The following is a 55746-nucleotide window of genomic DNA, read 5'->3' as shown; positions in this document are numbered from 1 at the left end:
GGCGGCGCTTAAGAAAACCTCGATGGACCCCGGCGCCCGGGTACGGCAGATTGCTGTGCGATACCACCCCCCATGCCCGGTCGCGGGCCGCTTCGGCGTGCCCGCGGCCGGGATCTCACGCACAGGAGCCGTAGCGTTGAAGGCGCTGGTCAAGGAGAAGGCGGAGCCCGGGCTGTGGCTCGCGGACGTGCCGGAGCCCGCGGTCGGACCGGGCGACGTACTGATCAAGGTGTTGCGGACCGGCATCTGCGGCACCGACCTGCACATCCGGGCCTGGGACGGCTGGGCGCAGCAGGCCGTCACCACCCCGCTGGTGGTCGGGCACGAGTTCGTCGGCGAGGTCGTGGCGACCGGGCGGGACGTCGTGGACGTCAAGACCGGCGACCGGGTCAGCGGCGAGGGGCACCTGGTGTGCGGCAAGTGCCGTAACTGCCAGGCCGGGCGGCGCCACCTGTGCCGCGCCACGGTCGGCCTCGGCGTGGGCCGTGACGGCGCGTTCGCCGAGTACGTCGCGCTGCCCGCCGGCAACGTCTGGGTGCACCGAGTCCCCGTCGACCTCGACGTGGCCGCGATCTTCGACCCGTTCGGCAACGCCGTGCACACCGCCCTGTCCTTCCCGCTGGTCGGCGAGGACGTCCTGATCACCGGTGCCGGACCGATCGGCCTGATGGCGGCGGCGGTGGCCCGGCACGCGGGCGCCCGCCACGTCATGATCACCGACGTCAGCGAGGAGCGCCTCGACCTGGCCCGCAAGATCGGCGTGAGCCTGGCGCTGAACGTGGCGCGGGCCTCGATCGCCGACGGGCAGCGGGAGCTGGGCCTGCGCGAGGGCTTCGACGTGGGCCTGGAGATGTCCGGCCGGCCCGAGGCGATGCAGGACATGATCGCCAACATGACGCACGGCGGCCGGATCGCCGTGCTCGGCCTGCCCGCCCGGGAGTTCCCCGTCGACTGGGCCCGGATCGTCACCTCGATGATCACGATCAAGGGCATCTACGGCCGGGAGATGTTCGAGACCTGGTACGCCATGTCGGTGCTGCTGGAAGGCGGCCTCGACCTCGCGCCCGTGATCACCGGCCGGTACGGGTACCGCGACTTCGAGGCGGCGTTCGCCGACGCGGCGAGCGGCCGCGGCGGCAAGGTCATCCTCGACTGGACTGCGTAATTCCTTAGGAGCTTCTGGCATGTTCGACTCCGTACGCGACGACCTGCGCGTCACCCTCGACGAGATCCGCGCCGCCGGGCTGCACAAGCCCGAGCGCGTGATCGGCACCCCGCAGTCCGCGACCGTCGCGGTGACCGCGGGGGGCCGCCCGGGCGAGGTCCTCAACTTCTGCGCCAACAACTACCTCGGCCTCGCCGACCACCCCGAGGTGGTCGCCGCCGCCCACGAGGCGCTGGACCGCTGGGGTTACGGCATGGCCTCGGTCCGCTTCATCTGCGGCACCCAGGAGGTCCACAAGGAACTCGAGGCGCGCCTGTCCGCGTTCCTCGGGCAGGAGGACACGATCCTCTACTCCTCCTGCTTCGACGCCAACGGCGGTGTCTTCGAGACCCTGCTCGGCGAGGAGGACGCGGTCATCTCCGACGCCCTCAACCACGCCTCGATCATCGACGGCATCCGGCTCTCCAAGGCCCGCCGTCTCCGCTACGCGAACCGCGATCTCGACGACCTGGAAAGGCAGTTGAAGGAGGCGGCCGGGGCGCGCCGGAGGCTCGTCGTCACGGACGGCGTGTTCTCCATGGACGGCTACGTGGCGCCCCTGCGCGAGATCTGCGACCTGGCCGACCGGTACGACGCGATGGTCATGGTCGACGACTCGCACGCCGTCGGCTTCGTCGGCCCGACCGGCCGCGGCACCCCCGAGCTGCACGGCGTCATGGACCGCGTCGACATCGTCACCGGCACCCTCGGCAAGGCCCTCGGCGGTGCCTCCGGCGGCTATGTGGCGGCCCGCGCCGAGATCGTCGCCCTGCTCCGCCAGCGCTCCCGCCCCTACCTCTTCTCCAACACCCTGGCGCCGGTGATCGCGGCCGCCTCGCTCAAGGTGCTCGACCTGCTGGAGTCGGCCGACGACCTGCGCGTGCGCCTCGCCGAGAACACCGCGCTGTTCCGCCGCCGGATGACCGAGGAGGGCTTCGACATCCTCCCCGGCGACCACGCCATCGCCCCCGTGATGATCGGGGACGCGGCGCGGGCCGGGCGGATGGCGGAGCTGCTGCTGGAGCGGGGCGTGTACGTGATCGGCTTCTCGTACCCGGTGGTCCCGCAGGACCGGGCCCGGATCCGCGTCCAGCTGTCCGCGGCCCACTCGACGGACGACGTCAACCGGGCGGTGGACGCCTTCGTCGCGGCCCGCGCGGAACTGGCGGCCTGACCGCCGCGGACATATTGCAATAATCGACCCCATGATCGAGGCGCGGCGGCTCCACATCCTCCGTGCGGTGGCCGACCACCGCACCGTGACGGCGGCTGCCGCCGCGCTCTTCCTCACCCCGTCGGCGGTCTCCCAGCAGCTCGCGGCGCTGGAGCAGGAGACCGGCCACCGTCTGGTCGAGCGCGGCGCCAAGGGCGTCCGGCTCACCCCGGCCGGGGAGATCCTGCTCGGCCACACCAACGCGGTCCTCGCCCAGCTGGAGCGGGCCGAGGCCGAACTGGCGGCGTACGGCTCCGGCGAGGCCGGCACGGTCACCGTCGCCGCGTTCGCGACCGGCATCGCACAGGTCGTCGCCCCGGCCGTGGCCCACCTCGCCCGGACCGCCCCCGGCATCCGGATCCGCGTCCAGGACGCCGAGGGCGACGCCAGCCTCCCCATGGTCCTGGACCGGCAGGTCGACGTCGCGGTCGCCGTCGAGTACCGGGGCGCCCCGCCGGCCGACGACCCCCGGCTCACCCACGTACCGCTGTACGCCGAGCCGTTCGACGCGGTCGTCCCGCTCCACCACCGCCTCGCCGAGGCCCCGGAGGTCCCCCTCGCGGAGCTGGCCAAGGACCCTTGGATCGGCCCGTACCCCGGCAATCCCTGCCATGACGTGGTCGTGCTGGCCTGCGAGAACGCCGGCTTCCAGCCTCGCCTCGAACACTCCTCCGACGACTTCCGTGCCGTGGTGGCGCTGGCCTCGGCCGACGCGGGTGTGGCCCTGGTGCCGCGCTCCGCGCTCCGCGGCACGGACCTGAGCGGTGTGGTCGTACGCCCCGTCGACGGCGACGCCCCGACGCGTCGGGTCTTCGCGGCCGTACGGCGCGGGGCGGAGGGGCATCCGCTGATCCGCCCGGTGCTGGAGGCGCTGGGCGAGGCGGCACGGCCGTGAGCCGTCCTTAACCCGGGTGTTTCATTCACGGGATAGCGTCCCGTATATGAAACAGGAGGAAGTGATCGCCCCTGGGCCGCCCGGCAGCGGCCTCGACGCCCGCCTCGGCAGGCGCCTGGCCGAGCTGCGCACCGCGCACGGCTGGTCCCTCGGTGAGCTCGCGGAGCGCAGCGGACTGAGCAAGTCGACGCTCTCCCGGGCCGAACGCGCCGAGACCAGCCCCACGGCCGCCCTGCTCAACCGGCTCTGCAGCGTCTACGGCCGGACCATGTCCCAGCTGCTCAGCGAGGTCGAGGCGGCACCCGCGCCGGTGCTGCGCGCGGCCGACCAGCAGGTGTGGGAGGACCCGGCCGCCGGCTTCGTGCGACGGTCCGTGTCACCACCGCACGGCGGGCTGCGCGGTGAACTCGTCGAGGGCCGGCTCGCGGCGGGCGCGGACCTCTCCTACGACCGCCCGCCGGTCCCCGGTCTGGAACAGCACCTCTGGGTGCTCGACGGGACCCTCGCCGTGACCGCGGACGGAACCGAACACCGGCTGGACGCCGGTGACTGCCTGCGGATGCGGGTGTGGGGGCCGACGCGGTTCCGGTGCACCGGACCGGCGCGGGCCCGCTACGTCCTGGCGGTGGTGCGGCCGTGACGGTACAGCGCCTCGGGGCGGACCAACTGACCCGGCGGGCCGGGGAACTGGCCGAGCTGCTGGCCGACACGGTGAACGCGGGCGCGTCCGTCGGCTTCCTCGCGCCCCTCGGCCGGGACCGGGCCCTCGCCTGGTGGCGGGGGAGAGCGGACGCCGTGGCGGCCGGGCAACTCGCCGTGTGGGCGGCCCTGGACGGCGCGGGCCGGGCGGTCGGCACCGTCGGTCTCGCCTTCCCCGACAAGCCCAACAGCCGGCACCGCGCGGAGCTGGTCAAGCTGATGGTCCACCGCGACACCCGCGGGCAGGGCGTCGGCCGTGGGCTGCTGGCCGCCGCCGAAGCGGCCGCCGCGGACGCCGGGATCACCCTGCTCCACCTGGACACCGAGACGGACAGCCCCGCCGAGCACCTCTACCGCTCGGCCGGCTGGACCCGCGCCGGGATCATCCCCGACTACGCGCTCGACCCGTACGGGGCGCTGCGGCCGACGACGCTCTACTACAAGCGCGTGGACGCTCCGGCCCGCTGACTGTCAGTGCCGGGAGCTACGGTTCGTGGCATGCCGGACGCCGAAGACGTACGCCGAGTCGCCCTGTCCCTGCCGGACACCGCGGAGAAGACCGCCTGGAACATGCCCACCTTCCGGGTCGCCGGGAAGATGTTCGCCACGCTCCCCGAGGAGGAGACCTCGATCGCGGTGCGCTGCCCCAAGGAGGAGCGTGACGAACTGGTGCTCGCCGAGCCGGACAAGTTCTGGATCGCCGATCACGAGGCGATGTTCGCCTGGGTCCGGGTGCGGCTGACCGCGCTCGAGGACGAGGCCGAGCTGCGTGACATCCTCGCCGACTCCTGGAGGCAGGCGGCCCCGACCCGACTCCTCGACTCCTACCCGGAGTTGGGCCTGCCGGGCGGGGCCTGACCAGGTGCGGCCGCTGCGCAGCCGGAAAGCCGTGCGCGACCACCGAGCCGAGTGCGGTATTGTTTCCTTGCGCGTTTCGACCGGGGAAATCCCAGGTCAAACGGCACCGGGACGTGGCGCAGCTTGGTAGCGCACTTGACTGGGGGTCAAGGGGTCGCAGGTTCAAATCCTGTCGTCCCGACGGTGCGAAGGGTCTTCGCAGGCAGCAGCCTGTGGGGCCCTTTTTCGCATGCGCCGCGCATCGGTCACCGCCGGCACCATCGCCGCCCGGCCCGCCCGGCCCGCCCGGTTCCTCGTGCCGCCTGGTCCTTCGTGCCGCCCGGTTCCTTATGCCGCTCGGACTTCCCGCCGGGGTACGCTGGCGAGCGAGAGTTTGAATTCTCAAACATTCGCTCATCGGAGAACGTCATGCGCGTCGCGATCACCGGCTCTACCGGACTCATCGGGTCCGCCCTCACCCGCTCCCTGCTCGCCGACGGCCACCACGTGCTGCGTCTGACCCGTGGCAAGGCCGCGCCCCGGCCGGCCGACGGCACCGGCTCCGCGCCCTGGGAGCCGGGCGGCCGGCTGGACCCGGCCGTCCTGGACGGCGTCGACGCCGTGGTGCACCTGGCCGGCGCGGGAGTCGGCGACCGGCGCTGGACCGAGGCCTACAAGCGGGAGATCCGGCTCAGCCGCCTCGACGGGACGCGGACGATCGCCGAGGCGTGCGCCGCGGCCGCACGGCCGCCCCGCGTGCTGGTCTCCGCCTCGGCCACCGGGTACTACGGTGACACCGGCGACCGGGTCGTCACGGAGTCCGACCCGGCCGGGAGCGACTTCCTGGCCTCCGTCTGCGTCGGCTGGGAGGCCGCCGCCGCACCGGCCGAGGCGGCCGGGGTCCGGGTCGTGCACCCGCGGACCGGCCTCGTGGTCTCCGCCGACGGCGGCGCCTGGGGCAAGCTGTTCCCGCTCTTCCGGTGCGGGCTCGGCGGCCGGCTCGGCTCCGGCGACCAGTTCTGGCCGTTCATCTCACTGCCCGACCACATCGCGGCGCTGCGGTACACCATCGACCGCGACGACCTCGCCGGCCCGCTCAACTTCACGGCCCCCGAACCGCTGACGAACCGTGAGATCACCCGGGCGACGGGCCGCATCCTGCACCGGCCCACCCTCGCCGCCGTCCCCGCCTTCGCCCTCAGGGCCGTCCTCGGCGAGTTCGCGGACGGCATCACCGGCAGCTGCCGCGCGGTCCCGGACGGCCTGCTGAAGGCGGGCTTCTCCTTCCGCCGGCCCACCGTCGACGAAGCCCTGCGCGCGGCCCTCCGCAAGGGCTGGACGCTCACCCCGTAGACCGCCGGCGTCGAGCCCGCCTCAGTGCGGCGGCCCTGCACCTCGACCCCGCGCGGCTCTCTCCGGTGGTCGCCCCGGACCACGGCGTTAACCTGTCGTTATGTGCCCGAACCGCCCGGAGGGGGCCGAACCCGACCCGTCTCCGGCCGCCAGGACGCGGGCGGAGGCGCTGGCACTGGCGCTCCGGCAGGCCACGGCGAGCGTCGGGGGCCGGGGCGCGCTGCTGCACCGCTGGGACCCCGGCGCGGGCCGGCTGACGCTGGTGGCGGCGGACGGCTCCGCCGCCGGGGCCGCGCGCGCCTGGAGCGAGCTGCGGGAGGAGCAGGACGTGCCGCCGGCCTGCGCGCTGCGGCGTGGAGTCCTCGTCCGGACGGCCGGGGACTGCCTCGGCACCGGCGCCGCCGGCACGGTGGCCGTCCCCCTGGTCGGGGCCGGCGGGCCGATCGGCGCGCTGTCGGTCCTGCTGTCCGGGCCGGACGGACCCGACGACGTACAGCGGTCCTTCCTGCACGCGGTCGCCGCCTGGGCCGCCGGGTACCTGGAGCGCCCCGCCGGCCCGCCGTACCCGGAGTACGAGCCGGAACACGAGAAGACGGTCCGGGCCGTGGAGCTGACCGCGGCGCTGGCCGAGGCGGTGACCGTCCAAGACGTCGTGCGGGCGGTGGCCGAGCACGTCCTGGCACCGTTCGGCGCCGAGGGGCTGATCGTCTCCGTGTTCGAGAACGGGCGGCTGACCAGGGTCGGCGAGGTCGGGTACCCGCTGGACTACCTGAAGCGGTTCGAGGGTCCGCTCAACGCCGGCCTGCCCGTCACCGACGTACTGCGGTCCCGCAAGCCGCTGTTCCTGGAGTCGCCGGCACAGATCTACGAACGCTACCCCGCCGTCGTCGACAGGATCCTGATGGGCACCTCGCCGAAGATGGCGTGGGCGTTCCTGCCGCTGGTCGCCTCCGGGCGGGCGATCGGGGTGTCGATCCTGTCGTACAGCCGGCCGCGGACCTTCGACGAGGCGGACCGCGCCCTGCTGACCACGTTGAGCGCCCTGGTCGGCCAGGCACTGGAGCGGGCCCGGCTGTACGACCTGGAGCACGCCAGGGCCCAGGAGCTCCAGAGCGCCCTGCTGCCCCGCACGCTCCCGCGGCTGCCCGCCGCCGTCGCGGCCGCCCGCTACCTCCCGGCGGGCCGCGGCGAGCAGGTGGGCGGCGACTGGTTCGACGTGATCCCGCTCTCCGCCGACCGGGTCGCCATGGTGATCGGTGACGTGATGGGCCACGGCATCGCCGAGGCGGCGACCATGGGGCGGCTGCGTACCGCCGTGCGCACCCTCGCCGACCTGGACATGGCCCCGGACGAACTGCTGGGCCATCTCAACGACCTGGTCAGCGACCTCGGCGAGGACTTCTACGCGACCTGTCTGTACGCCGTGTACGACCCGGTGGGCCGCAGTTGCCGCTACTCCCTGGCCGGTCATCCGCCGCCCGTCTTCGTGTACCCGGACGGCACCGTGCACAGCCCGGTGGTGAGCCCGGACCCGCCGCTCGGGGCGGCCACCCCGCCGTTCGCCGCGCACGAACTGCCGCTGCCCGACGGGAGCCTGGTCGTCCTGTGCACCGACGGGCTCATCGAATCCGCCGCCCAGGACGTCGAACAGGGGCTGACGGAGCTGCTGCGCGTGCTCTCCGCGGCCGGCCCGGCCCGGCTCACCGGTACCGACCCGGAGGAGGACGTCCGGGTGCTGGAGAAGCTGTGCGACACGGTCGTCTCGGCGCTGGTCCCGGACCGGGAGCACACCACCGACGACGCGGCGCTGCTCATCGCCCACACCCACGCGATGGCCCCCGACGACGTCGCCTCCTTCCGCCTCCCCGACGACCCGCGGGCGGCCGGCCAGGCCCGTGAGCTGGTCCGCGACCAGCTAACCCACTGGGGCCTGGACGATCTCTCGACGACCACCGAACTCCTGGTCAGCGAGCTGGTCGGCAACGTGATCCGGCACGCCAAGGGCCCCCTGCGGCTACGGCTGCTGCGCAGCCGCATCCTGACCTGCGAGGTCTACGACGGGAGCCTGAGCACCCCGCGCATCCGGCACGCCACCTACAACGACGAGGGCGGCCGCGGTCTCCAGCTGGTGGCCGCGCTGTCCCGGCGCTGGGGCGCCCGCTACCTGAGCGACACCAAGTGCATCTGGACCGAACAGGACATCCCGAACGGCTCCGGGGACCGGACGTCGCCGCACTGGTCCCGGCCCCCCGAACCAGCCTCCTCGATGCTCCAGTCTTGACAGGTAAAACTCAAGAGGTCACACCCGATCTGTCAAAGTCGGAACTACCGTGGGGGCATGAGCCTTCGCCACGCGCTTCTCGGACTCCTGGTCGACCGCCCCGCCAGCGGCTACGACCTGCTGAAGCTCTTCGACACCTCGCTGGCCCACGTCTGGCCGGCCACCCAGAGCCAGCTCTACGGGGAGCTCAACCGGCTCGCGGAGGCCGGACTGGTCGGCGTCACGGCCGAGGGGCCGCGCCGGCGCAAGGAGTACACGGTCACCGAGCGGGGACTGCGGGAGCTTCGGGAATGGCTGGTCGCGCCGGCCCAGCGGCAGCCGCGCCGCAGCGAGCTGCTGCTCAAGGTGTTCTTCTTCGACCTGGCGACGGACGAACAGGCCCGCGGGGTACTCGCCGAACGCGAGGAACTGGCCACGGCGTACCACGGACGGCTCATGGAGTTGCGAACCGAACTGGAGAGCGAGGACGGGCCGTTGACCGCCAACGGCCGCATCGCCCTCGAGTACGGCCTGCGCCGGACCGACATGGAACGGGAATGGGCGCGCTGGGCCGCCGGACAACTAGGCGAGGCGCCGTCGACGGCCCGCCGACGGCGCTCCGCCGGCTAGCTCACGAACCCCACGTGCGCCAGGGCCTGCTTGAGCAGCACCCCGTGGCCGCCGGGCATCTCGCTCTGCACGGCGATGGACACGGCCTCCTGCGGGCTGAACCACACCAGGTCCAGCGCGTCCTGCCGGGGCCGGCAGTCACCGGTGACCGGCACGATGTAGGCCAGCGACACCGCGTGCTGACGCGGGTCGTGGTACGGGGTGACACCGATGGTCGGGAAGTACTCGGCCACCGTGAAGGGCTGTAGCGAGGCCGGCACCCGGGGCAGCGCGACCGGGCCGAGGTCCTTCTCCAGATGTCGGAGCAGGGCGTCGCGGACCCGCTCGTGGTGCAGGACACGGCCCGAGACGAGGGTCCGGCTGACCGTTCCGTCCGGGCCGATGCGGAGCAGCAGCCCGATGCTGGTGACTTCGCCGCTGTCGTCGACGCGCACGGGCACGGCCTCCACGTACAGGATCGGCATGCGGGCGCGAGCCATCTCCAGCTCGTCGGAGGACAGCCAACCGGGCGTGGTATCGGTCATGTCAGACATTGCTTGATCATACTTTCCGGGCGGGGCGCGCGTTCAGTCGCGGCCGGGTTCGGATGCGGGAAGTCCGTAGAGGCGACGGGCGTTGTCGCGTCCTGTCCAGGCGGCGATCCGCACCGCGTCGGTCGGGCTCAGTTCGTCGGCGTCCACCCGCTCCTGGAGCAGTCCGGCCAGCCCTCGCCGGAAGGACAGTGCCCCGAGAAGATGGAACTCGGCCACACCATAGGCGTCCGAGCTGTACAGCAGTTTGCGGAACGGAGTGATCTCCATCGCCTCCGCCAGGACCGCCCCGGCCCGATGGGCGCCCACGTAGTGCAGCGCGAGCCCGACATCGAGGTGCACGTGCTCGAACACCGTTGCCAGGTAGGCGGCCTGGCGCTGGTAGGGCCAGCAGTGCAGCAACAGCACCGGGACCGTGCCGGTGGTCAGCCGCAGCCAGTCGGTGAGCAGCGCCGGGTCCGCGTGGTGCAGCCGGAGGTCCGAGTCCCCGAAACCCGCGTGGAGTTGGAGCGGCAGCCCGAGGGCGACGCCCGTCCACAGCAGGTGGCGCATCAGCACCGGGTCGGTGAGCCGGCCGCCGCCCTGCGCCAGCCACAGCGCGGCGGCACGGGTCACCTCGGCGTACGTCGGCCTGGCCGGGTTCAGGCCGAAACCGGTGCGGTAGGCGGCCACCGACTTCACCGCGACCACCCCGGGCCGCCGTACCGCCGTCTCGGCCGCCGCCCGGAAGGCGCTCGCGTACTCGTCCGCCTCGACACCCCGCGCGGCCACCGCCTCCGCGATGCCCTCCAGCCGCACCACCTCGTAGGCGGTGCCGCCGGCCGCCTCGGCGAGTTCGGCGGGGGAGGTGACCGGATGCGGGGCGTACCCGGTGTCCACGCAGAACGCCGCCACGCGCGCGGCCGTCAGGAACCGGCGGTTGACCTCCCGCCAGCCCAGCTCCGCCCGGCGCGCCAGGTACTCGGCGGCCGGGGCGTGCCGGTCCAGACCGAGCAGCGGCGCGCAGTGCCGTCGTACGGCGATGCCCACCGGGCTGTCGAACGGCGACACGCCGGGCCAGGCCTCGCCCTCGGTCAGCAGCGAGGCGAACTCCGGCTCGGTCAGGTCGGCGGTGACCGCGCCGTGGCAGTGGTGGTCGACGAGGGGCAGCGCGTCGAGGGCTTCCGCCACCGGTCCCGCCATCAGTACTTCCAGCGGTAGGCCGCCGCCACCCCGGCGTCGTCGAGCCCCGCGACCGACCCCGACTCGCCCTCGCGGACGGCGATCACCGCGTCCGCGAGGACCGGCCCGAGCGCGTTCCGCAGCACCTGGTCCTTCCGGAACTCCTCCACGGCCTGCGGCAGCGAGGTCGGCAGCCGCCGCACCCCGCGGGCCACCGCCTCGTCCGGGATCAGCCGCGCCGGGTCGTCGGTGACCTCGTCGGACAGCGCGGCCGCCGTGCCGAGCCCGTCCAGGCCGGCGGTGATCGCGCAGCCGAGCGCCAGATAGGGGTTGGCGGCCAGGTCGACCGGCTTGATCTCCAGGTTGGCGTCCTCGCCCTGGTGGCCGGCCGTGCCGGTGACGACCCGGATCCCGGTCTCGCGGGTCTCCCGGCCCCAAGCCGTGAACACCCCCGCCCACTGGGAGGGTCTGAGCCGCAGATAGCTGGCCGGGCTGGGCGCGGTCACCGCCGTCAGCGCCGGCAGATGCGCCAGCAGACCGGCCACGAACGACTCCGCGGCGGCCGTCATGCCGTACCGGGCGTCGCCCCCGGCGTGCAGGTTGAGCCCGTCGCGCCAGACGGAGAGATGGAGGTGGCCGCCGTTGCCGACGCCCCGTTCGGTGACGGCCGGCGCGAAGGAGGCCCGCAGTCCGTGCCGCTGCGAGACGGCACGGACGGTCTGCCGTACCAGCACGCTCCGGTCGGCCGCCGCCACCGGGTCCGCCGCGTCGGTGGAGAGCTCGAACTGGCCCGGCGCGTACTCGGGGTGCAACTGGGCGACCGGCACCTCCTGCGCCTCCAGGGCCGCGAGCAGGTCGGTGGTGTAGTCGCCGAGCTCGATCTGCCGGATCGCGCCGTACGCCGGACCCGAGGTCGCCGGCACGAACTCGTCGGCCGGCGCGGCCGCCCGGCCGAGGGACCACTCGATCTCGACGCCCGCCCGGAAGGTGACGCCGTGCCGGTACTCCGCGTCGGCGAGGACCCGGCGCAGGAAGCTGCGGCCGCACCCGGGGTGCGGGGCACCCTCCTGGGTGAACCGGTCGACGGGGGCCCAGGCCCAGCCGGGCTGCCCGGCCAGCACCACCAGCCGGTCCAGGTCGGGATACATGCGCAGGTCACCGTCGGGCGAGCCGAGCACGTCGGTGCGCACGATCGCGTCGTTCGCCAGGAAGGTGTCGAACACCGGGGACATGCCGACACCCCGGGCCACCGCCGAGTGCAGTTGCCGGCAGGGGACGGTCTTCACCCGGCAGATCCCCGCGGTGTCCACATAGGCCAGCACGATCCCGCGCACACCCTGCGCGGACAGTTCGTGGGCCAGGGCGTGGGCACGGGCGAGATCACCGGGGTGCCCGCCGGGCACGGGGTCGACCAGGGGCGGCATACGACGTCCTCCTCGACGGGCTCGGATGCACGTGTCCCGGTCAGGGTTTCACGGCGACCGTGCCGAACTGCGGCACCGGCGCCGGGAAGTCCACAGCGGCGCGCCACCGCGGGCCGGGCCCGTCGAGGAGGACGTTCAGGACGCGGCTCAGCTGTTCTCGGCCGCGAACATCCAGCGCTGCTTCTCCAGGTCGGCGGTGATCGCGATCAGCAGGTCCTGGGTGACCGGGTCGGGCTCGTCAGTCGCGGCGATCCGCTCGCGCAGCCGCCCGATCGCCGCCTCCAGCGTCCGCACCATCAGGTCCACGACCTCGTCGTCCCGCAGCCAGCCGTCCTTGGCCCCGGGCAGCGCGAAGGCCGCCGCGACGGTCTCCGGACGGCCGTCCGGCGGCACGCCCAGCGCGGCGGCGCGCTCCGCGACGGTGTCCGAGTGGGCGCGCGCGGTGGCGACCACCTCGTCGAGCTGGAGATGGATCGACCGGAAGCGCGGTCCGACGATGTTCCAATGGGCCTGCTTCCCGATCAGCGACAGTCCCAGCAGATCCACCAGGGTCTCCTGCAGAGCCGTCCCGGTGACCTGGAGTGCTCCGTCGGGCAGCGTGCTCTTCACGACGGTCATGGCGCGCGTCTCCCTTTCGTTCTTTCGTTCTGCTTCGGTCAGCTTCGTAATTCTCTGGTCCGCTTCGTGATGCTTCGATCAGCTTCGGGCCGCTTCGATCCGCTTCATTCCGTGCGGTCGTGGAAGCCCGTGTGCCCCCGCTGACCAGGCGCAAACGCGCGCGGCCGCGGGTGTGCGGAGTGTCGTGGGGGAGCCGATGAGACGCCACTTACCCCACCGGCTTGTCTGGACATAGCATCGGTCTCCGCATGAACACGATGACCCTCTGGCACATATCCGGCTGGGAGTTCGCCGCCCTGGCCTTCGCCGCACTCCTCGTCGGCTTCTCCAAGACCGCCGTCAGCGGCGCCAACACCGTCAGTCTCGCCGTCTTCGCCGCCGTCCTCCCGGCCCGCGCCTCCACGGGTGTCCTGCTGCCGCTGCTCATCGCGGGCGACGTGCTGGCCGTCGCCACCTACCGCAGGCACGCCCACTGGCCCACGCTGTGGCGGCTGTTCCCGGCGGTGGCGGCGGGCGTGGTGATCGGCACGGTGTTCCTGGTGTGGGCCGACGACGGCGTCGTACGGACCTCGATCGGCGCGATCCTGCTGCTGATGGCCGGGGTCACCCTGTGGCGGCGGCGCACGGCCGACGGCCCCGAGGACCCGGACGCGGTCACCACCCGCGCGGGCCGGGTGAAGGCCGGTTCCTACGGCGTCCTCGGCGGTTTCACCACGATGGTCGCCAACGCGGGCGGCCCGGTGATGTCCCTGTACCTGCTGTCGGCCGGCTTCCGCAAACTCGGCTTCCTCGGCACCTCGGCGTTCTTCTTCCTGATCGTGAACGTCTCCAAGGTCCCGTTCAGCGCCGGGCTCGGCCTGATCGACGGCGACTCGCTGCTCCTCGACGCCGCGCTCGTGGCGTTCGTCGTGCCCGGCGCGGTCATCGGCCGATGGGCCGTGGACCGGATCAACCAGCGGCTGTTCGAGCAGCTGGTCATCGCGGCGACCATCGTCGGCGGGCTCCAGCTGCTGCTGCGCTAGCCGCTCCGACGGGGCCGGGAATGCGCCGGGGGGAGGCGTTGTTGGACCGGTCGTGATTGACATGCTCGGATCAGTGGTTCCGGGTGTGGATGAAGGGAGTACCTCATGGCCCGCAGTACCGCGCGTCCCGTCGTCAGGCTGAAGTCGACGGCCGGGACCGGCGTCACCTACGTGACCCGCAAGAACCGCCGCAACGACCCCGACCGGCTGGTCCTGCGCAAGTACGACCCGGTGGCCGGCGCGCACGTGGACTTCCGCGAAGAGCGCTGACGCGAACCACCCCACCGCCCCTGGAAGGAACCCCATGAAGTCCCGCATCCATCCCGACTCCCGGCTCGTGGTCTTCCGCGACCGTGCCGCGGACACCGCGTTCCTGACCCGCTCCACCGTCGACTCGTCCCGGACGATCGAGTGGGAGGACGGCAACACCTACCCGCTCGTCGACGTCGAGGTCTCGTCGGCGTCGCACCCCTTCTACACCGGCCGGACACGGGTCCTGGACAGCGCCGGCCGGGTGGAGCGCTTCGAGCGCCGCTACGGCCGCGGCGCCACCGCCCGCGCCTGACCCGGCCCCGGTGGCCGACCCGAGGAGGACACAACCATGAAGGTCCGCAAGTCCCTGCGTGCACTGAAGGCCAAGCCCGGCGCCCAGGTGGTCCGCCGACGTGGCGTGGTCTACGTGATCAACAAGAAGGACCCCCGCTTCAAGGCCCGCCAGGGCTGACGGCGGTCCGGTCCCGCGACGGCCGCCCGGCACCCCGCCGGGCGGCCGTCGCGCGCCCTGCCGGACACCGGCCCGGCAGGGCCCGTACGCTCGGCGCCGGCAGGGGGCCCGTACGCCCGGCAGCGGCAGGGGCCCGTACGCTCGGCGCATGTCCCCGCACGTGCTGATCCTCGGCGGCACCGCCGAGGCCCGTGAGCTGGCCGCCGACCTCGCCGCTCGTCCCGGTGTCCGCGTCACCACCTCCCTCGCGGGGCGCGTCGGCAGGCCGGGCGCACTGGCCGGCGAGGTCCGGGTCGGCGGCTTCGGCGGGTCTGCCGGACTCGCCGACTGGCTGCGCGAGCACCGCGTGACCGCCCTCGTGGACGCCACGCACCCCTTCGCCGAGACGATCACCGCGAACGCGGCGCGGGCCGCGGCGGAGACCGGCGTCCCCGCCCTGGTCCTGCGCCGCCCGGGGTGGCGGCCCGGCCCCGGGGACCGCTGGTACCCGGCGGACTCCCTGGCAGCCGCGGCGGACCTGCTGCCGCGCTTCGGCCCGCGGGTCCTGCTGACCACGGGACGCCTGGGGCTGTCCGCCTTCGCCCACCTGGCGGACCGGCACTTCGTCGTGCGGTCCGTGGAGCCCCCCGAACCGCCCATGCCCCCGCACACCGAGGTGCTGCTGGCCCGTGGCCCGTTCACGGTGGCCGGCGAGACCGCGCTGCTGTGCGAGAACCTGATCGACGTCCTGGTGACGAAGGACAGCGGGGGAGCGGCGACGGCCGCGAAACTCACGGCCGCCCGCGAACTGGGCCTGCCCGTCGTCGTCGTACGCAGGCCGCCGCTGCCGGCCGGCGTGACGACGGTGCCGGACCCGGCGGGCGTGCTGACCCGACTGGGCCTCGGCCCGGGACGAGCGCCGCGGGTGACCGGCGGGGGCGGCGCCGGCGGGTGACCGGCGGGTCCGGCGCACCGGGCCTCGCGGTGACCGTGACCCCCGGCGGAGCCGCCTGAGTGAGGGTCAGTTCTCCTGCGGCCCGCGCGGGTGCCGGCGCAGCAGATAGGTGTCCATGATCCAGCCCTTGCGCTCCCGCGCCTCGGCCCGCAGTCGCTCGATGCGCGGCGCCGCCTCGGCGATCGGACCCGCGACCAGGATCTCGTCGGGGGTGCCGAGGTAGGCGCCCCAGTAGATGTCGATGTCCTGGTCCGCGTACCGCCGGAAGGCCTGGTGCGCGTCCAGCATCACCACCACGTCGTCCACCCCGTCCGGGAGCCCCTCGGCAAGCCGCCGGCCGGTGGTGATCTGCACGGGCCGGGCCACCCGGTTCAGGCCGGTACGGTGCCGGGCCACCAGCGAGGAGACGCTGCTGATACCGGGCACCACGTCGTACGCGAACACCACCGTGCCCCGCTCCAGCACCTCCGCCAGGATCGCCAGCGTGCTGTCGTACAGCGAGGGATCGCCCCACACCAGGAAGGCGCCGGTCTGGTCCTCGCCCAGCTCCTCGCGGATCAGCCGCTCGTAGATGTCCGCGCGGGCACTGCGCCAGTCCCCGACGGCCGGCGAGTACGCGCCACCGCTCGCCGCCCGGTCCCGCTCCGGGTCCCGCGCCTCGACCAGCCGGTAGCCGCCGTCCGGTATGTGTGTGTCCAGCATGTCCCGGCGCAGCCTGGTGAGGTCGCTCTTGACCTCGCCCTTGTCGAGCAGGAAGAACACGTCCGTGTCCCGCAGCGCCCGGACCGCCTGGAGGGTGAGCTGGTCGGGGTCGCCCGCGCCGATACCGATGACATGAATCTTTCGCACGCCCCCGAGTCTGCCGCATGCCACTGACAGCGGGTCACCCCGGTGCTACGGGGTGCCGCGCAGCCGGGGCGCCTCCGCCCCCGCCTCGACGCTCCCGCCACCGCTCCCGCCGCCCTCGACGCGCCCGGCCAGCTCCCGGGCCCAGCGGGCGAGCCCCTCCACGTCCATCCCGAACGGCCGCCGCTCCCCGCTCCCGGCCGCCCACTCCTCGACCGCGCCGGCCCCGCGCCGCAGCAGCCGCGCCCCACCGGTCACGTTCCCCCGGGCCGCGTGCGTGAGCCCCACAGCCAGCTGTGCCAGCCCCCGCCACAGCGCCCGCTGCTCCTCGGGCCCCGACTTCCAGGCGTCCTCGAACACCTCGTGGGCGTGGAACGGCTTCCCGGCGTCCAGCAGTGCCTGCGCCTCGGCGACCGTCTCCGCGGGAGTCCGTACGACCCCCTCCGGCTGCCGCTCGACGCCTTGCGTGCCGTACGGCAGCGGCCGCCCCAGCCCGTCGCGGGGCCGGGCGTTGCGTGCCCGGCCCTCCGTGTCCCGGTCCCGTGCCGCTGTCCGCGCGTTCTCCATACGACCGATTGTCCCTCCCCTCCCACGTCCGCTTTCGGCGCCTCCGGCTCCGTGGGGTAAGGTGCTGTTCGCGCGATCACGCGGGCCACCGCGGGTGAGCGCACCGGGACGTGGCGCAGCTTGGTAGCGCACTTGACTGGGGGTCAAGGGGTCGCAGGTTCAAATCCTGTCGTCCCGACTTGCGGATTCGCAGGTCAGAGGTCGTTTCAGAGGACATCTGGAACGGCCTCTCCGTCATTCTCCGTGGGGGAGCGATGGCCAGCGCCAAGTGCCGCGAGCGGTTCGCCATGCACATCCGGGAAGCGACGCTGATGCGTCGGGGCCCCGCCGGTTCGAGGCCTCCCGCGGGCTCAGCCGGTGTGGACCCGGGGGCCTGATGTGGCGTCGAAGGCGTGGGTGATCTCCGGCTCGGTGCCGGGCAGCAGCAGGGCGCGGGCGGTCTCCTCGAAGCGGCGGTCGGTGGTGGTCTGCCGGCTGTGGTGCTGGTCGAGGTGTTCCGCCCAGGAGGCCACCAGGTAGTTCTCGACGAAGCGGCCGGGTGTGGTGCCGTCCTCGTACAGGCCCCAGGTGAGCGCGCCGGTCCGGCGCCGGGAGCGGGCCACGTCGCGCATGGCGTCCGTGAAGGCCGCGCGGTCGTCGGGGGCGACGCGGTAGACGACGGAGACGAGGACGGGGCCGTCGGCCGGGCCCGGCTCGTAGACCAGCGGCGGGGCGGGCCAGTGGTCGGAGGGGGTGGGGTCGATGCGGCTGGCGTCGTACAACGGCCAGACGCGGACCGTCGCGGCGGCGAGCAGCAGCAGGGCCGCGGCGACCAGCAGGGCCCCGGAGAGGCCGAGCCACTGGGCGAGGGCGCCCCACAGGGGGGCGGTGAGGGCCTGTCCGCCCTGGAAGACCAGCAGGTAGACGGCGAGGCCGCGGGCCCGTACCCAGCCGGGCATCCGGGTCTGGGTGGCGGCGCTGAGGGTGGACAGCACGCCGATCCAGGCCAGTCCGGCGGGCAGCAGCACGAGCGCGACGACCCAGGTGACATGGACGGTGGCGAGGACCGCGAGCACCGCCGCGAAGACGAGGGCACCGACCGCCATCGTGCCGTTGGCGCCCAGCGTCCCGCGGACGCGGGGGAGGAGGAAGGCACCGCTGACCGCGCCGACCCCCACGGCGGCCAGCAGCAGGCCGTATCCGCCGGACCCCAGGTGCAGCGACTCGCCGGCGACCAGCGGGAGCAGGGACCACACGGCCGCGGCACCGGGGATGAACAGGGCGGTGCGCAGCAGGACCCGGCGGACGCCGGGCGCGTTCCACACGTAACGGCGGCCCGCGTACAGGGCGGTGACGAAGCTCTCGCGCCGGCCGGCCGGGACGGGCGGGCCGGCCGGCCGCTTCCACAGCAGCAGGACGAGCACGATGCCCAGGAACGACACCGCGTTGAAGGCGAAGGTCCAGCCCGCGCCCGCCGCGGCGACCAGCACGCCGCCGGCGGCCGGACCGATGGCGCGGGCCAGGTTCATGTTGACCGCGCCCAGCGCGGAGGCCTCGCCGAGCTGCTCGCGGGGGACCAGTTCGGGCTGGATCGCCTGCCAGGCGGGGCCCATCAGGGCGGTGCCGCAGCCGAGCAGGAAGGTGAGCGCGAGCAGGGCGCCGGGGCCGAGCGCGTCGGCGAAGGCCAGTACCGCCAGGACCGTGGCCACCGCACTCATCGCGAACTGCGCGGCGATCAGCAGCCGGCGCCGGTCGAAGCGGTCGGCGAGCACGCCGGAGGGCAGCGCCAGCAGGACGACGGGCAGGCTGGACGCCGTCTGCACCAGCGTGACCAGCGTGGCGCCGTGGCCGAGGAGCAGCCACTGGGCGCCGACCGTCTGCATCCAGGTGCCGACGTTCGACACGAACTGCGCGATCCACAGGGCCCGGAACACCGGGGCGGCCATCGGCGCCCAGGCCGACACCGGGCGTGCGGCACCGCCCTCGGGCGACGTCGTGGCTGTCATGCGCTGCTCCGCAGGGCGAGGAGAGGACGGGGCGGTCCCGGCGGGGCGCCGGGGCCGTGAGGCGTTCGAGATCAACAAGTCGTACGATACGGCGGCCGGGCCGCGACCGTGCCGGGGCGGCCGCGCAGGACGTCGCCGCCTGCGGATCCCTGTGTGGGACCGCTCGGCCGCCCGGAGTTGACGCCGGAGGCCGGGACCGGTTCCGGCGACGGTGGAGGTTCGACCATGTACGCCGTACTGAGGGACGCGTGGGCCACGGTGGTGCCGGACCGGCGGGACCGGCACGGCCCGCTGCCCCCGGTGATGCTCGTCCTGACCGTGGTGACCGGCCTGGTGGACGCCTTCAGTTACCTCGTCCTCGGCCATGTCTTCGTCGCCAACATGACCGGCAACGTGGTCTTCTCGGGCTTCGCCGTCGCGGGCGCCGCGGGCTTCTCGCTGGCCGCCTCGCTGACGGCGCTCGCCGCCTTCGCCGTGGGCGCCCTGCTCGGCGGCCGGGTGGCGCATGGCGCCCGGCCCCACCGGGGCCGGGTACTGCACCTGGCGCTCGTGCTCGAGACGGTTCTCGTACTGGCCGCATACCTCGTCGCCGAGATCACCGGCTCCCCGTCCACGGGCCCCGCGCGGTACGCGCTGATCGTCCTGCTGGGCCTCGCCATGGGCGTCCAGAACGCCGCCGCCCGCGCCCTCGCCGTCCCCGACCTGACCACCACCGTGCTGACCCTGACCGTCACCGGCATGGCCGCCGACAGCGGAGCGGCGGGCGGCCCCGGCGGCAAGGTGGGGCGCCGTTCCGTGTCCGTGCTGGCCATGTTCGCCGGCGGCCTCGCCGGGGCCGTCGCGGTCCTGCACGGCGGCGCCGCCCTGCCGTTGCTCTTCGCCACCGCGCTGCTCGCGGCCGGAACCGCCGCGGCCTTCGCCCTGACCCGCTCCGGCGAGGCCTGGACGCGCCCCCTGTGACCGGCCGCCGACACGAAGGAACGCCCGCATGACCCTGCACTGTGCCGTACTGGACGACTACCAGGGCGCCGCCCTCGCCATGGCCGACTGGAGCCCGCTTGCCGGCCGGGCCGAGGTGCGCACCCTCCGCGAGCACATCGCCGACCGGGACGAACTCGTCGCCGAACTCGCCGACTGCGAGATCGTCGTGCTCATGCGCGAGCGCACCCCGGTCGACGCCGACCTCCTGCGCCGGCTGCCCCGGCTGCGCCTGCTGGTCACCACCGGGATGCGCAACGCCTCCGTCGACCTCGCCGCCGCTGCCGCCCGGGGCGTGACCGTCTGCGGCACCGCGAGCAGTCCCACCCCGCCCGTCGAACTGACCTGGGCGCTGCTGCTGGGCCTGGCCCGGCAGGTCACCGTGGAGCAGCGCGCGCTGCGCGAGGGCGGGCCGTGGCAGTCCACCGTCGGCCAGGACCTGGCGGGCCGGACCCTGGGCCTGCTGGGACTCGGCAGGATCGGCACCCGGGTGGCGCGCGTGGCCACCGCCTTCGGCATGGACGTGCTGGCCTGGAGCGCGAACCTCACCGCCGAGCGGGCGGCCGACGCCGGAGCGCGACTCGCCGCGAGCAAGGAGGACCTGCTCGGCCGCAGCGACTTCGTCTCCGTCCACCTCGTGCTCTCCGACCGCACCCGCGGACTGCTCGGCGAACGGGAACTGCGCGCCATGCGCCCGCACGCCCACCTCGTCAACACCTCCCGCGCCGCGATCGTCGACCGGAGCGCGCTCCTGCGCGCGCTCGGCGAGGGCTGGATCGCGGGCGCCGGACTCGACGTCTTCGAGACCGAACCGCTGCCCGCCGACGACCCCTTGCGCACCCTGCCGAACGTGCTGGCCACCCCGCACCTCGGCTATGTCACCGAGCGCAACTACCGCACCTTCTACACGGAGGCGGTGGAGGACATCACCGCTTTCCTCGACGGCACCCCCGTCCGGGTACTGACCGGCGGCTGAGGTGACCCGCCCACCGAGCCCGCCCCGGCTCGGTCAGGGCTACTGCTCCTAAATTAGTAATTAATCTTGACACTGTTTCCGGCACGGGCCACAGTCTTCGCCGTGACGAACGTGACTCTGCCCCGAGCTGCTCTCTCGGCCGCGATCGCAGCGGTCCTGGCCGCCACCGCGACCCCCGGCGCCGTCGCCGCGACCGCCGTCGACCAGGGCGCACCCGCCTACTACGACAGCGGTCTCGCGCCGACCCCCTACATGGGCTGGAACACCTACTACGGCCTCGGCGCGCCCACCGAGAAGGAGGTGCGCTCCGTCGCCGACAAGCTGGTCAGCAGCGGTCTGCGTGACGCCGGTTACAACATCGTGTGGCTTGACGGCGGCTGGCAGGCCGACAACCCCCGTGACGCACAGGGGCACTTGGTCGCCAACCCCGAACGCTTCCCCTCCGGTATCCCGGCGCTCGTCTCGTACCTGCACAAACGCGGACTGCGGGCCGGCATCTACACCGACGCCGGCGCCTACGACGGCGGGAAGTGGTGCGGACTCGGCAGCCGCGGGTACTACGAGCAGGACGCGAAGCAGTTCGCCGACTGGAAGATCGACGCCATCAAGGTCGACTTCCTGTGCGGGATCGGCGCGAAGCTCGATCCGGGGCCGGCGTTCAAGGAGTTCAGCGACGCGGTCGCCAAGTCCGGCCGCAAGATGCTGCTGAACCTGTGCAACCCGCTCACCGACGACTGGGGCCTGCCCCACACGCCCGAGCAGGACGCGCACAACACGTACGTGTACGCCCCGGCGATCGCCGACTCCTGGCGCACCGGCACCGACCTCGCCTGGGGCACCCCGAGCCCCGGCGAGTGGCCCAACATCCTGCGCAGCATGGACGCCAACGCCTGGCACCCCGAGGCGCAGGGCCCCGGCCACTACAACGACCCGGACTACCTCATCCCGATGCGGAAGATGACCGACGGGACGTACGAGCTGAGCCAGGAGGAGTCCACCACCCAGCTCGTGATGTGGGCCGAGATGGGCTCGCCGCTGATCCTGGGTTCCGACCCGCGCACGCTGTCCGACTCGATGCTCGGCACGCTCACCAACCCGGAGATCATCTCCGTCGACCAGGACCCCCTCGCCGTCCAGGGCGTACGGGTGGCGACCGACTCGACCGGCGACGTGTACAGCAAGGTGCTGCGTGGGCACGGGCAGCGCGCGGTCGTCCTGCTCAACCGCTCCGACCAACCGGCCGAGCGCACCGTCCAGTTCGCCGACGCCGGCCTCGGCGGCCCGGTGCGGGTGCGTGACCTGCGGGCGCGTGCCGACCGGGGCACGCACACCGGGTCGTACACCGTGGAAGTCCCCGCGCACGGCACCGCGTTCCTCAAGCTGACCGGCGCCGACGCCCTGCCGGGGACGGACCTGGGCGTCACGGCCACGGCGAGCCCGGCCGTGACGAGCGACGGCGCCACCTTCCTCCGGGGGCCGCACGGCTCACTCGTCGAGAGCACAGGCGGGCGGACGAAGGACCTCGGGGGGCCCGCCGGGGGCCGGATCCTCGGCCAGCCCGCCGCGTACGCCTCCGCCGGCGGCCGGATCGACGTCTTTGTGCGCGGCGCCGACTCCCGGGCCTACCGGCGGGTCTACGCCGACGGCCGCTGGGGTCGATGGCAGTCCCTGGGCGGCGAGTTGACCGACGCCCCATCCGTGGCCTTCACCGACCCCGCCCACTGGACGCTGTTCGCGCGCGGCGCCGACGGCACGGTCGTCCAGCGCGGTCCGGGAACCGGTTGGTCCTCGCTCGGCGCGCCCGGTGACCGGACGACGTACGGCCGCCCGTCCGCCGTCGTCGACGCGCAGGGGCGCGTCCATGTCGCCGTACGCACCGCCGCCGACGACGTGTGGACCCGGTCCCGTGACACGTCGGGGGAGTGGTCGGCGTGGACGTCCCTCGGCGGCACCGTCAGCGGCAGCCCGACGCTGGTCGCCGCCGGGGACGCGGTGCTGCTCTATGTGCGCGCTGCCGACTACACGCTCTGGCAGCAGCGCTACGCCGACGGCGCCTGGCAGGGCTGGAGCAAGCGGCAGGAGTTCCCGAGCGCCGCGTTCGACGGATCGCTCGGCGCGGTCGCCGGCCCGGACGGAGCCGTGGACGCGGTGTTCCGCGGAGTCGACGGCCACGTGTACCGGACCCAATTCAAGTGAACGAGGAATCCATCATGGCCAACCTTCAGCCCAGCCGACGCCGGTTCCTCGCCGGGCTCGGCGCCGCGGGGACCGCGGCGATGCTCAGCGGCTGTGTCACCTCCAGCTCCACCGGCAAGAGCTCCTCCAAGGGCGCGGTGACCCTGCAGTCCAACCTCTCCGCGCCGCAGGCCAAGGCCGCGATGGAGGACCTGGTCGCGGCGTTCGGCAAGAAGGGGTCCGGCAAGGCGACCCTCAACACGGTCGCCGCCGAGACCTTCCGCACCCAGCTGCCGACCTACCTCACCTCGGCCAACCCGCCGGACGTGCTCACCTGGTACCCCGGTTCGGTGGCGGACGCCTACGCCAAGAAGAAGCTGCTGCTCGACCTCGACGAGGTGTGGAGCTCCTCGCCCGACCTCAAGAAGTACAGCAAGTCGCTGAACTCGCTCTGTACCTCCAGCGCCGGCAAGAAGGTCTTCGTGCCCGCCACCTACTACTGGTGGGGCATGTTCTACCGGAAGTCCAACTTCGCCAAGTGGGGCGTGACCAAGCTCCCCGAGAGCTGGGACGACTTCCTCGACCTGTGCGCCAAGCTCAAGAGCAAGGGCGTCGCCCCGATCGGGCTCGGCGCCGGCGGCAACACCCCCTGGGTGGCGTCGGCCTGGTTCGACTACCTCGACATCCGGATCAACGGCGCCCAGTACCACCGTGAACTCCTGGCCGGGAAGCACCGGTTCGACGACCCCGAGGTGCGCAAGGTCTTCGACCGCTGGCAGGAGGTGCTGCCGTACTTCGACCCGAACGGCGTCGCCCTCCCCTTCCAGGATGCCACCACCGCCCTGCTGGGCGGCAAGACCGGCATGATGCTCATCGGCACCTTCTTCGCTGACGCGGCCCCCAAGAGCGCCCTGGACGACATCGACTTCTTCCGCTTCCCGGTCATCGACTCCAAGGTCCCGCTCGCCGAAGAGGCCCCTGTGGACGGCTACTTCGCCAGCGCCCGCACCGGCCGCACCGACGGGGTCCACGACCTGATGAGCTACCTCGCCACCGCCGAGGCCCAGGAGATCTACATCAAGGGCTCCTCCGGCACCGTCCTGCCCTGCAACCCGGACGCCAAGGACGCGGGGACCGCGCTGGTGAAGAAGGGCCGCGAGCACATCGCCGCGGCCGCCGAGATCACCCAGTTCTTCAACCGCGACTCCAGCGACGCCCTCCAGCCCACCGCGGACACCGCGCTGACCAAGTTCCTGGCCAAGCCCAAGCAGATCGGCAGCATCCTCACCGACTGGCAGCGCGATGCCCAGAAGATCTGGAACGCCTGACGTGGCCGTGCTGACCGCCCCCGACCGGAAGTCCCCGGCCCGCCTGCCCCTGAACGGCGGGCGGGCCCGGGGGCCCCGGCGCACCCCACCCCTGGTCCTCGCCTTCGTCCTGGTCCCGCTGCTCGCCGAGGCCCTGTGGGTGTTCTGGCCCGCCATCCAGGGCTTCTACCTCGCCCTGACCAAGTGGGACGGCGTCTCCCCGCCGCAGTTCATCGGCCTGGACAACTTCCGGGAGATGGCCCACGACGACGTCTTCCGCAGCGCGCTCGGGCACACCGTGCTCTGGCTGGTCCTCTTCGGCGGCCTGTCCGCCGTGCTGGGCCTGGCCGCCGCGCTGCTGCTCCAGCAGGAGCGCCGCGGGGTCGGCTTCTACCGGGCCGCGCTGTTCCTGCCGGTGGTCTTCTCGCTGGTCGCCACCGCCCTCGTCTGGCAGGCGATCTACCAGCCCGACGGCGTCCTCAACCGCTTGCTGGAAGGCGTCGGCCTCGGCAGCCTCCAGCACGCCTGGCTCGCCGACCAGGACACCGCCCTGTACGCGGTGATCGTGCCCGCGCTGTGGCGGCAGATCGGCTACGTCATGGTCCTGTACCTGGCCGGCCTCAAGGGCATCGACCCGGCGCTCTACGAGGCCGCCAAGGTCGACGGCGCGAGCGCCGTCCAGCGCTTCCGGCACGTCACCCTGCCCCAACTGCGCAGTGTCAACGCGGTCGTTCTGTCGGTCATCATCATCGACTCGCTGCGCTCCTTCGACGTCGTCTGGTCGCTGACCCGCGGCGGCCCCTACCACTCGTCCGAGCTGCTGAGCACCTACATGTACTCGACCGCCTTCCAGTCCCTGCGACTCGGCTACGGCTCCGCCCTGGCCGTCGTCATCTTCGTCCTCGCGTTCGGGGTCATCGCCTCCTACCTCGTGCGCGCGTTCCGGGAGGCCGACTGATGCCCGCCAACTCCACGGCCCTGCGCCGCAAGCGGGCCGCGACCGCCGGATTCCACCTGGGCGCCGGTGCCCTGGCCGTCCTGTGGCTGCTGCCCATCGCCCTGGTCCTGGTGACCAGCCTGCGCACCTTCGACGACATCGCCGGCCACGGCCTGGGCAGTTGGCCGCACTCGTTCACGCTGTCCAACTTCGGCCAGGCCTGGTCCGACGGCGGCCAGCAGCAGGCCATGATCAACAGCCTGCTCGTCACCATTCCCTGCGTCCTGGTGACCCTCGCCCTCGCCGCCATGGCCGCGTTCGCCCTCAGCCGCTACGAACTCCCCTTCCGACGCGCCCTGTTGCTGCTCATGCTCGGCGGCAACCTGCTCCCGCCGCAGATCCTGCTCATCCCGGTGTCCAAGCTCAGCGAGGTGATGGGCGTCTACGACACCCTGCCCGCGCTCATCGGGGTGCAGATCGGTTTCGGCGTCGGCTTCTACGTCTTCGTCCTGCACGGGTTCATGCGCTCGATCCCGGTCGAGATCCAGCAGGCGGCGGTCGTCGACGGCGCCGGACCCTGGCAGATCTTCTGGCGGATCATCCTCCCGCTGACCCGTCCCGCCCTGGCCGCGCTCAGCGCCCTGTCCTTCACCTGGATCTTCAACGACCTGCTCTGGGCGATCACGGTCCTGCGCAGCGACTCCAAGATGCCGATCACGGCTGCCCTGATCGGGCTGCAGGGCCAGTACGTGTCGAACTGGAACGTGATCGCCGCCGGTTCGGTCATCGCCGCCGCGCCCACGGTCGCCGTGTTCCTCCGCTTCCAGCGGCACTTCGTGGCCGGACTCAACCTCGGGGCGGTCAAGTGACGTACCAGCGCTGGACCTTGCGGACGGCCAACACCAGTTACACCGTCCGGCTCTCCCCGGACGGCCCGTGGGCCGAGCTCGACGCCTGGGGACCGCTCGGTGCCGAGGACGGGCCGTCCGCCCTGGACTGGTCCCACCGCACCCACTTCATCACGCCGGCCGACGCGGCTCCGGCCGAGTATCTGCCCTACGGGCTGCGGCCGTTCACCGGATCCGAGGTGGTGGCCGCACGCCCGGACGGCGACGAGCGCGGTATGTGGTGGGAGTTCGAGAGCGCCGACGCGTCCGAAGGTTCCCTGCGCCTCGCCTTCACCGACGAGGTCATGGGTCTGCGGACGGTCCTCTGCTACCGGACCGTGCCGGGCACCGACGTGATCCTGCGCTGGACCGAGTTCACCGCCACGGAGGAAGTCCGCCTGGAACGGCTCGACTCGGCCGCCGTCACCATCCCGGTCACCGGCGCGGCCCGGCTGACGTACCTCACCGGCCAGTGGTCGCAGGAGTTCCAGCGCACGCAACTCGACCTCGCCAGAGGCACGTTCACCATCGGCAGCCTCCAGGGCGCCCCAGGGCACGCGTACGCGCCCTGGCTCGCCGTCCAGGACGGGGACGCGCCGGCCGCGTACGGCGTCTCCCTGGAATGGCCGGGCAACTGGCACATCACGACCGAGGCCGAGCCGGGCGGCGCCGTGCGCGTCCGCGCCGGACGGGTCCCGCACGAGGGCCTCGTCCTGCTGACCCCCGGCGAGACCCTGGCGACGCCCCGCCTCGCCTGCGCCTTCAGCCCGGACGGGCTCGACGGCCTGTCCCGCGTCTGGCACCGCTACGAGCGGCACCTCACCGGCGAGCGGCTGCACCGCCCCCGCAAGGTGCTCTACAACTCCTGGGAGGCCACCGGCTTCGACGTCGACGCGGCCGGCCAGCTGGAGCTGGCCAAGGCGGCCGCGGACATCGGCGCCGAGCTGTTCGTCGTGGACGACGGCTGGTTCACCGGCCGCGCCGACGACACCGCGGGACTGGGCGACTGGTACCCGGACCCGACGGCGTTCCCACAGGGCTTCGGCCAATTCATCGAGGACGTCAGGGCGCTGGGACTGGACTTCGGCCTGTGGGTCGAGCCGGAGGCGGTCAGCCCCGGCAGCCGCCTGCACACCGAACACCCCGAGTGGGTCTACCGCGTCGACGGCCGCCCGGCCCGGCTCGTCCGCAACCAGCTGCTCCTCGACCTCGGCCGGACCGACGTCCAGGACTTCGTCATCGGCACCCTCGACCGGCTGCTCACCGACTACGCGATCAGCTATCTCAAGTGGGACATGAACCGGCCGCCCACCGAACGCGGCCGTCCCGGCGCCGGTCCCGTCGACCTGGACGCCGAGCACGTCGCCGGATACCTGCGGGTCCTCGACCACCTGCGCACCGCCCACCCCGACGTCACCGTCGAGGGGTGCGCCGGCGGCGGAGGGCGCGTCGACCTGGCGACGATCGCCCGCACCGACGTCGTCTGGCCCAGCGACAACACCGCGCCCCTGGACCGGCTGCGCGTCCAGCACGGCTTCCTGCACGCCCACGCGCCCCACGTGATGAGCTCCTGGGTCACCGACGCCCCCGGCGTCTTCGACCCCCGCCCGCGCAGCCTCGCCTTCCGGTTCGTCAACGCCATGTGCGGAGTGCTCGGGATCGGCGCCGACCTGCGCGCCTGGACCCCGGAGCAGCGGGCCGAGGCCGCCCGGTGGATCGCCCGCTACAAGGAGGTCAGGGACGTCGTCCACCACGGCGAGGCCCGCCTGCTCGGCACCCCGGACGACGCCACCTGCGGGGTCCAGTACGACGCCGGCGACCGCACCGTCGTCGCCGCCCTGTCCACCGGCCGCCTCGACGGGGCGCCGCTGCTGCCCGGCCGCCCCGCCCGGCTCCGGCTGCGCGGCCTGGACCCGGCGGCACGCTACCGGGACACGGCCACCGGAACGTCGTACGGCGGCGCACACCTGCTCCACCACGGCCTGCCGTTCGCCTGGAGCGCCGGGCACGATGCCGACCTGGTGGTGCTGACCCGGCTGTAGGCCGCATATCTTTCCAGCAGCTCACCCTCTAAGGAGCCCGATGGACCAGTCCGTACGCCGGTACGGCGCCCGCTTCGCCGGCCTCACCGCAGTGGTGACCGGGGGCGCCTCCGGCATCGGAGCCGCCACCGCCGAACGCCTCGCCCGCGAGGGAGCCGCCGTCGTGGTCGCCGACGTCGCGGACGAACGCGGCCAGGCCGTGGTGGACGGGATCGCCAAGGACGGCGGCCGGGCCCGGTACGTGCACGCGGACGTCGCCGACGAGGACGACTGGGCGCGGATCATCACCGCCGCCCACGGCTTCGGCCCCGTCGACGTGCTCGTCAGCAACGCCTACACCGTCGACGTCCGGCCCGCCCACGACCTGCCCCTGGCGTCCTGGCAGCGGCAGCTCGCCGTCAACCTCACCGGCGGCTTCCTCGGCGTCAAGGCCGCACTGCCCGACCTGCGGGCCCGGCACGGGTCGGTGGTGCTCACCTCGTCCGTGCACGCCCACGCCGGCCTCCCCGGCCACCCCGCCTACGCCGCCGCCAAGGGCGGCCTGCTGTCCCTGTGCGGACAGCTCGCCGTCGAGTACGGACCCGAGGTGCGCGTCAACGCGGTGCTGCCCGGACCGATACTGACCGGCGCCTGGGACCGGGTGCCGGCCGGGGAACGGGAGCGCAGCGTCGCCGGCACCGCGGCCCGCCGGTTCGGCACCCCCGAGGAGGTGGCCGCCGCGATCGCGTTCCTCGGCGCCGCGGAAGCCTCCTACATCACCGGCGCCGGCCTGGTGGTGGACGGCGGCTGGAGCGTCGTGAAGGCCTCCGCATGATGCCCCTTGGACAGAAAGGCTGGACGACATGACGCCCTACGCCCGCAGAGGTGTGCACGGCCAGACCGTGGAGGCCCTGGCCCGTCGCATCCTGGGCGGCGAGATCCCGGAAGGGGCCACGCTGGACCTGGTGGCGCTGCAGAGCGAACTCGACGTCAGCCTCACCGCGCTGCGCGAGTCCCTCAAGGTGCTCGCCGCCAAGGGCATGGTCGACGCCCGCCAGAAGCGCGGCACGTTCGTACGGGCCCGCGCCGACTGGAACCTGCTCGACGCCGACGTGCTGCGCTGGCAGTTCGAGGGCGGCCGGACGACCGACGCCGACCGGTCACTGCTGCGCAACCTCGCCGAGGTCCGGGCGATCATCGAACCGGCCGCCGTCCGGCTCGCCGCCGAGCGCCGCACCGAGTCCGACCTGGTCGCCCTCACGGACGCCCTGACGGCGATGGACAGCCCCGGGGCCGACGCCGGGCACGCCGTCGACGCCGACCTCGCCTTCCACCGCGCGCTGCTCACCGCCACCCACAACGAACTGCTCGAACGCATGGAAATGGTCATCGAGTCGGGGCTCGCCCACCGTGACCGCATCGTGCACAGCTCCCCGCACAGCGAGCCACCCGTGCCCGCGCACCGCGCCGTCCTGGACGCCGTGCGCGACGGCGACCCGGACGCGGCCGAACGGGCCATGCGTGCCCTGCTCGACCAGGCCGGCCGCGACCTGGCCCGGCTCGACGGCCCCGACGACGACCCGAAAGGCAGCGGCGGTCAGTGAAGATCGAGCGAATAGAGACCTTCCTCGTCCCGCCCCGCTGGCTGTTCTGCCGCGTCGAGACCGACGACGGTGTGGTCGGCTGGGGCGAACCCGTGGTCGAGGGACGGGCGGAGATCGTCCGCACGGCGGTCGACGTCCTCGCCGAGTACCTGGTGGGGCAGGACCCGCTGCGCATCCAGGACCACTGGCAGGTGCTCACCAAGGGCGGTTTCTACCGGGGCGGTCCGGTGCTCTCCAGCGCCGTCGCGGGCCTCGACCAGGCCCTGTGGGACATCGCGGGCAAGACCTACGGCGCCCCCGTGCACGCCCTGCTGGGCGGCCCGGTGCGCGACCGGGTACGGGTCTACGCCTGGGTCGGCGGCGACGAACCGGCCCAGCTCACCGAGCAGATCGCGGCCCAGGTCGAGGCGGGCTTCACCGCGGTGAAGATGAACGCGGCCGGCGCCACCTCGCCGATCGCCACGGCGGCGGAGACGGCGGCGGTGCTCGCCAGGGTGAGCGCCGCGCGCGACGCCCTCGGCCCCGACCGGGACGTGGCCGTCGACTGCCACGGCCGCTTCACCGTCGCGACCGCCCGCCGCGTCCTGGCCGAACTGGGGCCGCTGCACCCGCTGTTCGTGGAGGAACCCGTCGTCCCCGAACAGGGCCACCTGCTGCCCGGCCTGGTCGCGACCAGCCCGGTCCCGCTGGCCACCGGCGAACGCCTGTACGCACGCGGCGACTTCCTGCCCGTCCTCGCCGCCGGGGTCGCGGTCGTCCAGCCCGACCTGTCCCACGCCGGGGGCATTTCCGAGGTGCACCGCATCGCCTCGCTCGCCGAGACCTACGGCGCCCAGCTCGCCCCGCACTGCCCGCTCGGGCCGATCGCGCTGGCGGCCAGCCTCCAGGTCGCGTTCGCCACCCCGAACTTCCTGATCCAGGAGCAGAGCCGGGGCATCCACTACAACAAGGACGCCGACCTCCTCTCCTACCTGGTGGACCCCGAGCCCTTCCGGTTCGTGCAGGGGCACGCGCGGCGCGGCGACGCCCCCGGGCTCGGCATCACCGTCGACGAGGCGGCCGTACGCGCGGCCGACCGTGCCGGGCACCGCTGGCGCAACCCGGTGTGGCGGCATCCCGACGGCTCCTTCGCGGAGTGGTGACCGTGCCGCTCGACGTCGTCACCGACCCACGGCACGGCGGCCGTTGGACCTCGCTGCGGCAGGGCGGCCGCGAGTGGCTGTGGCGGCGCGAGAGCCCGGAACGCGACGGTGTGGCACCGGGGGACGCGTTCGTGGACGCGGGCGGCGTGGAGGAGTGCGTCCCGACCGTGCGCGGTACCCCCGACCACGGGGACGCCTGGTCCCGGGCCTGGACACGGGAGGGGGACGCCGAGACCGTGCGCTGCGACCGCTTCACCCTGACCCGCCGGCTGCGCGCCACCGCCGGCGGCCTCGAGGCCGCGTACACGCTGACGGCCGAGCCCGGCTTCCGCTTCCTCTGGGCCGCGCACGCCCTGCTCGACCTCTCCGAGGCGGCCGTCGTACGGGTCCGGGACGGCGCGCCCACGCGCCTCTTCCCGGAGGCCGCGCCACTGCTGGGCCGCCCCTGGCCGGCCGATGCGCCCTGGGTGGAGGGGGTCTGGCCGGCGCCCCTCGGGCTGCGTCTTGACCGGTTCGGACCCGACGACGGCTCGGCGGTCGGGGCCGTGGTGGCGGGCGGTCGCTGCTGTGTCCACGACGGCACGGACCGGCTCGCCCTGGCCGTCGAGGCGGAGGGGCAACCGCGGTCCGTCGCCCTGTGGCGCAACCTCGGCGGCTGGCCCGCGCGACACCCCTACCGCAGTACCGGCGTCGAGCCCATGCTCGGCCGCGTCTTCGACCTCGCCGAGGCCGGCCCGGACGACGCGGCCCGGGTCCCGCCGTCAGGAGAGGCCCACTGGCGCCTCACCATGACCCCCGACTGCCACTGCCCCCACTGAACAACCCGCCCCCACCCACCCACGCCCCCGCCAACCCGCGACCCCGCTTACCCGCCGACCCACCGACCCGCTGACCTGTTCGCCCGCCGACCCGCTGTCCCGCCGACCCGCTGGTCTGTCGGCCCGCTTTCCTGCGGCCCCGCTGTCCTGTTCCCCGCCAACCCCCGGTCCTGTTCGCCCGCCGACCCGCCGACCCGCCGACCCGCCGTTCCGCCGTTCCGCCGAGCCGTCGGCCCGTTGGCCTGTCGGCCCGGCTCGGCGGTCCCGTTGTCCCGTTGACCGAGGAAGGAGTTCTGCCCATGGATCTGCGAGCTGCCCTCGCTTCCTGTCGTCTGCTCGCCATCGTGCGGGGTGGTGACCCGGACGCCGCCCTGCGCACCGTGCTGACGCTCGCCGAGGAGGGCGTCGAACTGATCGAGGTGTCGCTGAGCGGCGCCGACGCGCTCACCGTCCTCGCCCGTGCCCGCAAGGAACTCGGCCCCGGCCGGCCGCTCGGTGCCGGCACCGTGCTGACCGCCGCCGACGCGCACGCGGCTCACCGCGCGGGCGCCGGTTTCGCCGTCACCCCCGGCCTCGGCACCGGCGTCGACACCGCCCTGGACCTCGGCATGCCGGTGCTGGCCGGCGTCCTCACTCCCACCGACGTCATCGCCGCCGAGGCCCGGGGCGCCGCCGCCCTGAAACTCTTCCCGGCCGCCGGGGCCGGCGGCACGGCGTACCTGAAGGCGCTGCGCGGCCCCTTCCCCGGCGCCGCGTTCGTCCCGGTGGGCGGCGTCGACGTGACCGCGGCCCGGGACTACCTTGCCGCCGGGGCGACCGCCGTCGGCGTCGGCTCACCCCTCGTGGGCGACGCGGCCGACGGCGGCAGCATCACCGACCTGCGCGAGCGGGCGCGCGCCTTCCGGGCCGCCGTACGGACCGGGGCGTGGGCGGAGGGACCCGCGTGACGGGGGCCTGGCGGCCGGCCCCGGGACCGGTCGTCTGCGTCGGCGAGACCATGGCGGCGCTCGCCCCCGACCCGCCCCGGCCGCTCGCGGACGCGGAGCAACTGCGGCTGTCCGTCGCGGGCGCGGAGTCGAACGTGGCCGTGTACCTCGCCGACCTCGGCATCCCGGCCGTGTGGCTGTCGGCACTCGGCGACGATCCGCTGGGCCACCGGGTCCGCGCCGCGGTCGCCGCCGCCGGGGTCGACGTCAGCCATGTCCGCACCGACCCGCACCGGCCGACCGGCCTCCTGCTGAAGAACCCCGGCCGCACCGGGACCCGCGTCCACTACTACCGCTCCGGCTCGGCCGCCTCGGCGCTCGGACCCGGCCTGCTCGACGGCGAACCGGTCCGCTCGGCCACCCTGCTGCACCTCACCGGCATCACCCCCGCCCTCTCCCCGTCCTGCCGCGACCTGGTGGCCCGGGCCCTCGCCGCGCCCGCCGCCGAACGGCCGTACGCCGTCAGCTTCGACGTCAACCACCGGGCCGCGCTGTGGCCGGACGGCACCGCTCCGACGGTGCTGCGGGCCCTCGCCGACCGCGCCGACATCGTCTTCGTGGGCCTCGACGAGGCGCGGGACCTGTGGGGCGCCGGCCTGACCGTCACCGGGCTGCGGGAACTGCTGCCCGGTCCGCGGATCCTCGTCGTCAAGGACGGCGCCCGCGCCGCGACCGCCGTCACCGCGGCCGGCGTGTGCACGGTGCCCGCGCTGCGCACGGCGGTGCTGGAACCGGTCGGGGCCGGCGACGCCTTCGCGGCGGGCTTCCTGACCGGGCTGCTGCGCGGGGAGACACCGGCCCGCAGCCTGCGGCTCGGCCACATCACCGCGGTCTCCGCGCTCCAGGTGACCGGGGACCACGGGCCGCTGCCCGGCGCGGCGGAGATCCAACGGCTGCTCGGCCTGCCGGCACCGGACTGGGCGCGGCACCGGGGCGGACGGGCGGACCGGGGCGCTGCCCGGGCCTGGCGGTGAGCACCGTCCGGACGGGCACCGTTGACGTGCGGGCCGCGGCACGGAGACCGTTCTCGGGTCCGGGTTCCGGACCGACCGACGGGAGCGTGCGATCACCTTGACCACGGAAGACATACGGCGGGCCCTGGTGGTCCGCGGCGGCTGGGACGGGCACCGGCCCGTGACGATCAGCGACGGATTCGTCCCGTTCCTGAAGGAGCGGGGGTTCTCCGTCGACACCGCCGAGGACCTCGCGGTGTACGAGGACGCGGACCGGCTGGCCGCCACCGACCTGATCGTGCAGTGCTGGTCGATGGGGGACATCACCCCGGAGCAGAGCGAGGGCCTGGCCGCGGCCGTGCGGGCCGGCACCGGGCTGGCCGGCTGGCACGGCGGAATCGTCGACAGCTTCCAGGACCACGGCTACCACCTGCTGACCGGCGGTGCGTTCGTCATGCACCCGCCCGGCTTCCACGACCACACCGTGCACCCGCTGCCCGAGCGCGCCGGCCACCCCGTCGTCGCCGGTCTCGACGACTTCACCGTGCACACCGAGCAGTACTGGGTGCTCACCGACCCGCACGTCGACGTCCTCGCCACCACCACCTTCCCCGCCGGCGAACTGCACGACCGGCCCGTGGTGATGCCCGCGGTGTGGGCGAGGACCTGGGGCGCGGGCCGGGTCTTCGTCTCGACGGTCGGGCACAAACCCGACGACTTCGACGTGCCCGAGGTGCGCACCCTCACCGAGCGGGGCCTGCTGTGGGCGAGCCGCGGCCGCTGACCGGGGCTGTCCGGAACCAGGCCGGATACGTGTTCGGACCGTAGTCGTCGCGCCGAAAAACACGTGGACTGGGTCACCCTCGTCGCGCCACACTTCCCTTTCCTGACCTGCCGATTCCAGGCCGCCGCGGACCTGCGGCGGCCGACTCGGCATGCCGTGCGACGACTACACAGGGTTGAAATGACGTCCTCTGTCGATTTACCTGCGACCGGACCACGCAAGGGCGCGGTGCTGCTCGCGCTCCGCTACTACGGACAGGAGCTGGCCCGGCTCAAGCGGCTGACCCTGCCCGGACTGCTGCTGCCGGCCCTCGGCAACATCGGAATCAACTACCTGGCCCCGCTGGTCGTGGCCAAGCTGGTCGGCCGGATCGCCGACGGCCACGGCCTGGGCCTGCGCACCACACTGCCGTACGTCCTCGGCTTCGCCGGTGTCCTGCTGCTGGCGGAGGCGGTCTGGCGGATCGGCCTGCACTGCCTGAACCGCGTGGACGCCCTCGGCATCGAGCGGCTGTACGTCATCGGGATGGACGAACTGTTCGCGCGCGACGCCGCGTTCTTCCACGACAACTTCGCCGGATCACTGACCAAACGGGTGCTGAGCTTCGCCAACCGCTTCGAGGAGTTCGCCGACACCCTGACCTTCAACATCGTGGGCAGCTTCGTGCCGCTGGCCTTCGGGTCCGTGGTGCTCTGGCGCTACGAACCGCTGCTGGTCGTCGGGCTGTTGACGATGATCACGGTCACCGGCGTGTGCGTGGTGCCGCTGATCCGGCGCCGGCAGCGGCTGGTCGCCGAGCGCGAGGAGGCCATCGCCCGGGTGTCCGGGCACGTCGCCGACAGCCTGATGAACATGGACACGGTCCGGGCGTTCGCCGCGGAGCAGCGGGAGGCCGCCGAACACCGGCTGCGGGTCGCCGAGTCGCGCCGGCGCCAGCTGCGCTCCTGGGACTACGGCAACCTGCGCATCGACACGTTCGTCGCGCCGATGTCCGTCGCCACCAACGCGCTGGGCCTGCTGCTGGCCGTCGCGCTGGCCGGCGGCGGCCACAGCGTGGAGGCGGTCGTGGTCGCCTTCACCTACTTCAGCAACGCGACCCGGATCATGTTCGAGTTCAACCAGATCTACCGGCGCATGGAGAGCTCCATGACGGAGGCGGCGCAGTTCACCGAACTGCTCCTGGACCCGCCCACCGTGCTCGACCCGGCCGTACCGGAACCGCTCGCGCCACGGGCCGCCGACGTCCGCTTCGAGAAGGTCTCCTTCACCCACACGGGCGCCAAACCGCTGTTCGAGGGGCTGGAACTGGACGTGCCCAGCGGGTCGAAGTTCGGGTTCGTCGGCCGGTCGGGCGGCGGCAAGACCACGCTGACCCGGCTGCTGCTGAGGATGACCGACCTCGACGCCGGCCGGATCACGATCGGCGGCCAGGACATCAGCCGGCTCCGCCAGGCCGACCTGCGCGGCCAGATCGCCTACGTCCCGCAGGACCCGGCGATGTTCCACCGCACCCTGCGGGAGAACATCGCCTTCGCCCGGCCCGGTGCCACCGAGGCCGAGATCCGGGTGGCCGCCGAGGCCGCGCACGTCACCGAGTTCGCCGACGCGCTGCCCGACGGCTTCGACACCATGGTGGGGGAGCGCGGGGTGAAACTCTCCGGCGGCCAGCGCCAGCGGGTCGCGCTCGCCCGCGCGATCCTCCGGGACGCCCCGATCCTGCTCCTGGACGAGGCGACCAGCGCCCTCGACTCCGAGAGCGAGATCCTCGTCCAGGAGGCGCTGTGGCGGCTCATGGAGGGGCGTACGGCCCTGGTGGTGGCGCACCGGCTGAGCACGGTCGCCTCCATGGACCGGCTCGTGGTCCTCGACCGGGGCCGGATCGTCGAGCAGGGCACGCACCACGAACTGCTCGCCGCGGAGGGCGCCTACGCCAAGCTGTGGCAGCACCAGTCGGGCGGCTTCCTCGACGAGGACCCGGCCAGGGCAGAGGTGCACTAGGTCATATCGGCCCGGACGGGCGGGTGGTAGACAGGTGATCATGAGCGATCCGACCTTCTCCGCCCGTCCGGCCGGTGTCCGGTGACCGCCGGGATCGACACCCCGGACCGCCGGGGCCGTACCGGACTCGACCGCACCGGCCTGGACCTGACCGGGAACCCGGATGTGCGGGTCCGGGAGGTGAGACTGCTGTCCAGCCACTGGTACGTCGAGCGGGCCACCACCTTCGACTACCGGCACGCCGACGGCACCTGGCACACCGAGGAACGCGAGACCCACGACCGGGGCAACGGCGCCACGCTGCTCCTCTACGACGCCGAGCGCGAGACCGTGCTGCTCACCCGCCAGTTCCGCTTCCCGGTGTACGTCAACGGCCATCCCGACGGCATGCTGATCGAGACCCCGGCGGGCCTCCTCGACGAGGAGGACAAGCACCCGGAGCACGCGGTCCGCCGCGAGGCCGTCGAGGAGACCGGCCACACGGTCGGCGGCGTCCAGCACGTCTTCGACGTGTACATGAGCCCGGGCTCGGTCACGGAGCGGATCTCCTTCTACGCGGCCGCCTACGGTCCTGCCACCCGCACCCACGAGGGCGGCGGCCTGGCAGAGGAGGGCGAGGACATCGAGATCCTCGAACTCCCCTTCCAGCGTGCCCTGGAGATGATCCGCACGGGAGAGATCGCCGACGCCAAGACCATCATGCTGCTCCAGTGGGCGGCCCTGGAGGGCCCCTTCGCCGCCCGGTGACCGGTCACCCACTTACCCCCCGGCCGCCGGCGGCCACGCGAGCGCATGGCAACCGGCGGCCACTGATCAGCCGGCCGCCGGCGGCTGCCGGCCGTGTGGCTCTCGTACGACCGCGATCTCGCCCGGGGCCACGGTGAGCGTGCCGGCGGTGGGCTTGCCGGACAGCAGTTCCACCGAGCCGGGCGCGACCGGGAGTTCGGCGCCCTGCCCGGCGTGGTCGATCACGAACACGTAGTCCGCCTCGGCACCGCGCCGCCTGGCCACCTCCACGCCCGCCGGGGCGGTGCGGACCGCGGTCACGCCCGCCTCGGCACGGATCCGGTCCAGCAGCCCCGCCAGGGTGTCGGCGTCCGGGAGCGTCGCCACGTACCAGGCGGCCCCCGACCCGTACCCGTGCCGGGTCACCGCGGGCACCCCGGCCAGCGGCCCGTCGGCGTACGACGTCACCGTCTCCGCGCCCGCCGGCCGCACCCGCTCCGACCAGAGCGATCCGGTGCCGCCCGCGCTCAGCGCCACCCGCTCCCCGGGCAGCAGCGGGAACAGCTCGTCCGTGGACACGCCCAGCAGCTCCCGGAAGGCGCCCGGGTAACCGCCCAGCCGCACATGGCAGTTCTCGTCCACGGCACCACTGTGGAAGCCGATCGCGAGGCTGCCGCCGGCCTGGGTGAAGGCCGCCAGGTTGGCCGCGCCCGCGTCGTCCACGAGGTACAGGCTCGGGGCGAGGACCGCCTTGTACGCCGACAGGTCGGCGTCCGGGCGGACGAAGTCCACGGCCACGCCGGCCCGCCACAGCGGCTCGTACCAGGCCCGGACCAGGTCCAGGTAGCGCAGCCGCGCGCTGGGCTGGGAGGGCAGCTCCACGGCCCACCGGGCGTCCCAGTCCCAGACGACGGCGACCTCGGCCGTGCCGGTGCTGCCACGCACCTCGGCCAGCGCCTTGAGGTCCGCGCCCAGCCGGACCACGTCCCGCCAGATCTGGCTGTCCGTCCCCGCGTGCGGCAGCATCGCCGAGTGCCACTGCTCGGCACCGGCCTTCGCCGCCCGCCACTGGAAGTAGGCTATGCCGTCCGCGCCGTGCGCCACGTGCGCGAGCGCGTTGCGCCGCAACTCGCCCGGTCTCTTGGCGCGGTTGACGGGCTGCCAGTTGACGGCGCCCGTCGAGTGCTCCATCAGCAGCCACGGCCCGCCCGCGAGCGACCGCATCAGATCACCGCTCAGCGCGACGTCGATCTCCGACTCCGGGTCGGTGGACATCAGGTAGTGGTCGTTGGCCACCACGTCCAGCTCCGGCGCCCAGCGCCAGTAGTCGAGGGCGTCGAAGTTCGTCATCACCATGAAGTTGGTGGTGGCCGGGATCGACGGGGCCGCCTCGCGCAGCACGTCCCGCTCCGCCTTGTACAGCGACAGCAGTTCGTCCGAGCAGAACCGCCGCCAGTCCAGCTGGTGCGTCGGATTGGGTACGGCGCCCGTCGCGCGCGGCGGCAGGATCTCGTCCCAGTCGTAGTACCACTGGCTCCAGAAGGTGGTGCCCCAGGCGTGGTTGAGGGCGGCCAGGTCGTCGCCGTACCGGGCCCGCAGCCAGCGGCGGAAGGACGCCGCGCTGGTGTCGCAGTAGCAGGCCGCGTTGTGGCAGCCGTACTCGTTGTGGACGTGCCACATCTTGACGGCCGGATGGCTCGCGTACCGCTCGGCGATCGCGCCCGCGATCCGGAGCGCGGCCTCGCGGTAGGCGGGGCTGCTCGGGCAGAACGTCTGCCGGCTGCCGTACGACAGGGTGCGGCCGTCGTGGTCCACCGGGAGCGCCTCGGGGTGGGCGCGGAAGAACCAGGCGGGCGGGGCGGCCGTGGGGGTGGCGAGGTCGGCGGCGATGCCGTTCTCGTGGAGCAGGTCGAGGATGCGGTCCATCCGCGAGAAGTCGTGGACGCCCTCGGACGGTTCCATCAGCGCCCACGAGAAGATGCCGACGCTGACCATGGTGACGCCCGCCTCGCGCATCAGGCGGACGTCCTCGTCCCAGACCTCCTCGGGCCACTGCTCGGGGTTGTAGTCGCCGCCGTAGGCGATGCCCGGGACGGAGAGGCGGCGGTCGCTCATCGGGTTGTGCACGGGGTTCTCTTTCACGGGAGGCCGGGTGCGGGGGCACCCGGCCTGGGGGAGCCGGATCAGCCCTTCGCGGAGCCCAGGGTCAGACCGCTGACGAACTGCTTCTGGAGCACGAAGTACACGATCAGCGTCGGGATCGCGGTGAGCAGCGAACCGGCGGCGACCAGGTTCGGGTCGGTGAAGTACTGGCCGGAGAGGTTGTTCAGCGCCGAGGTGATCGGCATGTTCTCACCGGTCGAGATCAGCACCAGCGCCCAGAAGAAGTCGTTGTAGATCCAGATCGACAGCAGGGTCGCCAGGGCCGCCATGGCCGGCTTGCACAGCGGCAGGGTGATCTGCCAGTACAGCCGCCACACCGAGGCGCCGTCCACCAGCGCGGCCTCGGTCAGCTCGTGCGGGAGCGAGCGCATGTAGTTCGCCAGCACGAACGCGCAGAAGCCGGACTGGAACGCCACGTGGATCAGCACCAGGCCGAGCGCGGAGTCGTACAGCTTGCCGCTCGCGGTGATGCCCGGCAGGTTCGTCAGCAGGTACATCCGGTACAGCGGGGTGATGATGACCTGCTGCGGCAGCAGGTTGCCGGCCGTGAAGACCAGCAGCAGCGCCAGGTTGACCCGGAAGTCGAAACGGCTGACGTAGAACGCGACCATCGACGACAGGAACAGCGTGATCAGCACGGCCGGAACCGCGATGACCAACGTGTTCATGAAGTAGTGCGTCATGTCCGACTGCGTGAACGCGTTCTTGAAGTTGTCGAAGTTCAGCGTGTGCGGCCAGGACAGGTAGCCGTGCTCGCTGGTCTCGCTGTAGGGGCGCATGGCCGAGAAGACCGCCCACAGCAGCGGGGCGAGCCAGGCCAGGGCCGTCAGGGCCAGGAACGTGTGCAGCAGGACGCGGGCCGGACGGATCGGGGTGCGCTGCTTGGCCAGCGCGCTCACGGTGCTCATGCGCGCCGCTCCTTCCGGAAGGTCGCGATCAGGTAGGGAATGATCACGATCAGGGAGATGAACAGCAGCACCACCGCGATCGCCGAGCCGTAACCGATGCGGCTGGACTCGCCGATGATGTTGTTGGTCACCAGGATGGAGAGCAACTCGGTGCCCTGGGCGCCCTTGTTGAAGACGAAGACCAGGTCGAAGGCGCGCAGCGCCTCGATGATGGTCACGACCAGGACGATGGTGTTGGTCGGCCGCAGCGTCGGGAAGATGACGCTCTTGAACGTCTGCCACTCGTTCGCGCCGTCGAGGGCCGAGGCCTCCCGCAGCGAGGGGTCGACGCTCTTGAGGCCGGCCAGGTACAGGATCATCATGTAGCCGGTGTGCCGCCAGGACGCGGCGACCAGGACCGCCCACAGGTTGAGGTTCGGGTCACCGATCCAGTCGATGTAGTGGCCCGGCTTGTTGGCGCCGATGATGCTGTTGATCAGGCCCGTGTCCGGGTTGTAGATCAGCTGCCAGACGAACCCGATGCAGGCCAGGGAGATGACGACCGGGAGGAAGAAGGCCGTCTGGTAGACCCGGCTGAACCTGATCTTCTTGTCCAGTTGCACGGCCAGGAAGAGCCCGAACGGGGTCGGGATCAGGATGAGCACGACGAACCAGATGACGTTGTGCTGAACGGCCGGCCAGAACTGCGGGTTGTCGGTGAAGAGTTGATGGAAGTTGTCGAGCCCGACCCACTTGATGGAGTCGAAACCGATGCCGTCCCATGAGGTGAAGGCGAGGAGGATCGAGGCCAGGGCCGTCACCCAGACCAGGAGTACATGGAGGATCGTCGGCACGCCCGCCATGAAGGCGAGGACGATCCGGTCACGGCGGGTCAGCAGGCGCCTGTGGCCCTGCTGGACCCGCTTCTTCTCGGACGCGCGCCCAGGAGGCGGCACGGCGGCCGCCTCCTGGGACTTCGTGGGGGTGTCAGTCGACATTCGTGAGCTCACTGGGACGCGAAGATGGTCTTCTTCTGGCGTTCGATCGACGAGAGCAGGCTGTCGATCCCCTTCGGGTTCTGCAGGAACTTCTGCAGACCGGGCTGCATCACCGTCGAGGTGAAGTCCGGGCGGGAGTCGCGGTCCATGAACTGGGTGAGGTTCTTGGCGCCGCTGATCATCGTGTACGCCTTCTTCTGCAGCGCGGTGTACGACGAGGTGTCGGCCTTGCTGGAGGCGGCCACCACGCTGTTGTCGGCCTTGAGGTAGATTTGCTCCGCCTCGGGCGTGCCCAGGTACTCCATGAGCTTGACGACACCGTCGTGGTTCTTCGGGGACTTGCTGACCATGAAGCCGTCGGTGGGCGCCTCGACGGTGTCCTGGCCGTACGTGGGGTTCAGCTCCGGGAAGGCGAAGAAGTCGAGGTCGTCCAGGTCGGCCTTGTTGGTGAACTGCTGCCCCACGAAGGAACCGAGGACGTACATGCCGGCCTTCTTGGAGACCAGGGTCTGGGCGGCGTCCTGCCAGGTGCGGCCCATGAAGCCGTCCTGGTGGTAGGGGAGGATCTCGGCCCAGTGGTCGAAGACGGCCTTGACCTTCGCGTCGGTCCAGGACTCCTTGCCCGCCATCAGCGACTTGTGGAAGTCGTAGCCGTTGAGGCGGAAGTTGATCTGGTCGAAGGTGCCCATCGCCGGCCAGGCGTCCTTGTCGCCGAAGGCGATCGGGACCAGGCCGTCGCCCTTCATCTTCTTGCACAGGGCGACGAACGCGTCCCAGGTGGTGGGGACTTCGTAGCCCTTGGCCTGGAAGAGGCTCTTGCGGTAGAAGATCGCCCACGGGTACGTGTACAGCGGGACGAAGTAGTACTTGCCGTCCTCGCCCTTGCTGAGCTGCTTCATCGCGTCGGGGAAGTTGTCCCCGATCTTCGCCCACACGTCGTCGATCGGCGAGGCCAGATTCTTGGCCGCGAAGAACTGCATGCGGTACCCGGCGAACCAGGTGAACACGTCGTCCGGCGTGCCCTGCAGGTAGGAGTTGATCTGCTCCTGGAAGGTGTTGTGGTCCTTCGTGTTGACGTCGACCTTGATGCCAGACTGCTTGGTGAAGGCCGCGTAGATCTCCGCGAAGGCCTTCTTCGGCACCGCGTCGGAGGAGTTGGAGCCGAGGCTGACGGTCTTCGGGTCGGAGGAGGACCCGCTGCCGCCGCACGCGGACAGCAGCGGTATGCCGGCACCCGCGAGGAGGGCGGCAGAGCCGGCCCCGCGCAGAACGTTACGGCGGCTCGGACCCGGCACGTGAAGACCGGACGGGGAGATGCGCATGGCGGCTCCTGGGTAACAGGGTTCGGCAAGGGGAAGAGGTGATCTTCGAAAGGTCCCGAAACCGATCAGAAATCAACTCGGCCGAACATCGTGGGCGCAATAACAGCCGCTTGTCCGCTCATGCGTCAATAGCCTGCGTCTCTCTCGCCCGTCTCTTGCCCGAAACGTAATCGTCATGGTCGCCTGCCGGTTTGTTGAACAAAGCGGTACGACAGAGCCCCCACGGGACAAACTCCGTGGGGGCTCGTGTGCGGCCATGTTGGTTTCACACCCCCGGACCTGCTAAGGACCGGTCACGGCCGGACCAGCAGCTGGAAGTCGAAGGCGTACCGGGACGCCCGGTAGACGTGGCTGCCGTACTCCACCGGCCGTCCGGTGTCGTCGTAGGCCGTGCGGTGCATGGTGAGCAGGGCGGCGCCCGCCTTCTCGTCCAGCCGGCCGGCCTCCTCGGCGGTGGCGCTGCGGGCGCCCACGGTCTGCCGGGCGCTGTGCAGGGTGATGCCGGCCGTGCGCATCATCCGGTACAGGCCGGTCGACTCCAGGCGTTCCGTGTCGAGTTCGAGCAGCGCGGCGGGCAGGTAGTTGCACAGGAACGCCACCGGCTGGCCGTGGGTGCTGCGCAGCCGCTCCAGGACGACCACCTCGGCGCCCTCCGCGATCCCGAGCGCGGCCGCCACCTCGGCGCTCGCCGGGATCCGCTCGTTGCGCAGCACCCGCGTGGTGGGGCCCTGCCCTGCCGACTCCAGGTCGTCGTAGAGGCTGCTCAGCTCCAGCGGGCGTTTGACCTGGCTGTGCACCACCTGGGTGCCCACGCCCCGGCGGCGCACCAGCAGGCCCTTGTCGACGAGCGACTGGATGGCCTGGCGGACCGTGGGCCGGGACAGGCCGAGCCGCACGGACAGGTCGATCTCGTTGCCCAGGAGGTTGCCCGGGGCCAGGACGCCGTGCTCGATGGCCTCCTCCAGTTGCTGGGCGAGCTGGTAGTAGAGCGGCACCGGGCTGCCGCGGTCCAGGGCGAAGTCCAGGGTGTCGAGCGCCGGGACGGTCGCGGCGCGGGCGGAATCGCCGGTTCGGGCCACCGGGACACCTCCTTCCGTGGGTCGTGGGTTCAGTGGGTTCAGAGCTGGCGACGGCGCTCGGCGCGCTGCCGGTCGTAGTCCTCGCGGGCGCGCACGGCGGCCTCGCGGGAGGCGGTCTCGGCGACCGGCACGTCCCACCAGGCCTCGGCGCCGGGCGCGGTGGGCGCCGGGTCCGTCTCGACGTACACGCACGTCGGCCGGTCGCTCGCGCGGGCCGCGGCGAGGGCCTCGCGCAGCTCCCGCACGGTCTTGGCGCGCAGCACCTCCATGCCGAGGCTGGCCGCGTTGGCGGCGAGGTCGACCGGCAGCGGCGCGCCGGAGAAGGTGCCGTCGGCGGCGCGGTAGCGGTAGGCGGTGCCGAACCGCTCCCCGCCGACCGTCTCGGAGAGGCCGCCGATGGAGGCGTACCCGTGGTTCTGGATCAGGACCAGGTTGACCGGCAGGCCCTCCTGGACGGCGGTGACGATCTCGGTCGGCATCATCAGGTAGGTGCCGTCGCCGACCAGCGACCAGACCGTGACGTCCGGGGCGGCCTGCTGGACGCCGATACCGGCCGGGATCTCGTACCCCATGCAGGAGTAGCCGTACTCCAGGTGGTACTGGCGCGGCGAGCGGGCCCGCCACAGCTTGTGCAGGTCGCCCGGGAGCGAGCCGGCCGCGTTGATGACAACGTCGTCATCGCCGACGACGGAGTCCAGCGCGCCGAGCACCTGGGTCTGGGTCGGTACGGCGTCCTCGTCGTCGGCGCGGTAGGCGGCCTCCACCACCGCCTCCCAACGCTCCTTGCCCGCCCGGTACTCGGCCTCGTACGCCGCCGCCACGCGATGCCCGGCGAGGGCCTGCGTGAGAGCCGTGAGCCCGGTCCGGGCGTCGCAGACCAGCGGGTGCGCCGCCTGCTTGTGGGCGTCGAAGCCGGTGATGTTCACGTTCAGGAAGCGGACGTCCGGGTTCTGGAAGAGGGTGCCGGAGGCCGTGGTGAAGTCCGTGTACCGGGTGCCGACGCCGATGACCAGGTCGGCGGTGCGGGCGAGGTCGTCGGCGACGGCGGTCCCGGTGTGCCCGATCCCGCCGAGGTCGGCCGGGTGGTCGTGGCGCAGCGAGCCCTTGCCCGCCTGGGTGGAGGCGACGGGGATGCCTGTGGCCTCCACAAGGGCCCTCAGAGCGTCTTCCGCGCGGCTGTGGTGGACTCCGCCGCCCGCGACGATCAACGGCCGCTCAGCGGCCGTCACGGCGCGCACGGCGTCCGTCAGCTCCACCGGGTCGGGGGCCGGCCGCCGTACCCGCCAGACGCGCTCGGCGAAGAACTCCTCCGGCCAGTCGTACGCCTCGGCCTGGACGTCCTGGGGCAGGGCGAGGGTGACCGCGCCGGTCTCGGCCGGGTCGGCGAGCACGCGCATCGCGTTCAGGGCGGAGGGGATCAGCGCCTCGGGGCGGGTGATCCGGTCGAAGTAGCGGGAGACCGGACGCAGCGTGTCGTTCACCGAGACGTCGAACTCGGTCGGGTGCTCAAGCTGTTGCAGCAGCGGGTCGGGGGCGTGGCTGGCGAAGTAGTCGCCGGGCAGCAGCAGCACCGGCAGCCGGTTGACGGTGGCGAGGGCGGCGCCGGTCACCAGGTTGGTGGCGCCCGGGCCGATGGAGGTGGTCACCGCCTGCGCGGAGAGCCGGTCCAGCTGCCGCGCGTGCCCCACGGCCGCGTGCACCATCGCCTGCTCGTTGCGGCCCTGGTGGTAGGGCATCACGTCGCCGTACTCCAGGAGCGCCTGGCCGATGCCGGCGACGTTGCCGTGGCCGAAGATGCCCCAGGTGCCGGCGATCAGCCGGTGCCGGACGCCGTCGCGCTCGGTGTACTGGGCGGACAGGAACCGCACCAGTGCCTGGGCGACGGTCAGGCGGGTGGTCGGCTGGCTCATGGAGGACCTCATTCGGACGGGGTGGGGTACACCCGGCGGGAGCGGGTAGGGATGGCCTGCGTACGGCCTGTCGTGACGGTGTCGCGGGCCGGTGTCGCGGACTACGGTCGTACCTGGCTCCTCGAGGTGGGCGGGATGCCCCTCAGGTGTAGATCGGGGCAGGTCGCGCTGTCAATGGTTTGTACTTACATTCGGACCTGAATGTGAAATGATGTCTTAACAAAGTATTGACAGCGGGCCGCACAGGGACTTGTATCCCGTCCCAACACGCAGCACCGGCTCGGGCCGTCGCTTTTCGGCCCGGCCACGGATCCCTCGTGATCCCCCCTTTCCCCCCGGCGCACAGTGAGGTGCAGGAAAGATGGACCGCTCAGCCCGTACCCGTACGCGGAAACTGGCCCCCCTCGTCGCCGCGGTGGCGGCGGCAGCCCTGACCCTCGCCGGCTGCTCCAGCAGCTCCGGGGGCAAGAAGTCCGAGGAGGGCGGTGCGGCCGCCTCCGCGGGCAAGGCGAGCACTCCCCGCATGACGGTCGCGCTGGTCACCCACCAGGCTCCGGGCGACACCTTCTGGGACATCGTCCGCAAGGGCGCCGAGGCGGCCGCCGCCAAGGACAACATCAAGCTCGTCTACTCGGCGGACCCGAACGCGGGCAACCAGGCCAACCTGGTGCAGAACGCGATCGACCAGAAGGTCGACGGCATCGCGGTCACCCTCGCCAAGCCGGACGCCATGAAGGACGTCATCTCCAAGGCGTCCTCGGCGAACATCCCCGTGGTGGGGCTCAACTCCGGCCTGAGCGACTGGAAGAAGCTCGGTCTGCTGGAGTTCTTCGGCCAGGACGAGACGGTGGCGGGCGAGGCGCTCGGCAACCGGCTCAACACCGAAGGCGCGAAGAAGGTCGTCTGCGTCATCCAGGAGCAGGGCAACGTCGGCCTCACCCAGCGCTGCGACGGCGTGAAGAAGACGTTCTCCGGGACGACGGAGACCCTGTACGTCGACGGCACCTCCCCGACCTCGGTCAAGTCGACGATCACCGCCAAGCTCAAGCAGGACGGTGCCGTCGACCACGTGATCACGCTCGGCGCGCCCATCGCGCTGATCGCCGTCCAGTCGGTGTCCGACGCGGGCAGCAAGGCCAAGATCGCCACCTTCGACCTGAACAAGGACCTGACCGGCGCCATCAGCAAGGGGACGATCGAGTTCGCCGTGGACCAGCAGCCCTACCTCCAGGGCTACCTCGCGGTCGACTCGCTGTGGCTCTACAAGAACAACGGCAACTACAGCGGTGGCGGTGAGCAGCCGGTGCTGACCGGCCCGGCCTTCGTCGACAAGTCCAACGTCGAGAAGGTCGCCCAGTTCGCCGCGAAGGGCACCCGGTGATCGGCATGAGTCAGCAGCCAGCGCCGGCGGTGGCGACACCGCCGGCCCCCGGATCGCAGGAGAAGGACGGCCGTACCGCACAACGGCCGCTGGCCGTCAGGCTGCTGGCCCGGCCCGAGGTGGGCGTGTTCCTCGGCGCTGTCGCGGTCTACGTCTTCTTCCTGGTCGCGGCCCCGCCGGTGCGCGAGGCCAGCTCGATGGCGAACATCCTCTACCAGTCGTCGACCATCGGCATCATGGCCATCCCGGTCGCCCTGCTGATGATCGGCGGCGAGTTCGACCTCTCGGCCGGTGTCGCGGTGGTCACCTCCGCGCTCACCGCGAGCATGCTGGCCTACCAGCTGTCCATGAACGTCTGGGTGGGCGTGATCGCCGCGCTCGTCGTGTCGCTCGCCATCGGCTTCCTCAACGGCTGGCTGGTGGTCCGCACCGGACTGCCGTCCTTCCTCATCACCCTGGGCAGCTTCCTGATCCTCCAGGGTGTGAACCTCGCCGTGACCAAGCTGGTCACCGGCAACGTCGCCACCGACGACATCAGCAACATGGACGGCTTCGGCCAGGTCAAGAGCATCTTCGCCTCGACCTTCTCGGTCGGCGGCGTCGACGTGAAGATCACCATCGTCTGGTGGCTGGTCTTCGCGGCCATCGCCACCTGGGTCCTGCTGCGCACCAGGTACGGCAACTGGATCTTCGCGGTCGGCGGCAACAAGGACAGCGCCCGCGCGGTCGGCGTCCCGGTGAACTTCACCAAGATCTCGCTGTTCATGCTGGTCGGCTTCGGCGCCTGGTTCGTCGGCATGCACCAGCTGTTCTCCTTCAACACCGTGCAGTCAGGCGAGGGCGTCGGCCAGGAACTGATCTACATCTCGGCCGCGGTGATCGGCGGCTGCCTGCTGACCGGCGGCGCCGGCTCGGCGATCGGCCCGGTCTTCGGCGCCTTCATGTTCGGCATGGTGCAGCAGGGCATCGTCTACGCCGGCTGGAACCCCGACTGGTTCAAGGCCTTCCTCGGCGTCATGCTGCTCGGCGCCGTCATGATCAACCTGTGGGTCCAGCGCACCGCGACCAGGAGGTGACCCGATGACAGACAACACGACCGGAACACACGGCGCCATCCTCCAGGACACGGCGCCCACCGACGGCGGCCCCATCGTCGAACTGCGCGCCACGGGCAAGTCGTACGGCAACATCCGGGCCCTGCACGGTGTCGACCTCAAGGTCTTCGCCAACCAGGTGACCTGCGTCCTCGGCGACAACGGCGCCGGCAAGTCCACCCTCATCAAAATCATCTCGGGGCTGCACCAGCACACCGAGGGCGACCTCCTGGTCGACGGCGCCCCGGTGCGCTTCAACAGCCCGCGCGACGCCCTCGACAAGGGCATCGCCACCGTCTACCAGGACCTCGCCACGGTCCCGCTGATGCCGGTGTGGCGGAACTTCTTCCTCGGCTCCGAGATGACCAAGGGCCCCTGGCCCCTGCGCCGCCTCGACATCGCGAAGATGAAGGAGACCGCCGACCGCGAGCTGCGCAACATGGGCATCGTCCTCGACGACCTGGAGCAGCCCATCGGCACCCTGTCCGGCGGCCAGCGCCAGTGTGTGGCGATCGCCCGCGCCGTCTACTTCGGCGCCCGCGTCCTCATCCTGGACGAGCCCACCGCCGCCCTCGGCGTCAAGCAGTCCGGTGTGGTCCTGAAGTACATCGCCGCCGCCCGCGAACGCGGCCTGGGCGTCATCTTCATCACCCACAACCCGCACCACGCCTACATGGTCGGCGACCACTTCAGCGTCCTGCGCCTCGGCACCCTCGAACTCTCCGCCGAGCGCAGCGACATCACCCTCGAAGAGCTCACCAACCACATGGCCGGCGGCGCGGAGCTCGCGGCCCTGAAGCACGAACTCTCCCAGGTCCGCGGCGTCGACACGGAGGAACTGCCCGAGGAGGAGGATCTCACCGCCCCCGTGGCGACCGGCCCGGAGGGGAAGGCCTGACCATGGCGCGCGCGCTCGACCGCATCCGCGTCGGCTCGGCCCCGGACTCCCTGAGGTCCTGCGGCGCCTGACCGCCGCATCCCGGGGCCGCGCGGAGTGAATCCGCGCGGCCCCCGCGCGCCCCGCCGGGTTCGGGAACACCCGGCGGGGCGCGCGCGTTCACCGGACACGACGGCAGGATCCGTGGTCACGACGGGGAGGACGAACATGAGTCACGAGGAGACGGCCACCGAGGCGGCCCGGCGCAGCGAGCGGTTCGGAGCGCTGCCCGAGCGGATCCGCCCGGAGGACATGGTGGAGACCACACCGGCGGTCCGGCACGACCCGGACCGCGACGCCTACGACTCGGACGACTTCGCGGTCCGCTACGGCCTCTGAGCGGCCGGTGGGCCGACCGGGCGGCGCGGAGCCCGGTGCGGGGAAGACGCCGCTGCCGGGGAAAAGGGCGGCGGGGCGGGTGCCGGGACCGCGTGCTCGGTCCGGTGCCCGCCCCGCCGCCGTGCGCGGTGTCAGGCTCCGCGCACCTCTGCGATCGTCACCGGACGGTGCTCGTGCAGAGACAGGGTGCAGGCCTCGGCGATCCAGCCGGCCTCCAGGGCGTCCTCGACCGTGCAGGGGGAGGGCCGGGTGCCGGCCACGACCTCGGTGAACGCGGTCAGCTCGGCGCGGTAGGCGGCCGTGAAGCGGTCCATGAAGAAGTCGTGCGGAGTGCCCGCGGGGAAGGTCACGCCGGGCTCGACCGAGCGCAGCGGGAGCTTGTCCTCCAGGCCCACGGCGATCGAGTCCTGGAAGCCGTGCAGCTCCATCCGGACGTCGTAACCCCGGGCGTTGTGACGGGAGTTGGAGACCACCGCGATGGTGCCGTCGTCCAGGGTGAGGATGGCGCCGGTGGTGTCGGCGTCGCCCGCCTCCTTGATGTAGTCGGCGCCCCGGTTGCCGCCGACGGCGTACACCTCGGTGACCTCACGGCCGGTCACCCAGCGGATGATGTCGAAGTCGTGCACCGAACAGTCCCGGAAGATGCCACCGGACACCGCCACGTAGGCGGCGGGGGGCGGAGCCGGGTCCAGGGTGGTGGAGCGCACGGTGTGCAGCTTGCCCAGCTCGCCGCCCTGTACGGCGGCACGGGCGGCCACGAACCCGGCGTCGAAGCGGCGGTTGTACCCGATCTGGATCGGCACCCCCTTCCCCTGGACGGCCTTGAGGACCTCGACACCGTCGCTCATGTGCTTGGCGACGGGCTTCTCGCAGAAGACCGGGATGCCCGCCTCGACACCGGCCAGGATCAGGGCCGGGTGGGCGTCGGTGGCGGCGGCCACCACGATGCCGTCCACGCCGGCCGCGAGCAGCGCCTCCGGCGAGTCCACGACCTCGGCCCCGAACTTCTCGGCGGCGGCCTTGGCGGCGTCCGCGAACGGATCGGTGAACACCAGCGACTCGACGGCGTCGAGCCCGGCGAGGGTCTCGGCATGGAAGGCACCAATGCGGCCGAGGCCGAGGATTCCGATGCGCATGAGGGCGTTACTCCTTGAATGCTGGGTGGTGAGGCGCCCCCGAAGGGGCGCTGGGGGTACCCCGGCCGAAGGCTGGGGAAGGAACTGCGCGACGAGCCACGATGTGGCGGCAGGCGACAGACGGCACAGCGCGGCGGGCTCTCAGTCGAGACCGCCCAGGACGTTCTGGTCCCAGTCGATCACCGACCCGGTGACCACCCCCGACCGCTCCGACAGCAGGAACACCACGAAGTCGGCGATCTCGTCCGGCTGCCCCAGCTTCCCCATCGGGAGCCGCGCCGCCGCCTCCTCCAGCCAGTCGTCCCCCGCCCCGTGGAACTCCCGCTGGGTGGCGTCCTCGCCCTCCGTCGCCGTCCAGCCGATGTTCAGCCCGTTGATCCGCACCCGGTCCCAGCGGTGCGCGTGCGCCGCGTTGCGGGTCAGGCCGATCAGTCCGGCCTTCGCGGCGACGTACGGCGCGAGGAACGGCTGGCCGCCGTGCGCGGACGACGTGATGATGTTGACGACCGTGCCGGGCGCCTTGCGGCCGACCATGTCGGCCACCGCCGCCTGCATGGCGAAGAACGGCCCCTTGAGGTTGACCGCGATGTGCTGGTCGAACAGTTCCGGCGTGGTGTCCAGGAGGGTGCCCCGGGAGGTGAGCCCCGCCGCGTTGACCAGGCAGTCGATCCGGCCGTACGCGTCGACCACCTCGGCCACCGAGGACCTGGCCTGCTCGGCGTCGGCGAGGTCGGCCCGCACGTACCGGGCCTCGCCGCCTGCGGCGGACAGCTCGGCCACCAGGGCCTCGCCCGGCTCCGGACGGCGGCCGGTGACGGCGACCTTCGCGCCCGCCCGTACCGCCGCCCGCGCGACGGCCGCGCCGACGCCCTGGCTACCGCCGTTGACGAGGACGACCTTGTCGTCGAGAAGTCCCATGTCCGCTGTCCTTTCAGCTCTCGCGCCGGGCCGCGGCGGCCCGCAGTTCGTCCCGCAGCACCCGCGGCACCCAGTCCTCGCGCAGCGCCCGCCGCACCAGGTCCGCCTGCGAGGGCGGGGCCATCCCGTCGACCGGCGGGTCGCTGTCGAGGTTGGTCGGGAACGGGTAGCCCTCGGCGCTCGCGGCGACGACGTTCTCCAGCCATGCCTCGCCCGCGCCCTCCGAGCGGCGCCGGCGCAGCACCGGGTAGACCGCGTTGGCCACCGCCTCCCGGTCCACGGTCTCCATGGCCCGGCCGAAGGCCGAGGACACCTGGAGCAGGTTGGCCGTCCGGCGCACGTCGAGGGTCCGGTTGGTGCCGGCCGCGTGGAACACCGCCGGGTTGAAGAACGCCGCGTCCCCCTTCGCGAGGGGCAGCTGCACGTGCCGGGCCTTGAAGTAGGCCTGGAACTCGGGCCGGCGCCAGGCCAGATAGCCCGGCTCGTAGGTCTGGGAGTACGGCAGGTACAGCGTCGGCCCCGACTCCACCGGCATGTCGCAGTGCGCGACCGCGCCCTGGAGGGTGAGCACGGGGGAGAGGCGGTGCACATGCGCCGGATAGGCCGCGGCCTGCTCGTCGGAGAGGAAACCGAGGTGGTAGTCGCGGTGCGCGGTCTGCGCCGCGCCACCCGGGTTGACCACGTTGACCTGCGAGGTGATCTGGTAGCCGGGGCCGAGCCAGGCCCGGGAGACCAGGGCCACGATGTCGTTCGCGTAGTAGTCGGCGAACACCTCCGGGTCGTACAGCGCCGCCTTCTCCAGGGCGTTCCACACCCGTTCGTTGGCACCCGGTTTCGCGAAGTGGTCGCCGGCCCCCGCGCCCGACTCGTTCTGCTCGGAGATCAGCGCCTCGAACACCGCCGTGGCCCGGTCGACCACCAGCGGGTCGGGGAACGCGCCCTTGAAGACGACCACGCCGGGGCCGTCCGTCAGGGCGCGGACCAGTTCGGCCTGCACCTCACGGGCCGACCGCGCGCCGCGCAGCCGCTCGCTGTCGTACACGAGGACGTTCTCCGCCACGGCCGACGCGTGCGGGTAGTCGGCCGGGTCGGTGGTCCGCTCGACCAGCTCGCGGAAGGTGTCGAGGTCGCAGTCCTGCGACGACAGCCAGGAGCGGCCCGGTTCGGCTGCGAGGGACATCGGCGTCCTGCTTTCGGTCACGGTCACGGCCACGGCCGGAGCCGGGGGTACGGCCACGGGAGCGGCGGGGCTCTGTCATTGTTGTCATTACAAACCCGTCGAACAATCGGCAGCAGGCCATCAAAAACCCCTCAAGGAGTCAGGCCGTGGGCCATCCCTTCCCGATCCGTGAGATCGCACGTCAGGCCGGGCTCAGCGAGGCCACCGTGGACCGGGTGCTGAACGGCCGCGGCGGGGTGCGGGAGAGCACCGAGCGGGAGGTGCGGCAGGCGATCGCCGATCTGGACCGGCAGCGCACCCAGGTCCGGCTGGTCGGCCGTACCTTCATGGTCGACATCGTGATGCACGCGCCCGAGCGGTTCACCACGGCCGTGCGCTCCGCGCTGGAGGCGGAACTGCCGGCACTGCATCCCGCGGTGGTGCGCTCCCGGTTCCACTTCCGGGAGACCGGGCCGGTCGGGGACCTGGTGCAGACGCTGGACCGGATCGCCAGACGCGGCTCCCAGGGCGTGATCCTCAAGGCACCGGACGTGCCCGACGTGACCGCGGCCGTCGGGCGGCTGAGGTCGGCGGGGATCCCGGTCGTCACCCTGGTCACCGACCTGCCCGCCAGCGGCCGGCTCGCCTACGTCGGCAGCGACAACCGCGCCGCGGGTGCCACCGCCGCCTACCTGATGGGCCAGTGGCTCGGCGACCGGCCCGGCAACGTCCTCACCAGCCTCAGCAGCGGTTTCTTCCGCAACGAGGAGGAGCGCGAGATGGGCTTCCGCAGCGTCATGCGGGCCACCCATCCCGAGCGCGCCCTGGTGGAGATCGCGGAGGGACAGGGACTGGACGCCACCCAGTACGAGTTGGTCCGCGCCGCCCTGGAACGCGACCCGGAGATCCGCGCCGTCTACTCGATCGGCGGCGGCAACAACGCCACCCTGCGGGCCTTCGCCGAACTGGGGCGCGAATGCGTGGTGTTCGTCGCCCACGACCTCGACCACGACAACACCCGGCTGCTGCGTGAGCACCGGCTGTCCGCGGTCCTCCACCACGACCTGCGCCAGGACATGCGCGAGGCCTGCCACCTGGTGATGCGCGCCCAGGGCGCGCTGCCCCCGGCGGGTCCGAGCCTGCCGTCGGCGATCCAGGTGGTCACGCCGTACAACATGCCCGCCTCCGTGGCCCGCTGAGCACGCTCAGAGGTTGATCGCGTACGCCTTGCGCAGCGTCTCGTGCACCGTCCACGTCGTACGGTCGCCCGCGCGCAGCACGGCCATGTCCCCGGGGCCCACCCGGAAGGTCTCCCCGCCCTCGACCGCGATCGTCGCCGAGCCGCTGACCACCACGAACAGCTCGTCCGCCTCGGTGTCGGTGACCACCCCCGGGGTGATCTGCCAGATGCCGCGGACCTGCCTGCCGTCGGCCGACTCCCAGACCACCTTCCCGGTCACCTCGGGCGTGCCGGACACGATCTGCGCCGGGTCGAGCGGGTCGGGTTCGAGGTCGGCGTCCGGGATGTGCAGGGCGAAGCTGTGGGTCGTCATACGCCGACCCTAGCGAGCCGGCCGGGCGCCCGGCCGTGGACAGGGTGTGGGACGTCGGACCTGGTGGCAGGACACTTCGTCGGGCCGCCGGACGGGCGGGCGCGGTCCGGACGGACGGGCGGGGGAGACCCGTCCGGACTGGCGGGGGCGATCCGGGCGGGTGATCGTGGTGGACATGGCTGACCCGACGCCGCCCGCGGCCCGGCCGCGTGCGCACGACACCCGCGAGGCCGTGCTGTTCGGCGGGGTCTACGGCGCCGTGCTGGCCTGCTCGATGGTCGCCGCGCTCACCCAGTACGGCCACACCTCCGCCGCCAGCCGCAGTTACGACGCCGTGTGGCTGCTGGTCACCGCCTGCGCCTCCGCGCTGGCCCACGGCTACGCCCACCACATCGCCGAGCGTGTCCCGTACCGGCACTGGGACCTGCTGCACAGTCTGGCCGAGGAATGGCCGCTGGTCGTCGCCGTGCTGCCGACGGTCTTCCTGCTCGCGGGCGCCGGCTGGGGCTGGTGGCCGGCCAAGGGTGTCGAGTACCCGGCGTTCTACCTGAACATCGCGATCCTGTTCGGCCTCGGCCTGGTCACGGCCCGCTGGTCCCGGCGGAGTTGGTTCGCGGCCGTGCTCATCGGCATGGTCGACGCGTTGCTCGGGGTGATCGTGGTGGTCGCCAACGCGTTCATCAAGTAGACCCGGGACCGAATCCGGTTCATTGAACGGTAAACGGGTTTACGATCACCGAAGGGCACTGTTCCTCCGGGCAAGGAGCCGGCATGACAACCGAGGAAGCGGTCACCGCGGAGGCCGTCGAGAGCTTGCGGGCCACCGCGGACCCCCGGCTGCGCGAGCTGCTCGGCGCGCTGATCCGCCATCTGCACGCCTTCGCGAGCGAGACCCGGCTGACCCGGCACGAGTGGGAGGCGGCGGTCGCGTTCCTCACCGCGACCGGGCAGACGTGCACGGACACCCGGCAGGAGTTCATCCTCCTCTCCGACGTGCTCGGCCTGTCCATGCTGGTCGAGACGGTCAACGGGCACAGTGCCCCCGGCAGCACCGAGTCGACCGTGCTCGGCCCCTTCCACATGACCGAGTCGCCGGTCCGGGAACTCGGCGCCGACATCGACCTCGTCGGCACCGGCGAGCCCTGTGTGGTCAGCGGTGTCGTCCGGGCCGCCGACGGCACCCCGCTCCCCGGCGCGGTCCTGGACGTGTGGCAGGCCGACCCGCACGGCTTCTACGACGTGCAGCAGCCCGGCGTGCAGCCGGCCGGCAACGGACGCGGCCTGTTCACCGCGGACGACGAGGGCCGCTTCTGGTTCCGCACCTGTGTGCCCAGCGCCTACCCGATCCCCACCGACGGCCCGGTGGGCGCCCTCCTGAAGGCGACCGGGCGGCACCCCTACCGGCCCGCGCACATCCACTTCATCGTCTCCGCCGAGGGGCACGAACCGGTCACCACGCACATCTTCGTCGCCGGCGGCGAGTACCTGGACTCGGACGCGGTGTTCGCGGTGAAGGAGAGCCTGGTCAAGGACTTCACCCCGACCGACGACCCGGCCCTGGCGAAGGAGTTCGGGGTGGCGAACCCCTTCCGGCACGCCCGCTTCGACCTGGTCCTGGAACGCCCGTGAACCCCTCCGGCCCTTCCAGCCCTTCCGGCCCCTCCGGCTCCTTCGAC

At 72.4% G+C, this 55746-nt stretch carries 55 protein-coding genes and 2 tRNA genes (1 of these 57 running past the window's edge); 40 read left to right on the top strand and 17 right to left on the bottom strand.

The window, feature by feature from the left end; all coding sequences use genetic code 11:
• Positions 1-136: 136 nt before the first annotated feature.
• From tdh to MB828_RS35435, 10 genes are all read left to right on the top strand, one after another.
• Entirely contained in the window at positions 137-1165 is a 1029-nt protein-coding gene (tdh, locus tag MB828_RS35480) for an L-threonine 3-dehydrogenase (RefSeq protein WP_133022430.1), read from the top strand.
• Between the two features lie 19 nt (positions 1166-1184).
• The gene (locus MB828_RS35475; RefSeq protein ID WP_133022431.1) at positions 1185-2378 is read left to right on the top strand and encodes a glycine C-acetyltransferase; all 1194 of its coding nucleotides are present in this window, start codon (positions 1185-1187) and stop codon (positions 2376-2378) included.
• A gap of 31 nt (positions 2379-2409) precedes the next feature.
• Positions 2410-3312 carry a LysR family transcriptional regulator gene (locus MB828_RS35470; protein ID WP_133022432.1) on the top strand — a complete coding sequence of 301 codons (903 nt, stop codon included), beginning with the start codon at positions 2410-2412 and terminating at the stop codon, positions 3310-3312.
• A gap of 46 nt (positions 3313-3358) precedes the next feature.
• Positions 3359-3952, top strand: a complete 594-nt coding sequence (locus MB828_RS35465) for a helix-turn-helix domain-containing protein (protein ID WP_301651761.1) — start codon at positions 3359-3361, stop codon at positions 3950-3952.
• Positions 3949-4479, top strand: coding sequence for a GNAT family N-acetyltransferase (locus MB828_RS35460; RefSeq protein ID WP_301651760.1), 531 nt, complete (start codon positions 3949-3951; stop codon positions 4477-4479). The genes MB828_RS35465 and MB828_RS35460 overlap by 4 nt, the downstream gene beginning before the upstream one ends.
• A gap of 30 nt (positions 4480-4509) precedes the next feature.
• Positions 4510-4869, top strand: coding sequence for an MmcQ/YjbR family DNA-binding protein (locus tag MB828_RS35455; protein WP_301651759.1), 360 nt, complete (start codon positions 4510-4512; stop codon positions 4867-4869).
• 107 nt (positions 4870-4976) lie between these two features.
• A tRNA-Pro gene (locus MB828_RS35450) sits at positions 4977-5050 on the top strand.
• A 227-nt stretch (positions 5051-5277) separates the two neighbouring features.
• Complete coding sequence (locus tag MB828_RS35445) at positions 5278-6201, top strand: TIGR01777 family oxidoreductase (RefSeq protein WP_301651758.1); 924 nt, start codon at positions 5278-5280, stop codon at positions 6199-6201.
• Positions 6202-6301: 100 nt separating this feature from the next.
• Positions 6302-8482, top strand: a complete 2181-nt coding sequence (locus tag MB828_RS35440) for an ATP-binding SpoIIE family protein phosphatase (protein ID WP_301651757.1) — start codon at positions 6302-6304, stop codon at positions 8480-8482.
• Between the two features lie 57 nt (positions 8483-8539).
• A complete protein-coding gene (locus tag MB828_RS35435; RefSeq protein WP_301651756.1) occupies positions 8540-9091 on the top strand; it encodes a PadR family transcriptional regulator in 552 nt (183 codons plus the stop codon).
• Here MB828_RS35435 and MB828_RS35430 read toward each other — a convergent pair.
• From MB828_RS35430 to MB828_RS35415, 4 genes are all read right to left on the bottom strand, one after another.
• Positions 9088-9615 (bottom strand): NUDIX hydrolase family protein, encoded by a 528-nt coding sequence (locus tag MB828_RS35430; protein WP_165941443.1) that lies wholly within the window; start codon positions 9613-9615, stop codon positions 9088-9090. The two genes, MB828_RS35435 and MB828_RS35430, sit on opposite strands and share 4 nt — an antisense overlap.
• Positions 9616-9657: 42 nt before the next feature.
• Positions 9658-10803 carry an amidohydrolase family protein gene (locus tag MB828_RS35425; RefSeq protein ID WP_301651755.1) on the bottom strand — a complete coding sequence of 382 codons (1146 nt, stop codon included), beginning with the start codon at positions 10801-10803 and terminating at the stop codon, positions 9658-9660.
• The gene (locus MB828_RS35420) at positions 10803-12206 is read right to left on the bottom strand and encodes a glutamine synthetase family protein (protein WP_301651754.1); all 1404 of its coding nucleotides are present in this window, start codon (positions 12204-12206) and stop codon (positions 10803-10805) included. Before MB828_RS35420 ends, MB828_RS35425 begins: the two co-directional genes overlap by 1 nt.
• Before the next feature lie 147 nt (positions 12207-12353).
• The gene (locus MB828_RS35415) at positions 12354-12824 is read right to left on the bottom strand and encodes a Dps family protein (protein WP_133022440.1); all 471 of its coding nucleotides are present in this window, start codon (positions 12822-12824) and stop codon (positions 12354-12356) included.
• A 248-nt stretch (positions 12825-13072) separates the two neighbouring features.
• Here MB828_RS35415 and MB828_RS35410 point away from each other — a divergent pair, with 248 nt between their 5' ends.
• The 5 genes from MB828_RS35410 to MB828_RS35390 all read left to right on the top strand — a co-directional run bounded on the left by MB828_RS35410 (position 13073) and on the right by MB828_RS35390 (position 15504).
• A complete protein-coding gene (locus tag MB828_RS35410) occupies positions 13073-13846 on the top strand; it encodes a sulfite exporter TauE/SafE family protein (RefSeq protein WP_133022441.1) in 774 nt (257 codons plus the stop codon).
• Between the two features lie 105 nt (positions 13847-13951).
• Positions 13952-14116, top strand: a complete 165-nt coding sequence (gene rpmG, locus MB828_RS35405) for a 50S ribosomal protein L33 (protein ID WP_046728127.1) — start codon at positions 13952-13954, stop codon at positions 14114-14116.
• A 34-nt stretch (positions 14117-14150) separates the two neighbouring features.
• Positions 14151-14411, top strand: a complete 261-nt coding sequence (locus MB828_RS35400) for a type B 50S ribosomal protein L31 (RefSeq protein WP_301651753.1) — start codon at positions 14151-14153, stop codon at positions 14409-14411.
• 36 nt (positions 14412-14447) lie between these two features.
• The gene (ykgO, locus tag MB828_RS35395) at positions 14448-14570 is read left to right on the top strand and encodes a type B 50S ribosomal protein L36 (protein ID WP_133022443.1); all 123 of its coding nucleotides are present in this window, start codon (positions 14448-14450) and stop codon (positions 14568-14570) included.
• A 148-nt stretch (positions 14571-14718) separates the two neighbouring features.
• Complete coding sequence (locus MB828_RS35390) at positions 14719-15504, top strand: cobalt-precorrin-6A reductase (protein WP_301651752.1); 786 nt, start codon at positions 14719-14721, stop codon at positions 15502-15504.
• Positions 15505-15570: 66 nt separating this feature from the next.
• Here MB828_RS35390 and cobF read toward each other — a convergent pair whose 3' ends face one another.
• Together cobF and MB828_RS35380 are read right to left on the bottom strand one after the other, a co-directional pair.
• On the bottom strand, positions 15571-16353 hold the full coding sequence (cobF, locus tag MB828_RS35385; protein ID WP_301651751.1) for a precorrin-6A synthase (deacetylating): 783 nt from the start codon (positions 16351-16353) through the stop codon (positions 15571-15573).
• Positions 16354-16398: 45 nt separating this feature from the next.
• On the bottom strand, positions 16399-16917 hold the full coding sequence (locus tag MB828_RS35380; protein WP_301651750.1) for a DUF309 domain-containing protein: 519 nt from the start codon (positions 16915-16917) through the stop codon (positions 16399-16401).
• Positions 16918-17021: 104 nt separating this feature from the next.
• Between MB828_RS35380 and MB828_RS35375 the strand changes: the two genes are divergently transcribed.
• Positions 17022-17095, top strand: a tRNA-Pro gene (locus tag MB828_RS35375).
• Between the two features lie 172 nt (positions 17096-17267).
• Here the strand turns inward: MB828_RS35375 and MB828_RS35370 are convergent.
• Positions 17268-18902 carry an MFS transporter gene (locus MB828_RS35370; protein WP_301651749.1) on the bottom strand — a complete coding sequence of 545 codons (1635 nt, stop codon included), beginning with the start codon at positions 18900-18902 and terminating at the stop codon, positions 17268-17270.
• 225 nt (positions 18903-19127) lie between these two features.
• On the opposite strand from MB828_RS35370, the gene MB828_RS35365 reads away from it, so the two are divergent.
• The 16 genes from MB828_RS35365 to MB828_RS35290 all read left to right on the top strand — a co-directional run bounded on the left by MB828_RS35365 (position 19128) and on the right by MB828_RS35290 (position 37215).
• A complete protein-coding gene (locus MB828_RS35365) occupies positions 19128-19862 on the top strand; it encodes a YoaK family protein (RefSeq protein WP_301651748.1) in 735 nt (244 codons plus the stop codon).
• 28 nt (positions 19863-19890) lie between these two features.
• Positions 19891-20856, top strand: a complete 966-nt coding sequence (locus MB828_RS35360) for a D-2-hydroxyacid dehydrogenase family protein (protein ID WP_301651747.1) — start codon at positions 19891-19893, stop codon at positions 20854-20856.
• A gap of 111 nt (positions 20857-20967) precedes the next feature.
• Complete coding sequence (locus tag MB828_RS35355; protein ID WP_430381477.1) at positions 20968-23052, top strand: glycoside hydrolase family 27 protein; 2085 nt, start codon at positions 20968-20970, stop codon at positions 23050-23052.
• Positions 23053-23066: 14 nt separating this feature from the next.
• Positions 23067-24359: an ABC transporter substrate-binding protein gene (locus MB828_RS35350; RefSeq protein WP_301651745.1), complete on the top strand. Its 1293-nt coding sequence runs from the start codon at positions 23067-23069 to the stop codon at positions 24357-24359.
• Between the two features lies 1 nt (position 24360).
• Positions 24361-25296: a carbohydrate ABC transporter permease gene (locus MB828_RS35345; RefSeq protein ID WP_301651744.1), complete on the top strand. Its 936-nt coding sequence runs from the start codon at positions 24361-24363 to the stop codon at positions 25294-25296.
• Entirely contained in the window at positions 25296-26144 is an 849-nt protein-coding gene (locus tag MB828_RS35340) for a carbohydrate ABC transporter permease (RefSeq protein ID WP_301651743.1), read from the top strand. Before MB828_RS35345 ends, MB828_RS35340 begins: the two co-directional genes overlap by 1 nt.
• The gene (locus MB828_RS35335; RefSeq protein ID WP_301651742.1) at positions 26141-28204 is read left to right on the top strand and encodes an alpha-galactosidase; all 2064 of its coding nucleotides are present in this window, start codon (positions 26141-26143) and stop codon (positions 28202-28204) included. The genes MB828_RS35340 and MB828_RS35335 overlap by 4 nt, the downstream gene beginning before the upstream one ends.
• A 40-nt stretch (positions 28205-28244) precedes the next feature.
• Positions 28245-29018, top strand: coding sequence for an SDR family NAD(P)-dependent oxidoreductase (locus tag MB828_RS35330; protein WP_301651741.1), 774 nt, complete (start codon positions 28245-28247; stop codon positions 29016-29018).
• Positions 29019-29046: 28 nt separating this feature from the next.
• A complete protein-coding gene (locus tag MB828_RS35325) occupies positions 29047-29787 on the top strand; it encodes a FadR/GntR family transcriptional regulator (protein WP_133022455.1) in 741 nt (246 codons plus the stop codon).
• Complete coding sequence (gene dgoD, locus MB828_RS35320) at positions 29784-30929, top strand: galactonate dehydratase (protein ID WP_133022456.1); 1146 nt, start codon at positions 29784-29786, stop codon at positions 30927-30929. The genes MB828_RS35325 and dgoD overlap by 4 nt, the downstream gene beginning before the upstream one ends.
• Positions 30926-31747 (top strand): hypothetical protein, encoded by an 822-nt coding sequence (locus MB828_RS35315; protein ID WP_301651740.1) that lies wholly within the window; start codon positions 30926-30928, stop codon positions 31745-31747. Before dgoD ends, MB828_RS35315 begins: the two co-directional genes overlap by 4 nt.
• A gap of 299 nt (positions 31748-32046) precedes the next feature.
• Positions 32047-32694 (top strand): bifunctional 4-hydroxy-2-oxoglutarate aldolase/2-dehydro-3-deoxy-phosphogluconate aldolase, encoded by a 648-nt coding sequence (locus MB828_RS35310; protein WP_301651739.1) that lies wholly within the window; start codon positions 32047-32049, stop codon positions 32692-32694.
• A complete protein-coding gene (locus MB828_RS35305) occupies positions 32691-33707 on the top strand; it encodes a sugar kinase (protein ID WP_301651738.1) in 1017 nt (338 codons plus the stop codon). The genes MB828_RS35310 and MB828_RS35305 overlap by 4 nt, the downstream gene beginning before the upstream one ends.
• 97 nt (positions 33708-33804) lie before the next feature.
• A complete protein-coding gene (locus MB828_RS35300; protein ID WP_301651737.1) occupies positions 33805-34470 on the top strand; it encodes a ThuA domain-containing protein in 666 nt (221 codons plus the stop codon).
• 180 nt (positions 34471-34650) lie between these two features.
• Positions 34651-36468 (top strand): ABC transporter ATP-binding protein, encoded by a 1818-nt coding sequence (locus MB828_RS35295; RefSeq protein ID WP_301651736.1) that lies wholly within the window; start codon positions 34651-34653, stop codon positions 36466-36468.
• An 81-nt stretch (positions 36469-36549) separates the two neighbouring features.
• Entirely contained in the window at positions 36550-37215 is a 666-nt protein-coding gene (locus tag MB828_RS35290; protein ID WP_301651735.1) for an NUDIX domain-containing protein, read from the top strand.
• Positions 37216-37281: 66 nt separating this feature from the next.
• Here the strand turns inward: MB828_RS35290 and MB828_RS35285 are convergent, their stop codons facing one another.
• The 6 genes from MB828_RS35285 to iolD form a co-directional block, all read right to left on the bottom strand.
• Positions 37282-39309 (bottom strand): beta-galactosidase, encoded by a 2028-nt coding sequence (locus tag MB828_RS35285; RefSeq protein WP_301651788.1) that lies wholly within the window; start codon positions 39307-39309, stop codon positions 37282-37284.
• 68 nt (positions 39310-39377) lie between these two features.
• Positions 39378-40265, bottom strand: a complete 888-nt coding sequence (locus MB828_RS35280; RefSeq protein ID WP_301651734.1) for a carbohydrate ABC transporter permease — start codon at positions 40263-40265, stop codon at positions 39378-39380.
• Complete coding sequence (locus MB828_RS35275; RefSeq protein ID WP_133022464.1) at positions 40262-41242, bottom strand: carbohydrate ABC transporter permease; 981 nt, start codon at positions 41240-41242, stop codon at positions 40262-40264. Before MB828_RS35275 ends, MB828_RS35280 begins: the two co-directional genes overlap by 4 nt.
• Before the next feature lie 8 nt (positions 41243-41250).
• On the bottom strand, positions 41251-42564 hold the full coding sequence (locus MB828_RS35270) for an ABC transporter substrate-binding protein (protein ID WP_133022465.1): 1314 nt from the start codon (positions 42562-42564) through the stop codon (positions 41251-41253).
• A gap of 293 nt (positions 42565-42857) precedes the next feature.
• Positions 42858-43643 carry a GntR family transcriptional regulator gene (locus MB828_RS35265; RefSeq protein WP_133022466.1) on the bottom strand — a complete coding sequence of 262 codons (786 nt, stop codon included), beginning with the start codon at positions 43641-43643 and terminating at the stop codon, positions 42858-42860.
• A 38-nt stretch (positions 43644-43681) separates the two neighbouring features.
• Complete coding sequence (gene iolD, locus MB828_RS35260; RefSeq protein ID WP_301651733.1) at positions 43682-45553, bottom strand: 3D-(3,5/4)-trihydroxycyclohexane-1,2-dione acylhydrolase (decyclizing); 1872 nt, start codon at positions 45551-45553, stop codon at positions 43682-43684.
• A 361-nt stretch (positions 45554-45914) separates the two neighbouring features.
• Between iolD and MB828_RS35255 the strand changes: the two genes are divergently transcribed.
• The 4 genes from MB828_RS35255 (at position 45915) to MB828_RS35240 (ending at position 49304) form a co-directional block, all read left to right on the top strand.
• Positions 45915-46934, top strand: a complete 1020-nt coding sequence (locus MB828_RS35255; protein WP_301651732.1) for a sugar ABC transporter substrate-binding protein — start codon at positions 45915-45917, stop codon at positions 46932-46934.
• Between the two features lie 5 nt (positions 46935-46939).
• Positions 46940-48010: an ABC transporter permease gene (locus tag MB828_RS35250; RefSeq protein ID WP_430381475.1), complete on the top strand. Its 1071-nt coding sequence runs from the start codon at positions 46940-46942 to the stop codon at positions 48008-48010.
• Positions 48011-48014: 4 nt separating this feature from the next.
• Positions 48015-48926, top strand: a complete 912-nt coding sequence (locus MB828_RS35245; protein WP_301651731.1) for an ATP-binding cassette domain-containing protein — start codon at positions 48015-48017, stop codon at positions 48924-48926.
• Positions 48927-49133: 207 nt separating this feature from the next.
• Positions 49134-49304, top strand: coding sequence for a hypothetical protein (locus tag MB828_RS35240; RefSeq protein ID WP_301651730.1), 171 nt, complete (start codon positions 49134-49136; stop codon positions 49302-49304).
• A gap of 131 nt (positions 49305-49435) precedes the next feature.
• On the opposite strand, the gene MB828_RS35235 is transcribed toward MB828_RS35240, so the two are convergent.
• The 3 genes from MB828_RS35235 to MB828_RS35225 form a co-directional block, all read right to left on the bottom strand.
• Entirely contained in the window at positions 49436-50440 is a 1005-nt protein-coding gene (locus MB828_RS35235) for a Gfo/Idh/MocA family protein (protein ID WP_301651729.1), read from the bottom strand.
• 141 nt (positions 50441-50581) lie between these two features.
• Positions 50582-51358, bottom strand: a complete 777-nt coding sequence (locus MB828_RS35230) for an SDR family oxidoreductase (RefSeq protein ID WP_133022471.1) — start codon at positions 51356-51358, stop codon at positions 50582-50584.
• Between the two features lie 13 nt (positions 51359-51371).
• Positions 51372-52538 (bottom strand): phytanoyl-CoA dioxygenase family protein, encoded by a 1167-nt coding sequence (locus tag MB828_RS35225; RefSeq protein WP_301651728.1) that lies wholly within the window; start codon positions 52536-52538, stop codon positions 51372-51374.
• Between the two features lie 146 nt (positions 52539-52684).
• On the opposite strand from MB828_RS35225, the gene MB828_RS35220 reads away from it, so the two are divergent.
• Positions 52685-53716 (top strand): LacI family DNA-binding transcriptional regulator, encoded by a 1032-nt coding sequence (locus MB828_RS35220; RefSeq protein ID WP_301651727.1) that lies wholly within the window; start codon positions 52685-52687, stop codon positions 53714-53716.
• Between the two features lie 6 nt (positions 53717-53722).
• Here MB828_RS35220 and MB828_RS35215 read toward each other — a convergent pair whose 3' ends face one another.
• Positions 53723-54070 (bottom strand): cupin domain-containing protein, encoded by a 348-nt coding sequence (locus tag MB828_RS35215; RefSeq protein ID WP_133022474.1) that lies wholly within the window; start codon positions 54068-54070, stop codon positions 53723-53725.
• 175 nt (positions 54071-54245) lie between these two features.
• Between MB828_RS35215 and MB828_RS35210 the strand changes: the two genes are divergently transcribed.
• The 3 genes from MB828_RS35210 to MB828_RS35200 all read left to right on the top strand — a co-directional run.
• The gene (locus tag MB828_RS35210; protein ID WP_301651726.1) at positions 54246-54758 is read left to right on the top strand and encodes a hypothetical protein; all 513 of its coding nucleotides are present in this window, start codon (positions 54246-54248) and stop codon (positions 54756-54758) included.
• A gap of 83 nt (positions 54759-54841) precedes the next feature.
• Positions 54842-55699, top strand: a complete 858-nt coding sequence (locus MB828_RS35205; protein ID WP_301651725.1) for an intradiol ring-cleavage dioxygenase — start codon at positions 54842-54844, stop codon at positions 55697-55699.
• Positions 55696-55746, top strand: the beginning of a protein-coding gene (locus tag MB828_RS35200) for a maleylacetate reductase (RefSeq protein ID WP_301651724.1). Its footprint extends 1068 nt past the window's final position; 51 of the gene's 1119 nt are visible here — the first part of the coding sequence; the start codon lies at positions 55696-55698; its stop codon lies beyond the right edge, outside the window. Before MB828_RS35205 ends, MB828_RS35200 begins: the two co-directional genes overlap by 4 nt.

The organism is Streptomyces arenae (assembly GCF_022343545.1).
Taxonomy (GTDB): domain Bacteria; phylum Actinomycetota; class Actinomycetes; order Streptomycetales; family Streptomycetaceae; genus Streptomyces; species Streptomyces humi.
The sequence above is the reverse complement of the archived record's forward strand: the minus strand, read 5'-3'. Positions and strand labels throughout refer to the sequence as shown.

Excerpts from the sequence above, each read along its gene's own strand:
- MB828_RS35330 (WP_301651741.1), top strand. The coding sequence starts at position 28,245 with ATGGACCAGTCCGTACGCCGGTACGGCGCCCGCTTCGCCGGCCTCACC.
- MB828_RS35425 (WP_301651755.1), bottom strand. The coding sequence starts at position 10,803 with ATGGCGGGACCGGTGGCGGAAGCCCTCGACGCGCTGCCCCTCGTCGAC.
- ykgO (WP_133022443.1), top strand. The coding sequence starts at position 14,448 with ATGAAGGTCCGCAAGTCCCTGCGTGCACTGAAGGCCAAGCCCGGCGCC.
- MB828_RS35285 (WP_301651788.1), bottom strand. The coding sequence starts at position 39,309 with ATGAGCGACCGCCGCCTCTCCGTCCCGGGCATCGCCTACGGCGGCGAC.
- MB828_RS35410 (WP_133022441.1), top strand. The coding sequence starts at position 13,073 with ATGAACACGATGACCCTCTGGCACATATCCGGCTGGGAGTTCGCCGCC.
- MB828_RS35275 (WP_133022464.1), bottom strand. The coding sequence starts at position 41,242 with ATGTCGACTGACACCCCCACGAAGTCCCAGGAGGCGGCCGCCGTGCCG.
- MB828_RS35225 (WP_301651728.1), bottom strand. The coding sequence starts at position 52,538 with ATGTCCCTCGCAGCCGAACCGGGCCGCTCCTGGCTGTCGTCGCAGGAC.
- MB828_RS35245 (WP_301651731.1), top strand. The coding sequence starts at position 48,015 with ATGACAGACAACACGACCGGAACACACGGCGCCATCCTCCAGGACACG.
- MB828_RS35440 (WP_301651757.1), top strand. The coding sequence starts at position 6,302 with ATGTGCCCGAACCGCCCGGAGGGGGCCGAACCCGACCCGTCTCCGGCC.
- MB828_RS35465 (WP_301651761.1), top strand. The coding sequence starts at position 3,359 with ATGAAACAGGAGGAAGTGATCGCCCCTGGGCCGCCCGGCAGCGGCCTC.
- MB828_RS35445 (WP_301651758.1), top strand. The coding sequence starts at position 5,278 with ATGCGCGTCGCGATCACCGGCTCTACCGGACTCATCGGGTCCGCCCTC.
- MB828_RS35235 (WP_301651729.1), bottom strand. The coding sequence starts at position 50,440 with ATGCGCATCGGAATCCTCGGCCTCGGCCGCATTGGTGCCTTCCATGCC.
- iolD (WP_301651733.1), bottom strand. The coding sequence starts at position 45,553 with ATGAGCCAGCCGACCACCCGCCTGACCGTCGCCCAGGCACTGGTGCGG.
- MB828_RS35370 (WP_301651749.1), bottom strand. The coding sequence starts at position 18,902 with ATGACAGCCACGACGTCGCCCGAGGGCGGTGCCGCACGCCCGGTGTCG.
- MB828_RS35215 (WP_133022474.1), bottom strand. The coding sequence starts at position 54,070 with ATGACGACCCACAGCTTCGCCCTGCACATCCCGGACGCCGACCTCGAA.
- rpmG (WP_046728127.1), top strand. The coding sequence starts at position 13,952 with ATGGCCCGCAGTACCGCGCGTCCCGTCGTCAGGCTGAAGTCGACGGCC.
- MB828_RS35280 (WP_301651734.1), bottom strand. The coding sequence starts at position 40,265 with ATGAGCACCGTGAGCGCGCTGGCCAAGCAGCGCACCCCGATCCGTCCG.
- MB828_RS35430 (WP_165941443.1), bottom strand. The coding sequence starts at position 9,615 with ATGACCGATACCACGCCCGGTTGGCTGTCCTCCGACGAGCTGGAGATG.
- MB828_RS35415 (WP_133022440.1), bottom strand. The coding sequence starts at position 12,824 with ATGACCGTCGTGAAGAGCACGCTGCCCGACGGAGCACTCCAGGTCACC.
- MB828_RS35210 (WP_301651726.1), top strand. The coding sequence starts at position 54,246 with ATGGCTGACCCGACGCCGCCCGCGGCCCGGCCGCGTGCGCACGACACC.
- MB828_RS35380 (WP_301651750.1), bottom strand. The coding sequence starts at position 16,917 with ATGGAGAACGCGCGGACAGCGGCACGGGACCGGGACACGGAGGGCCGG.
- MB828_RS35295 (WP_301651736.1), top strand. The coding sequence starts at position 34,651 with ATGACGTCCTCTGTCGATTTACCTGCGACCGGACCACGCAAGGGCGCG.
- MB828_RS35475 (WP_133022431.1), top strand. The coding sequence starts at position 1,185 with ATGTTCGACTCCGTACGCGACGACCTGCGCGTCACCCTCGACGAGATC.
- MB828_RS35400 (WP_301651753.1), top strand. The coding sequence starts at position 14,151 with ATGAAGTCCCGCATCCATCCCGACTCCCGGCTCGTGGTCTTCCGCGAC.
- MB828_RS35420 (WP_301651754.1), bottom strand. The coding sequence starts at position 12,206 with ATGCCGCCCCTGGTCGACCCCGTGCCCGGCGGGCACCCCGGTGATCTC.
- MB828_RS35470 (WP_133022432.1), top strand. The coding sequence starts at position 2,410 with ATGATCGAGGCGCGGCGGCTCCACATCCTCCGTGCGGTGGCCGACCAC.
- MB828_RS35255 (WP_301651732.1), top strand. The coding sequence starts at position 45,915 with ATGGACCGCTCAGCCCGTACCCGTACGCGGAAACTGGCCCCCCTCGTC.
- MB828_RS35205 (WP_301651725.1), top strand. The coding sequence starts at position 54,842 with ATGACAACCGAGGAAGCGGTCACCGCGGAGGCCGTCGAGAGCTTGCGG.
- MB828_RS35365 (WP_301651748.1), top strand. The coding sequence starts at position 19,128 with ATGTACGCCGTACTGAGGGACGCGTGGGCCACGGTGGTGCCGGACCGG.
- MB828_RS35250 (WP_430381475.1), top strand. The coding sequence starts at position 46,940 with ATGAGTCAGCAGCCAGCGCCGGCGGTGGCGACACCGCCGGCCCCCGGA.
- MB828_RS35340 (WP_301651743.1), top strand. The coding sequence starts at position 25,296 with ATGCCCGCCAACTCCACGGCCCTGCGCCGCAAGCGGGCCGCGACCGCC.
- MB828_RS35230 (WP_133022471.1), bottom strand. The coding sequence starts at position 51,358 with ATGGGACTTCTCGACGACAAGGTCGTCCTCGTCAACGGCGGTAGCCAG.
- MB828_RS35360 (WP_301651747.1), top strand. The coding sequence starts at position 19,891 with ATGACCCTGCACTGTGCCGTACTGGACGACTACCAGGGCGCCGCCCTC.
- MB828_RS35240 (WP_301651730.1), top strand. The coding sequence starts at position 49,134 with ATGAGTCACGAGGAGACGGCCACCGAGGCGGCCCGGCGCAGCGAGCGG.
- MB828_RS35270 (WP_133022465.1), bottom strand. The coding sequence starts at position 42,564 with ATGCGCATCTCCCCGTCCGGTCTTCACGTGCCGGGTCCGAGCCGCCGT.
- MB828_RS35435 (WP_301651756.1), top strand. The coding sequence starts at position 8,540 with ATGAGCCTTCGCCACGCGCTTCTCGGACTCCTGGTCGACCGCCCCGCC.
- MB828_RS35325 (WP_133022455.1), top strand. The coding sequence starts at position 29,047 with ATGACGCCCTACGCCCGCAGAGGTGTGCACGGCCAGACCGTGGAGGCC.
- MB828_RS35310 (WP_301651739.1), top strand. The coding sequence starts at position 32,047 with ATGGATCTGCGAGCTGCCCTCGCTTCCTGTCGTCTGCTCGCCATCGTG.
- MB828_RS35455 (WP_301651759.1), top strand. The coding sequence starts at position 4,510 with ATGCCGGACGCCGAAGACGTACGCCGAGTCGCCCTGTCCCTGCCGGAC.
- MB828_RS35350 (WP_301651745.1), top strand. The coding sequence starts at position 23,067 with ATGGCCAACCTTCAGCCCAGCCGACGCCGGTTCCTCGCCGGGCTCGGC.
- MB828_RS35390 (WP_301651752.1), top strand. The coding sequence starts at position 14,719 with ATGTCCCCGCACGTGCTGATCCTCGGCGGCACCGCCGAGGCCCGTGAG.